This window comes from Gottfriedia acidiceleris (assembly GCF_004138285.1).
In the GTDB taxonomy this organism is placed as follows: Bacteria; Bacillota; Bacilli; order Bacillales; family Bacillaceae_G; genus Gottfriedia; species Gottfriedia acidiceleris_A.
In genome coordinates this window covers 1-57,671 of the sequence record NZ_SCFN01000021.1, presented here as the reverse complement: position 1 = coordinate 57,671, position 57,671 = coordinate 1, and the positions used below count along the sequence as shown (strand labels likewise).

The following is a 57,671-nucleotide window of genomic DNA, read 5'->3' as shown; positions in this document are numbered from 1 at the left end:
ACTTCGAATCAATTGAAGATGGAAAAGTAACAGTTCGTGACCGTGACACAATGGAGCAAACTCGTGTTGCAATAAGTGAATTACAATCATTTTTAGCAAATAAAATTAAATTTTAATTTAGTTTTTTGAAATAAGGTGTCCTTTTGGACATCTTTTTTCATATATTTTATTAAAGCTTGTTTAAAGTTTAAGAAATTTACTAAAAATGGTAAAATAAAGGTATAAAATAAAGGAGGAGTTTAAATGAGGAGTTCAAATCCTATCTTAAATTCTGAACGATTAACGAAATCAAGGCATTCTGCTAAAGCGATGACGATAGGTGGGACAATTGGTAAAACAATAATCGCATTAATCTTACTAATCGCAACAGCGGGATACTCATTTTATCTAACGGCAACTGGAACACTTAATTCTAAAGTATTTATAGGATGTTTAATCGTTGCATTCATTCTTGGGTTAGTAACATCTTTTTCTCCTAGAATCGCGCCGATTACTACACCAATTTATGCAGCAGTTGAAGGGATTCTAATTGGAAATATTTCAGCAGTTTACGAAGCAACATATGGAATGATTGTCCTACAAGCAGTTCTATTAACAATAGCAATTATTGCAGGAACATTAATTTGTTATGCTACTGGACTTGTTAAAGTAACGCACCGTTTTAGATCAATTGTTTTCGGCTTAACAATCGGAGTATTTATATTTTATTTACTAACGATGGTCCTTCAACTATTCCATGTTCCAATTCCATATATTCATCAATCTGGTCCAATAGGAATATTTGTTAGTTTAGCGATACTTGTTATTGCATCATTAAATCTATTTTTGGATTTTGATTTAATTACGACAAGTGTTAGACAAGGTGCACCAAAAGAATTCGAGTGGTATTGTGCTTTTGGTTTATTAGTAACAGTCATTTGGGTTTATATTGAAGCACTTCGATTCCTTTCGAGGCTTCGCGATTAAATAATTTTTTAGTCAGTCAGACCTTACTCTCAAATGAAAGTAAGGTTTTTTACTATTTTGATTTGAATTCAATCATAATTAGATAGAATTACTATAGTAGAAAGTAGGGAAATAAATGAGTAAGAAAAAATTTGAAGTCTTTGAAAATGAAACGATTAATGATTGTTTAGAAAGAATGCAAAGAGAAGGCTATACTCCAGTTAAAAGAATGGAAGTACCAATATTTTCAGAGCAAATGGTAAATGGAAAGGTAGAAATTGAACCGACTGGAAGAAAAATTGTATTTGAAGGAAAATTAAATACGAATTAATTTGAATAAATATAATAATTTAATGGAATAGTAACCTTATATGAATAAAATGAGGTGAAAATATGCATAAATTAGCATGTCCACGCTGTAAAACAAACAAAAGTAGATTTTATTTAATCGAACAAAACCCAAAAGCAGTTAAATTAAATGCTCAAAGCGGAGATGTTGAAATAGAAGAATATGTTTCAAGTGGGCTAGATCCATTTTTTGTTCCATATAAAGGTCCAGAATATTTAGTTCAATGTGGTGCTTGTGGTTTAATTGAACAAAGTGTAATGTTTGAAAAAACAGCGGATTCATTGTAATTTTAATATCAAAACTAAGTGAATATACAATCAAGTACCTATAGAATTAAAATAAGATGACGCTGATTACAGAGGTCATCTTATTATTATTGGATAGCTTTTTTAAAAGTGTCCATTGTAAAGGGGGCACTTTTGAAGTAGTTAGTTTTTTCTTTTACAACTTCTCATTTTTGTCTTACTTAATGACTATTTTTAGAACCAATCTTTTTTCTTGAACCACATCACTAATCCGATCACGATGAATAGCATGATCACCCAACAGTAATAATAACCATACTTTAATTGAAGTTCAGGGATGTGAACAAAATTCATTCCGTATACACCGACGATGAATGTTAGTGGCATGAACACAATCGAGACCGATGTTAACATTTTCATCGTTTTATTCATTTTGTGTGAGTTCGTTGAAATATAACTTTCTCTGATGTCATTTGCCATTTCCCTGTTATCTGCAATGTCATCTAATAATTTTACTAAGTGTTCGTAGACGATTCGCAATTTCTTTGTCGTTTCTTTGTCAATTTCAACGTGAGTTGAATTTAATATACGATAAATTAAATCTTTTGTTGGTTTAACGGTTTTTCTTACTTTTGATAACTTACTTACTTGTGTTTTAATTCCATCAATCATGCTTAGATCGGAATTTGATCCTAATTCATCAATCTCTTCGATGTCATCTTCAATTTTTTGGACGATTGGAAAGAGTTTGTCGACAATTTCATCACAAATGTAATACAGGATTCGTTCTGGTTTCATACCTTTTGCACTCTTTAATCCTTTTAGTTTGTTCCACACAATTTGTATCGCATTTGACTCCTCCCAACAAAATGAAACGATGTACTTGTGGGACAAAAAGAGATCTATTTCAGCTTGTTCCATGTTTTCCTGCAATGATTGTAGAATGATAAAACGATAGCCATCGTAATAGTCCATTTTCGGTCTTTCTTTATAGCTTACACAATGCTTAATTGCTATTTCATCGAAGTGGAATTGAGTTCGCAATAAGTCAATTTCTTCTTTTTTAGGTTTTCCAAAATCGACCCAAATCCAATCAATTTGTTCGGAATTTAATTCTTCAATTGATACATCAAATGCATGGGTTCCGTCTTTGTATATAGCCATCGTTTTGATCATTTCGGCACACCCTTTTTCTCGTTAATTTTCTCCAAAATCAGTTTAACACAATATTCTCCCATTAGTTCCTGAAAAAAATTAGAAGTAAGTTTTAACGATTTACACAAGATTGTATAGTTTAAAATCGTGAAACTAGAAAAGAAATTGAACAAATAGAAATGGATAAAGAAGAGAATCAATCTCCGCTTTTCTTTCCTTTAGTGGCGGATACTAGTGAAAAGAGATAAAAAGATATTTTTCTATAAAAAGGATCATTAACTTTTGTCATTTAGAAGTTTCTGTTACCGTTGGAATGAGGATCCTAACGTTCTTGACACTTAAGCTTTGACACTGTAAAAAATATATAAGAAATGTTGTAACAATGATCAAAATAACCAAATTCGAATTAAGGAAAAAATAAATTTAAGAAAACTTTGACTTTTTAGTAGTCGATGGATATAATAAATAACAATTAAAGCACACAAATGAATTCAATGACGAGAAAAGTAATTTTCGTTACTGTTCTACAGAGAGCCGGGGAAGCTGAAATCCGGTGAATAGTACTTAAATGAAGATCCTCTCCGAGAAGTCAAACTGAAAACATAAGTAGGTTTGAACGGGTGTCTACCGTTAAAAGGAACGCGTATGATTGTACGTGACTAAGTGCTATTGAAGAACGGACTTTTTTCAATAGAATTAGGGTGGTATCGCGGTTAAACCCGTCCCTTATCATAGGGGCGGGTTTTTGTGTGCTTTAAAAAAATGAGAGAGGCGATATCATATGGAAAAAGATAGTACAAAAGCATCAGTTCAACATCGTGAAAAAAAGATTAGTGAACTTTGGTCTAAAAATGATACCTTTATTAAATCAATTGAACAAAGAGAAAATAAACAAACTTTTGTTTTTTATGAAGGTCCCCCAACTGCAAATGGCTTACCACATGTTGGTCATGCATTAGGTCGTACAATAAAAGATGTGGTAGCTAGATATAAAACAATGGCAGGTTTCCAAGTTGTTCGTAAAGCTGGATGGGATACTCATGGATTACCAGTTGAACTTGGTGTTGAAAAGATGTTAGGCATTTCAGGTAAGGCAGAAATAGAACGATATGGTGTAAAAGCTTTTCTTGAGAAATGTAAAGAAAGTGTTTTTACTTACGAGAAGCAATGGAGAGATTTTACTGAACAGTTAGGTTATTGGGTGGATATGGATGATCCATATGTAACATTGGATAATTCTTATATCGAAAGTGTATGGAATATCCTCGGGACAATTCATGAAAAAGGTTTACTAGTAAAAGGTCATCGTGTTTCACCGTATTGCCCTAGCTGTCAAACATCACTAAGCTCACATGAAGTAGCGCAAGGATATAAAGATGTTAAGGATTTATCTGCAACCGTTAAGTTTAAACTGCAAGATGAAGAAAATGTCTATTTCCTTGGATGGACGACAACTCCGTGGACACTTCCAGCTAATGTAGCGTTAGCTGTAAATCCATCAATGGAATATGTTCGTGCTAAAAAAGGTGAGGAAGTATATATTCTTGCGAAGGCTTTATTAGAAAAAGTATTAAAAGCTGATTACGTCGTTTTATCTGAATTTCTTGGGGCCGATCTAATCGGTATTAGCTATTTACCACCATTTAATTTCGTAAATGTTGAAGTTGGATATAAAGTTGTGAAAGCAGATTTTGTAACTGAAGGTAGTGGTACTGGAATTGTTCATATCGCACCTGCATACGGTGAAGATGACTATAAGGTTGTTCAAGAAAATGGGTTATCCTTTGTAAATGTAGTGAATGAAAAAGGCCAATATACAGATGATGTACCTAATTTTCAAGGTCGTTTTGTTAAAGAGTGTGATGTAGATATAGTGAGGTATTTAGCCGAAAAAGAATTATTATTTAGTAAAGAAAAATATGAGCACAGCTATCCTCATTGTTGGCGTTGTGATTCACCTTTACTCTATTATGCGAATGAAAGTTGGTTTATTAAAACGACCGCATTAAAGGATGAGTTTATTAAAAATAATGAAGAAGTAACATGGCACCCAGATCATATAAAACACGGTCGATTCGGTAATTTTTTAGAACAAATGGTAGATTGGAATATTAGCCGAAAAAGATATTGGGGCACCCCATTAAATGTTTGGGAATGTGATTCATGTAATCATCAATTAGCACCAAAAAGTATAAATGAATTATGTAACTATTCAGTTGAAGAAATTGATGACTCAATTGAACTGCATAAACCTTTTGTTGATGAAGTCATTCTTAACTGTCCAAATTGTAAAGGGAATATGAAAAGAACACCTGAAGTAATTGATGTCTGGTTCGATAGTGGTTCGATGCCATTTGCCCAGTATCATTATCCTTTTGAAAATAAAGAAAAATTTGCAAAACAATTCCCAGCAGATGTTGTCATTGAAGGGATTGATCAAACGAGAGGCTGGTTCTATAGTTTACTTGCAGTATCTACTTTATTTACTGGAGAAGTACCTTATAAACGAGTATTATCACTAGGCCATGTATTAGATGAAAATGGACAAAAAATGTCTAAGAGTAAAGGTAATGCACTTGATCCAGTAGAATTAATTCAAAAATATGGTGCTGATTCATTACGATGGGCTTTATTAGTAGACAGTGCGCCTTGGAACCCGAAGCGTTTTTCTGAAAGGGTTGTACAAGAAGCGAAATCGAAACTCATTGATACATTCGACAATGTTTATAGTTTTTACAGTTTATATGCAAATTTAGATGGATTTAATTCAAAAAATCAATATGATTATCAATCAAGTACATTGGATAAATGGATCATTTCCCGTTTGCATAGCACAATCAAAAATGTAACTAAAAATTTGGAGGAATATCAATTTACAAATGCTGCAAGAGACATCGCTAAATTAGTAGATGAAGTAAGCAATTGGTATGTTAGAAGGTCAAGAGAACGATTCTGGTCAAATGGAATGAATAAAGAGAAGGCAGCGGCTTACTATACACTGTTTGAAGTATTAACAAAAGTAAGTCAATTATTAGCTCCTTTTACACCATTCTTAGCAGAAGATGTTTATTTTAATTTAACAAATCAAAGCGTCCATTTATCTGAGTTTCCAGTTTGCGATGAAACACTAATCGACGCTCAGCTTGAAGTGGAAATGGATGCAGTTCTAAAAGTTGTGGAACTTGGAAGAAGCATCCGAAATGCAAATTCTTTAAAGATTAAACAGCCACTAGCTAGTTTAACTTTAGTTAGTAACAATGAGGAGATTGATTGGGGTTTATATAAAGAAATTGTTTTAGATGAGTTAAACGTAAAAAAATTCCAACAAGTAAACAACGAAAATGAGTTTTCAATCTTAAAAATGAAATTGGATTTTAAAAAATCAGGAGCAAAATTTGGAAAGCTTTCAAATTTAGTTAATAAATCACTTCAAACATTAACAAATGAAGAAGCAAAAAGAGTGATTGAAAGTGGGTACGTTAATGTATTAATTGAAACAGGAGAAACTGTTAAAGTCGACTCACAAGATATTTTAGTTGAAAAAAGCGCAAAAGAAGGTTTTGCATCAGCGACGAATGGTGAATATACAGTGACACTCGACACTTTACTAACAGAGGATCTTATCCAAGAAGGTACTGTAAGAGAACTCATTAGGTCTATTCAAGAATACCGAAAAGAATTGAATCTACCAATTAATATGCGCGTAGACATTGGAATAACAGCTAATCCAGAATTTATTGACATCATTGAAAAGTTTAAAGGAATGCTTGAGGAAAACTTATTAATGAGAAAACTGGTTGTTAGGAATCAAGTGAGCGGAAAAGAAATTAAAGTTGGTGATTATCAATCTGAAATTGAATTAGTTGCTTCTAATTAATTGAATAGTTTAAGTGTAATGACAGACTAATAACAAGATTTTAGTCTGTCATTTTTCTTCTTAAATGACATAGGAATATAGTGCAGAATTAGGATTCTGGCACCTTTTTTTAATTCAATAGTTAAAAGGTTTATTAAAATAACTGTTGAATTAATTAATTTGTAGAATGATTTAAGGAGGATTAGATGATTTCTAAAAAGAGCATTTATGTATATTTGGTTTACGCATTTTCATTTGCAGTATCGTATTTTTTAGTTAGAGTATTCTTATTTCATGGCGAAAATAACTCAGCATTTGCAGGTTCTATTGGCGGTGGATTTATTGGATTTTTACTATCTATTATTTTTGCTAAACCTACAGAAAAAAGATAAATTTAAAAACGGTTATTCAACTACTCCATGTTTTTGTTGAACTATTTATAGAGGATAATCATTATTCGATTATCCTCTAATGTACATTAAGTTAATCCAATTAAAAGATAAATGGAAGTTCCCCAAATAAACAAGGCAGAGCATTTGTTGAATATGTTCATTAAACCTCCTGTACTGTCTACTTTCTTCATGACTGAGCCCGCGACCGTTAATCCAAAAAACCAAATCCAAGATACTGTAATACATGCGATTGTAAAGAAGACTTGTTCCTTTCCGACATATTTTAATGCACTTGTTCCAATTACACCTACTGTATCTAAGATTGCATGTGGGTTTAATAAGGAAACTGATAAAGCAAAAATAATTTGCTGTCGGCTAGGTAATGCTCTGTTCGATTCATTTGCTGCAGGTTTAGATCTCCAAATAACATACCCCATGTAAACTAAAAACAAAATACCAGCAATCATCAGGCTAATTCTTAGCCATTCAAATTCTAGAACGATAGTGGAAAGTCCAAAAACAGCTAAAAGAATTAAAAAAGTATCACATAGTGCAGCAGTAAAAGTCGCAGGAAGCGCTCGAATTAGTTTTGGTTGTGTAGCACCTTGTGAAAATACAAATACATTCTGTACCCCTAAAGGTAAAATAAGTCCGAATGCTAAGACTAGACCATGAATAATAGCTTCCATCTAATCAACTCCCTTTCAATTACAATCGTACTATGATAAAACTAAAAGAAAACAACCAATTGGATGGTTTTATATCCACCCAATTTTAGGGGGAGTTAGATGAAATGGAAACCAAATCGTGATTCTCATTTGACTGTTCAAGAGCAAATTGTAGATTGGATAAAATCTCGTATTGAACGAGGTGATTGGTCTGTTGGCACAAAGATTCCAACACAGCGTCAACTAGCAACTCAATTTAATGTGAACCGCAGTACCGTACAACTTGCACTTGATGAATTAAGGGCAGATGGTTTGATCGAATCAAAAATGGGTTCAGGGGTATTTGTGGCTAACAATTCTTGGAACGTACTTTTGAGCAAATATCAACCAAATTGGCAGAGACATATTGAATCAAGTATTCATAAACCAAACTACCATACGATTCAACTCATAAATGAACACGAGCAAATGGATCATATCATACGTCTTGGAACAGGTGAATTATCACCTGAATTACTACCAACTAAAGAAATAGAAGATTCGTTAAGAAAGATTTCACTTGATTCCAAAGCAATTGGCTATTCATCTCCACAAGGAAGTGAAAAGCTCCGAGTAATTTTATGTAATTATTTAAAAAAACGTGGTATTGAATCAGCACCAGAGAACATTTTAATTGTTTCGGGTGCACTTCAAGCACTTCAATTAATTGCAGTTGGATTATTGGAAGAAGGATCCATTTTATTCCAAGAACAATTTTCGTATTTAAATTCAGTACATCCATTTCAATCTAATGGTATGCGAATGATTTCAGTTTCAAGGGAACATCAATTAAAAGAAAATTTACGGGCACATAAAGGGAAGAGGCAATCTTTATTCTACTGTGTTCCAACACTAAACAATCCAACGGGCTATAATTGGTCGTTGAAAGAAAAGCAAAATCTATATAATACATGCAAAGAGCTACAAATTCCGATTATTGAAGATGATGTGTATCACGAATTGCTTTTTGAATCATCTTCACCAGCTATAAAATCGCTTGATACATCAGGACAAGTTCTTTATATAGGGAGTGTATCCAAAACACTTAGTCCGGGATTAAGAATTGGTTGGGTTGTTGCACCTTCACCTGTAATTGAACGATTAGCTGATATTAAAATGCAAACAGATTATGGTTCAAGTGCTTTTTCGCAAGAAATCGTATCACACTGGATCTCAAACGGTCTTTACGAAAAGCATCTTGTTTACCTTCGTGAACAATTGCAAAGAAGAGCTAAATACGTAGAAGAAATTTTAAAAAAGGAATTTAAAAAAATAGCTTCATGGAAAAAGTCTGAAGGTGGTTTCTACATATGGCTCAGGTTTCATAATCCAATTGTAAATAAGACCTTATTTTTAAAATTACTTAAACAAAATATATTGATAAATCCAGGTTATATTTACGAACCAAGAGATTTACACCATATTCGTCTTTCTTATGCCTACGCGTCATTAGAAGATTTAAAAAAGGGATTAAATATTTTACTACAAATAAGCCAACTTTGATTTCATTTAGAACTTTATTTTTTTGGTCCCTTTAATTAAGGATAAAGCCAATGGAAAGTAGTTATGTTCATCTATCTGAAAGTGTTGATAATAAGAAACCGATATTGAACAGTTAAAAAGAGCACCGAGATCTCGATGCTCTTTTTTATGTTATTTATTGTTTTATTTCATAACTACAACTTAGTAAAATAAAATTTTAATTTCTATCTGGAAAGTACACAATTTGCTAGAAACTTCATTGAATACTTGCCTGAATTTTTAAGCTTTCAAACCCACGAAATGCAACATTTTTACGGCGAGTCGGCTCCTCAATTAGAACTGCATTAACTAAATGTCTAATCAGTTTTTCAATTGCAATTTGTCCTTCTAATCTAGCAAGAGGGGCACCTAAGCAGAAATGCGGGCCGGATGAAAAGGATAAATGTTTTATATTTTTTCGAGTGATATCAAATGTTTCAGGATTATTTGTGACTTTTGGATCGTAATTGGCTCCACCTAATGAAACCATAAAGTAATCGCCTTTTTTAATCGAATTTCCAGCGAACTCAAAGTCTTCTCTAGCCCATCTGGATGTAAAAATAACAGGTGACTCGTATCTTAATATTTCTTCAATAGCTGAAGGAATTAACGTTGAATCATTTTTTAATAGCTCAAATTGCTCAGGATGTTTTAATAAAAGATAATATCCATTCGTGATTAAATTAACAGTGGTTTCATGACCAGCAATTAATAATAGAAGACAACTTGCGATCATTTCATCCTCACTTAATTTATCACCAGATTCTTCAGCTACAATTAAATTACTGATTAAATCCTCTTTAGGTTCTATTCTTCTATTAGATATAAGATTTCTGAAATAGTTAGAAGCATCAAGAATATCTTTTGACACTAATTCTAAATCCTCCATAGTTGTATTAAAATCAATAAATTTAATAAATGCATCAGACCAATTGCGAAATAAATCTCGATCTTCTTTAGGAACACCTAATAGGTCAGTTATGACAAATACAGGTAATAAATATGAAAAATCACGTATTAGTTCGTGAGTAAATTTTCCCTTCATATTTGCTATTAAATAATCAGCAATTTCATTTACCGAATTTCGTAAATTTTCAACCATTCTTGGAGAAAATGCTTTGTTCACGAGATTTCTCAGTCTTGTATGATCAGGAGCATCTCGAAATAACATCATTTTTCGATTTATTGCAATTGCAGGCATAACACTTTCAGGTATTTGTTCAGGTGGAGTGACTTTGGTTGCTTCTTTTATAAAACGAGGGTCTTTTAGCATGATTTCTGCTTCTCTATAGCCAGTTACTAACCATCCAGTTCTCTGAAATAGCTCCGTGTAAAGCATAGGACTTATTTTTCTAGCGTTACTAAAATACGAATATGGGTCTTTGTAAAACTGCTGTGGATTCACTTTTAATTGATTGTTCATTTAACTGTTCTCCCTTATGAATGAAATGAGTCTATTTATTTCTATTTCTGTGAAAAAGGATTATTCCCAAATTTTGGATAGCACAAAAAAAGGATACTTTTGTACAGAATGATTTTCATGAGGAATTAGGTATAAATGAATAAGAAATAAATCAAATAAAAATTAAGAAAATTAAATCATGATTTATGGTAAAATAAGGTACTTCAAGTAAAAAACTGAGTTTTATCAGATTATTCGACGATAAAGAAGGGGGTAACATGTTGGATTTTCCAATTTTAGAAACAGAAAGATTATCTTTAGTGCAAATTACACAAAAACATGTAGATGAGATTTTTTCCATCTTTTCAAATGAAGAGGTAATTAAATACTATGGTATGGACCCCTTTACTGAAAAAGATCAAGCGGTTAAAATGATCGATTCCTTTCAAACTAGATTTGATAACCAACAAGGAATTCGCTTTGGAATAGTTGAAAAAGAATCAAAAAAATTAATCGGAACAATCGGTTTAAATAATTTAGTCTTACACGCTAGAAGAACTGAAATTGGATATGATTTATTACCTGAATATTGGAGAAAAGGATTTATGTCAGAAGCAATTAAGGAAATTACATCATATTGCTTTGATAAACTAGGACTATATCGAATTGGAGCTTATATTTTTCCAGAAAATAAAGCCTCATCTACATTAGTTGAGAAAATAGGCTTTCAAAAAGAAGGATTACTTAGAGGCTATTTAGTTCAAGGTGATCAATCTCATGATTTAAACGTATTTTCTTTCATTAAACCTGATTGGAAAAAATAAAACGAACAATATTAAACTGAAATAACCATAATATAGTAAAATTGTTTAATTAAAGAAAAGGAGAAAGGGAATGATTAAAGCTGTAATATTTGATTTTGATGGTTTAATTGTCGATACTGAGTCTGTTTGGTTCGAAGCATATAAGGAAGTATTACATCGGTATGAAGTGGAGTTAACTCTTCAAAAGTTTTCAGAAGCTGTAGGAACAAGTGATGAAATTTTATTCGATTTTATTAATTCAAATTTAAAAGAACCAATTGAAAAAGAACTGATCGAACAAATGGCTAAAGAGCTAGTCGATGAGAAACTACTTGAGCCGGCACTAAGAGAAAGCGTAGAAGACTATTTAATTTCAGCAAAAAATGCGGGGTTACAAATAGCTTTGGCTTCTAGCTCATCTAGAGAATGGGTAGAAAGCTTCTTAAAAAAATTAAATATTTATGAATACTTTTCAGTAATTAAGACGAAAGATGATGTAAAGAAAGTTAAACCAGATCCGGAGCTATATTTAAAAGCGATTGAGGAAATTGGAGTTCAAGCATCAGAGGCTATCGCATTTGAAGATTCGTTGAATGGATTAATCGCTGCAACGAAAGCAGGATTAAACTGTGTAATTGTTCCGAATCAAGTTACCTCACATTTAGAGTTTGAGAATCATAGTTTAAGATTATCATCTATGGCAGAAAAATCTTTAGAAGATGTAATTAAGCATATAACAAACAAGTAATATAGATTAAAAAAAGTAAAACCATTCCAAAAAAATTGGAATGGTTTTTTTGTTAAATAGAATTTACTTCTTTTACTTCACTTGCTTCATCTTTCTTTATTAAAATTTCCTTTTTCAGACCCCAACAAATTAAAAATGTTAAAATGGCAAGTGCGAAAGATACCCAATATAAATCCTGGAATGCATGAGTAAAGACTGTTTTTACTTTTTCAAGTAAGTTAGGATCAAGATTAGATGGAATCATACCATTTTGTACATTTTTTAATTGTAGTAATTGATCCACGGTAAGACTTCCAGTTAGTGATTTCATCCCTGATGTAATTTTAGAAGCTAATAGAGAACCAAATAAACTAAAGCCAATCGTCATACCAATGGATTGAAATAACATAACGGCAGATTGAGCAATCCCTACATTTTCCTTTTCAACTGATTCTTGAACAATTAATGCATTGTTAAATAGTGCACCGAATCCAAGTCCGAGAATAATGAAATAAATAACGAATGTAATAATTGAAGTGTGAGCCGTAATACCTGTAAGTAAATAGAAACCGATCATTGGTATAATAAATGAAACACCGTAAATATTTCGATAAGAGAATTTATTCATTACTCGACCAGCAACTACACTTGCACCCATTGCACCAACCATAATAGGTAAATTTAAATAGCCAGATTCAGTAGGTGTTAAACCGAGTACATTTTGCGAGAAGAATGGGAAAGATGAAAGTGACCCCATTATCGCAAGAACAAATACAAATACAAGAGCCGAAATGACAACAAAGTTTCTATTTTTAAATAAGTGCAATGGGATAATTGGCTCTTTTGCTTTTGACTCTACAAAAATAAATAATCCAAGTAAAATGGTTCCTAAAATTAGTAAACCGATCATTTGAGGATCACTCCATGCATATCCTTCTGTTTGATGAAGTACAGGAGTGAGCAGATAACTGATTAACATGGTAACTAGTAAGATCCCACCAAACCAGTCGATATTGATTTTTTTGTCTACTTTCGTTTCGTTTAATCCTAAAGCTAATAAAATTGCAGCTAAAACTCCTACTGGAATATTTACTAAGAAGATCCAGTGCCATGAAATATGCTGTACAAAATATCCTCCAATGAGCGGTCCAAGTAGTTGAGGTATAAACATGACAGCTCCAAAAATACCTTGTAGCTTCGCACGCTGTTCAACTGGGAAGCTGTCTCCGAAAATGACCATCGCGAGTGGCATTAAACCGCCGGCACCAATCCCTTGGATCCCACGTCCAATTAAAAGGACTTCCATTGATTGAGCTGTACCACTAATAATTGATCCAGCCATGAATAATCCCATACTAAATAAATATATTTTTTTTCGACCATATAAATCCGCAAGTTTGCCGAGTATCGCCATAAAAGAGGTCATCGAAAGCATGTAAACTCCACCAACCCAGCCGTAAAGCGCTAAACCTCCTAAATCTCTAATAATCGTTGGCATAGCAGTTGCAACGACTGTCTCATCAAGCTCTGAGAAGATGACACCAATCATTAGTCCTATTAATATAAGAGTCTTGTTATTTTCTTTCATCCTTTTCCTCCTTATGACCTTTCAATATTATTCAATGGATTCATTGAATACTTAAAAAAGAAGAACATGTAATATTATAAAGCTAATGTGAATGAAGCTTTTTATAGTTAAAATCTAAGCATAGTGATTTTCTAATTGATTATCATTTCATCGTCTTAAATCATTTTTAATTCTTTATACCTAAATTTAAAGATGAAATCTAAATTTCAAGAAAAAAAGTCAATTCTACCATTTTCTTCTACTTTATTTATTCTTTACTTCGCTTAAAAATCCTTTAGGTAGTAACTCTCATCTTTGTAGTTGTTTGAAATATATTTTGCCAAAAAATTAGAAAACTTGTTTTTACACAAGCTAATTCTAAAATTATAAGAAAAATGCAAATTTCCCCCAAATTACAAAAATTGAATGGTTAGATATAATTAAACTTATTATTTTATTTACAAGTTATTTATAACTAAATGGGGATGAATTTGATGAATCAAAAAAATATAGAATTGATGGAGAGTAAAAAAGAAATTTTGGAAGATATAAAAAAACTATATCGAATTAAGCCAGTAACTGCGATCATCGTCACAATTTTTACAACTTTTATTTTGATGATGTTAATGGGTACGGTTATGGGCTTCGGAAAAAATCTAAAATCAGATTATTTTGGGGCATTTAGCAATTTGTTCTTAATATGGAACTTGGGATTTGGCCTATTTCAAGGAATTTGGCGATTTTCTAACTCTCGAAAGATAAACAAATTGCTTTTCCCAAAACTTGAGCAATTTATAAATAAAAGTGATGATAAAAGTTATGATGAAACCGAAAAAGAAGTATATGAAATGGTTAAATCGGCATATGGAGGTTACACAGAAAAATATAATAAACTTAATAAAATTTACTGGTTTAGTATAAAATTGAGTTTTGGTGTGCCTCTAATTGCACTAGTAATTTGGCTTGTAATAAATAAAATCTAGGGTGATTTTATTGTTTAAAAGAACATTGATAATATTACAGATAGGAGAGGGACCTAATATAATGAAATTTAGAGATCGGTTTTTCAAGAATAGAGTAAAGCCAATAGTAATTGCTCTTATGATATTGTCAATCCCATTATTCATATTTTTAATTTTATCTTTTACATTGTACCCTGTAAATTTTTTCTATGAGGGAATCGCACAAAGTATTTTTTCAATTTTTATGTTATTAATGGGGATAGAACAATTTCTTTTGGGTAAGAAAAGAATGTCAATTGTCTTTTTTGTCTTAACGGTTTTATTAATTTCTGTTGCAGTAGAAAGCTTTTATTTATCACAATTACATAACTAATTATTGAACTAAAGCATGTAATCGTTACATTTAAATAGATGATTTGGTGGTGAGTAAAAATGGAATGGAATGAAATTAAAACAACGGAAGATATAAAAAACCTTTTAATACTATTTGGAGGATTCCATGATAGTTGTTTAAAAGAATTATATTTATGGACAGATAGTTACGTGGATGAAGAGTTATCAATGGCAATGTCATCAGGTACTAACGTAAGGATACTATTTCAAAGACAGTTTAATAATATCTCAGCAATAGAATTATTATTTGAAGGTGTAAGAAAATTCCACATTTCACCACCTCTAGAAGATTATGATTCAATAATTTACGGTGCAACATTGTTTTTTGAAGAAGGATTATTTTACTGGGCTGATGATAGTAGTTGGAGTCCAAAGAAGAATATTGGGTATGATGTAAGTTGGATCTCATCAAAAAGACTCAAATGGAGAGACGTTAGTTCATGGATGGGAGAAGATATGAGATATGGTGTAATCAGAGAGAATTAATTGTGTTAACCTGATTCAACTACCACAATCTTTTGTTGGGTTTAATTACAATGCTAATCGTACGGAGGAAATAATTCGAATGCTAAAAATTTTAAGAATGATATTTATATTAATAATTTTAATATTATCTATTTTTGGCTTAATAACTCATAAGTCAGGATTACTCCCTTATATGCACTTTTTCCTAGCAGCATTGTTCTTGTTAGCGTGTATACCTGAATTTAAACAAAAACAAAAAAAATTGGGATATATTTATTTCATAGTTTCCATGCTTGGTTTCATTGTATCAATGCAAGAATTCTTATATAACTAGCATCCATAAGTTGAAAATCATAAACTGCTTAATTGCAGTTTTTTTTATTTAAGTAAAAGGAAGGATCGTTTAATAATTAAAGGATTTTATAATCTTAAATGGAATTATAAAAATTAATTGATTGTGTCGTTATGCTGGAAGAAAAAAATTACTTTTATCAAGAAAAATGTTAATGGTATTGGCATGACAAATTAATTAGTGACCTACCTACAACACGCTGCAAAAGAATTTTGGTAAACGGGATTATCTAGTTTAGGGATTGAATGGAGGAAATAGAAAATGGATGTAAAAACACTTTTGTTACAGCAATGGGCAAGCTGTTTGGATGCAGAAGACTGGTTTCCACCACTTGAAAAAGTGTTAAAGGATGTCACTTTTGAACAGGCAATTTGGAAACCAACTGATGAGGCAACGAATTCCATTTGGGAATTAGTTTGTCATCTACTATTCTATGAAAAGAGACTTCTGTTGCGATTTCTAGGTGAAACAGCGAATGAACCACAGGCAGAAAATAATAAAGATACATTTCGATTACCAACTGAGACGGTTAAAAATTGGCAGAAAACAAAAGAAGAATATTTTTATACTCATCGTGAACTTGAAAAAATACTAGCAAAATCAGAACACGAAGATTTGTATAGACAGATCCCAGGAGAAAGATCATTAGTACTTGAACTGAAGAGTTTAGCTATGCACGACGCATATCATATTGGGCAAATTGTATTAATAATTAAATTGCAAGGAGTTTGGGCAGGGAAACGAAGCTAATAAAAATAGGAGTCGATAATGATGACGACTCCTATTTTACTTCTGGAGATTAGTTCATCAAAGAATTTAAAGTACTTTTGTTGAAGGTGGTTTTAATATAGATTGAGTTTGAAAAGGAGTGTGCCAATGGATAATTTTAGTTTAATCATTACGATACTACAATTGATAATTCTAATTTTAGTAGTATATATAGTGATTATGATGATTAAAAAAGTAAGATTATTTGCAACAAATAATTTGTTTATTTCTAATAAAAAAATTGAAGAATTACAGAAAAGAATAAGTAATTTAGAGAAAAAATAGTGATACTCTCTTATACAATATAGGAAAAAATAGTTATACAATAATGGACTTTTAATTAGCAAATTAATTAGTTATTTCATTTTTTTTGATGGAAATTTGATAATTCATATCTATATTGTTAAAATTGAAATATTACAATGTGTGTAAGCCACACTGGGAGGTAACAAAAATGGAACATGGTAAAGTAAAATGGTTTAATGCAGAAAAAGGATTTGGATTTATTGAGCGTGAAAATGGTGATGATGTATTCGTACATTTCTCAGCAATTCAAACTGATGGATTCAAATCATTAGATGAAGGTCAAGCCGTTACGTTTGAAGTAGAACAAGGTCAACGCGGACCACAAGCAACTAATGTTAAAAAGGCTTAGTTGACTAAAAAGAGTCGTATTCTAAAAAGTAGAATCCGACTCTTTTTATGTCTTTTAAATTAAAAACCCCTATTCAACAAAGAATAAGGTAAAATCTAACGTGGATCTTGGTAAAGAAAATGGTTTAAAGTATTATAGGCCATATAAAATGAATATACAAATAATCATCGAATATAATTAGACATTTGAATTATTATTAGTTGTTTTGGAATTGCCCTTATTTTTAGTACCTTTGCTAACATATGGCTTCGCATTCTTTGCTTTTTTTGCACTAGCTTGCCACCTATTCCAACCCTTCTTATCTGTACCTCTACCTGTACCGCCCTTAGCTTTAGCTTTACTCATATAAACACCTCATATCTATTATACACTAAGTACCATACAGTTTTTCAGTAATTTCCAACTAACTCGTGAGATGAACAAGAATAGAGCAATCAATATATTCAAAAAGAGCACATTTATATTTAACTTTATTGTGAATGAACGAAAGCATACTTAGTTACTTAAGGAATTAATTACCAATAACTATTGTTTTTAATATTTGAGATAATTTATTTATATTTAACTTTGTAAACCCAAGGGGGATATATTATAAAGAAACAAAATTTAATTCTTAATGTATTATTTTTAATAAGCACAATTTTTATTGCAATTATTTTAGTTAAGGACATTGATGATTCATTGTCTAATAAGTTTGTTATAGGCTATGTAGTATTTTTACTATTATATTTTTTATTTTTATTATTTAAAGTGATTTCAAAGTTAAGTAAATTAAAACGAACTGAAATTAAAAAGCGAATTTTAAAGTTTATTATTTGTTTTATTGTAATTATTGCTACGAATTATATTTTCAACTATATATTTCAACTTTCAGAAATTGATGATCTTAATTTTGGTACAGCTTTAGGCTTAAGTTTAGGCATATCATTTTTTGATTTAGCATTCTTAAATAAGAAAGAAAGCAAATAGAAAATTATGCATCTAAAGCAAGCTTTTTTTGTATAGACTCAAATGTAAGATTTAAGGATAAGAGGGAACAAATGATGAAAAGCATTAAAACTATGAAAATATTAGGTGTGTTCTTTATTGTATGTGGGATAATCCTAACATGCATTGTTTCTTATTACTTTAGACATCAATCTTCTAGCATTGGATTGATAACAACTTTTTTAGGTGTATATTTTTTAAAGAGATATAAACTAGCCAAAGAAATAGCTAAAAAAGAAATATTGTTAGTTATTTTAGTGTACATATTAGTAATATTAATCGAAGTATTCTTACTTTATTTTTGAGATGTTTTTTTAGAAAGTTCGAATTTAAACATTCATTCCTTATTCAACTAACGCATTGCGTTTGTTACATATGAACTAAAAAAAACGATTTCCAAATGTGGAAATCGTTTTTTTTATAAATTGATTCGTCTCGATTTTCTTTCTCAATATTGCATGGAATTCAACAATAGTATATTGTTTTCGGTACAATGGTTCATCAACTTAAACAATTAAACCGATTTGTGGAGGAACTAATTGAATGAACAAATTTGACCAACTAAATAAAATCAAAGAGGATTTTATTAATTGCCAAAAAGTGCTATTGGCGATTGGAGATGAAACTCGTCAATCCATCTTGTTAGTTTTAATGGGAACTGATTGTCAAACAGGATTACGGGTAGGTGAAATTACTAAACAAACACATCTTTCTCGTCCTGCTGTGTCACATCATCTTAGGATTTTGCGAGATGCTGGTGTAATTTTAATGCGTAAAGAAGGGACAAAGAATTTTTATTTTATTGATGTACGAACAAAATTAGGTTTATTAAAAGATCTTGTGAAGGACATTGAAGAGCTAATGCAAAAATTTTATTGACACCTAGTAATGAAACGTCTGCTATTTGGAGGGATAGAAAATGAAAGCAATGGTTATTGAACGGTATGGAAAAGTCCCGATGCGTATGGTAGAAATGACGATACCTGACATTGGAGAAAATGAAGTTCTTGCAGAAATACATGCAGCTAGTATTAACCCTGTTGATTTTAAGATACGAGATGGAAAAGTCAAAATATTACTAAAATATAAAATGCCACTTATCCTTGGAAATGACTTTTCTGGAGTGGTAGTAAAGGTTGGTGCAAAAGTAACTCGTTTTAATGTTGGAGATGAAATATATGGGCGTCCACGTAAACAGAAAATGGGAACGTTTGCTGAATATATTGCAGTTCATGAAGAGGATATAGCGTTAAAACCTAAAAATTTGAACTTTGAGGAAGCAGCATCAATCCCTCTCGTTGGATTAACCTCATATCAAGCACTGCATGACATCCTTCAAATACAGAAAGGACATAAGATTTTAATTCATGCTGGATCTGGCGGTGTCGGTACCTTTGCTATTCAGCTCGCAAAACTAATGGGTGCTACCGTTGTAACAACTGCAAGTGAAAAAGGGATGGATTTGGTAAAATCTCTTGGTGCAGATGAAGTTATCAACTACAAAAGTACAAAATTTGAAGAAAAATTAAAAAATTATGATGCGGTATTTGATACACTTGGGGGAGAGACACTAGAAAAATCATTTAATGTTCTAAAAAACGGTGGGAAAATTGTTTCCGTTTCAGGATTACCTAACGCTCGATTTGCTAAAGAATATGGTTCTGGATTTTTTAAAACAATGTTATTTTCAGCAGCAAGCTATAAACTAACTATGCTTGAAAAAAAGTATAATGTTCAATATACATTTTTGTTTATGAAGCCAAGTGGAGATCAATTACGTATTATATCAAACTATATTGAATCAGGAAAAATTAAACCCATAATTGATAAAGTTTTTTCTTTTAAAGATGCTCAAAAGGCGATGGAATATTCAGAATTAGGAAGAGCTAAAGGGAAAATAATTTTAAAAATTAGATAGATAACAAATTTTTTTAGAATGCAAGTTTGATGTAAGTTATTAACTCGGAACATGGTCAAAGGAGTTCCACCCAAATGAAAAAAGTGTTAAATAGATCAGTCCTTATGCATTTACCACTAGCATTAGTTGAACAAAACTAGCAGCCATAAGCTGCTAGTTTATTTAATTAATAGCTACTTCTTTCACTAATTAACCTAACTGTTTGATTATCAAGATAATTAATACTTAAATCGTAATTAAAGGTGCTCAGAAGGCTCAGGCTGAATAAAATTCAAATGCTTCATTCGATTTATAACAGATAATACTTCATTAATTCTAGGTAATTCAAGCCATCTTTCGAAACCAGGAAAAAAGGAAGAGAATACAATATCCACTCCTTCTCTCTCCATTTCTTCGAGAGCTTTTTGGATCTTTTCATAAAGAAAAATGGTGCGATCCTGATTTCTTATAGCTATTTTTCGGATTAAAAAGGCAATCGCTGCAAGCTGTGCGTGTGATGTGATATTGTAAAGCCCTCTAATATCAATTTGTTCATCACCTATCATCATGTATCCCATGGTTGAAACGATCAGCTTCTCTGTACCACTGCCCTGTGGATAGCTCGAAAAGTGATCGGTAGTTATTTTTCTTTCTATCTCCCAATTTGTATGGGGGATACGCTCGCGAGGTTTTTCGTGTTCACATAAATTTTTTGCTTCCTGGGTTGCGTTTTTTGGAACAAAATTGTCCATCAAGATGATTTGATCGGCTACGGATAAAAATTCACTGCTACCTCCAATAACAAGAATGGAAGATACGCCAACAGCCTCATAAAGTTCCCTGACACGTTCCGTAAAAGGTGTAATAGGTTCACGCTTGATTAATGAACGCATTTTGATGTCTTGAATCATAAAATTGGTCGCACTTCTGTCTTCATCAATAAGAAGAAGCTTACACCCGTAGTTGATTCCCTCCATAATATTTGCGGCTTGAGATGTGGAACCGGATGCGTAGTCAGTCGAAAACTGTTCAGCCGAACTGTTGGGTATCCATTTTATAAATGGCGTTATATTGATATTTTTTATAGAACGACCTTCCTCTGCAGATATTTCCATTGCACTTCGATCTGTAATCACAAATTCACGTCCGTCGCCTTTGATGTGATTGTAAATCCACGAATTTAGTGCATCCAGCAATGTGCTTTTACCCGAATAACCACCGCCGGTGATGACTGTCACACCTTGTTTTATTCCCATTCCTCGCAAACCACAAATTTCAACTTCAACATCTTCCGGGGATTTAAAAGGTAAGGCACTCTCTAGTGGCCCGCTATTGTCTTTATTTCTTGGTAAAATGCTGCCATTCCCAATAAATGCACAATAACCACTGGATTTTAGCCATTCACGAATCATATTTTGTTTTTTTACCAATTCATTGGCAGCATTTAATTTGATTAAATCAAACTTGGCAATAAACTTCTCCACTTCTTTTGGAAGCATTTTGCAGAGCATGCGCATAGCTTTATTATTATCCTTGAATGGAAGTTGAACTGTAATCATTATGCATAAATACAATTTATCCGAGATGGCTTCGACAAAGGATGCATTACGTTACAACAATACATTGGTAGGACGGAAACAATAAAAAGCACCATTCTCTTTATCAGTACGTGAACTGTTATAAATCACTTCATTTAATGCCTCAATATGATCAACCCACACTCTTAATGCAAAATCTGAGAGAACAACTTGATTCATATTTTCATATAAGCCGAGACGGTCAAATGGTATTTTTATGGTGATACATGGTTTATCGAGTGTGAGTTTATGTGTCCTTTCTATATAATAGGCAATATCATTATTCCAATACGTTGGGTCTTCATAAATCATACTGTAAGATGATTGTCCTGATTGTAATGAGCGGAAATATTGAGCGAGTCTTTTAATAAAGCATCATCCTTTCATATTTGGAAAGCTGTGTATAACGGAAAACGAATCCGAAGTTGAAACGATATCCCAAGAAGGGGAGCCCTTATCCTTTGGAACAAGGTAACGACTAATCGGATTTCCGTGGAAAATGAATTCCATCCTGAGTAATTCAAGTTCAATAAATATCCCCCCTAATAGAGTTCAGATCAATTCGAAAGAAAAAGACCTAATCAACTTCAAAATAAAACCAATTTTGTGACCTTTACCAACCTTTTGTCCAAAAAAAATGACAGCCTCTCCATAAGTGGCTGTCATAGGTCGGCAAGAAAGCTTGTTCTTTCTGCCTAAATATAAAAGCTCTGAGAGTGAGTCCTACCCTCAGAGCTTAATTTATTAGTAAAAGAATAACTAAAAAGCAATATGATGAGGATAAAATGTATATTTTTTTGTATTCATTTTCCTCACCTCGTTATGATTTATTTTAAAGCAAAGCAATCGTAACATTAATTTAACTATCTGACAAGAGGTCATCATATCTTGTTTTTTTGCAAAAATTTCCCTAATTATTGAAGTAAATCAGGGATTTAAGGTACCAGCACCCAATATTTGTGGTATTAATTTATAGAATAAATCTGCAATAATATACTATATAGCATTCAAATTGAAGATGTAAAATGAAATGAGAATAACTTGAAAGGAGTTACCTCATGAATTTTACATCTTTTGTATTATATTGTTTTATTGTTACTTTTACACCAGGTCCTACTAATATCGTAATATTATCGACAGTGCATAATAATGGGACAAAGAAGGCGTTGGAATATTCGTATGGTGCAACGCTTGCTTTTGGTATATTACTTTTAATTTCTGGTATGTTAAACACTATGCTGATAGGGATTATACCAAAAATTTTAAATCTTATGCAGGTTATAGGAAGCGTTTATATGATTTATCTTGCTTATCAAATTTACAAAATGGATTCATCAAATTCATCCGAAAAGCAATCAGGTACCTTTATGTCAGGCTTTCTTATGCAGTTTTTAAATCCAAAGGTAGTCCTATTTACAATGACAGTCATTCCTAGCTATATATTGCCCTATTATGTCAAAATGCCTGCAGTTACAATTAGTGTTATGGTGATCACAATCATCGGATTCTTAGCATTTATTACATGGGTTCTTTTCGGTTCCATCTTCAAAGTGTTTTTACAGAAACACAAAAAGACTGTTAATATCGTGATGGCATTATTCTTAGTTTATGCTGCAGTCATGATATGGATGTAAGTAAGCTGTTAAAGAGGTGAATTTAATGGAGAAATTTATCTATAAAAAATCATCAGGTATTACGGCGCTATCAGCAAGTATTACTGATTTTAAGTATAAAAAACACTCTCACAAGGAGTATGCAATAGGTGTTACATTACGTGGTATTCAACAGTATAATCTGGATGGAAGTTTACAGTTATCACATCAAAATGGTGTCATGCTTTTTAATCCTGAACAAGCACATGACGGAATGGCACATGATGAGTCTGGCATTGATTATGTCATGCTCTATATCGATCCACAATTGCTGTTAGAAGTAAATGAGAACAAGGATTTAGTACGTTTTTCAAACCCTATTGTGTATGATCATATTCTTGAACAAAAAATAGTAAGACTTTCTAATGCTATATTAAGTGAAAAAGATGAGGCATTTTGTAGTGAATTACTAGTATCTCTCACAGATAGTCTGATTAGAACTAATCTTTCATCAGATTATAAGAAAGATAACGCGCTAATGAAAAAAGCGAAGAATTTGATTCATACCAATTTGGAAAATGTTCTTAAGCTTGATGAGATATGTAATGAACTTAATTTATCGAAATTCAAGTTTATCAGATACTTTAAGACTCATACCGGAATATCACCGTATCAATACTTTCTTAACTGTAAGATTGAACGCGCAAAGCAGTTGATCGAAAAAAATAGAGATATTTATTCAGCAGTATCGGAGTGCGGCTTTGTAGATTTAACCCATTTAAATAAACATTTTAAGAGCGTATATGGAACAACAGCATATGAGTATATGTCTTATTTAGATTAAGGAGAATTTTGTAATTGGGGAGTTATTTCAAGGGGGAGAGGGTGAAAGTCTATATATCTTTAAGAAAACAAGAATAATATAAAAAGCCTGTATCTAAGATTACCAAGTAATCGTTGAAACAGGCTTTTTTTATATTTGTTAATTCAACTAACGGATATTCTTTGGAAGAACAATCTTCCCATCATAATAAACAAAACAGTTTTACTACCAATCTATTTTTAGTTAGATCACTTTAACCTATAACTGATAACACTTTATGCTGGAGATTTCATTGCTTTCTTTACAATCCGTTTGTTTTTAGAATTTCCATTTGTTTTAAAGTAAGTAAACAAGAAACTACCTAGTATAACGATCATGCTCCCAAGTCCTTGAACCCATGTCATTTTTTCATTTAATAAGAAAAACGCTAAAATGGCTGTGAAAATCGGATTGAAATTTAGGAAAATACCTGCTGAAGTTGCTCCAATTTTTTGGACACCAATATTCCAAAAGAGCATACATAAGACTGTTGAAATAATCCCAGTATATAAAATTGAGAAAATAAATGAGCCATTCATTTTTATAAGCGTAAAATCTGTGAGATTAAAAGGGATGATTACAACGAGTCCAAATATCCCTGAGTATAGTGTAGACAACATAGGTGATATAAGTCTTGTTGCCCATCTACTACAAACCGAATAGATTCCCCATATGCATACGGCAATGACCATCCATAAATCACCTAAGTTAAACTTCATTGAGAATAGTAGATTCATATCTCCTTTTGAAAGCACAAGAATAACTCCTAAGAAGGAAATAATCATCGAAAATATTTGTAAAAAGTTCATTCTTTCTTTTAAAAATAAAGATGAAAATAAAGCAATTGAAATTGTATTTAGGGTTGAAATTAATCCAACATTAGTTGCAGATGTCTTTTCTAATGCCATAAATTGAAAAAGATTAAAAAGAACAACACCTGTAACTCCCATCATGATTAATGGAAGAATAGCTTTACCTGGAGGTAAAATCTTCTTTTCTTTCCACCATACTATTGGTAATAATACGATAATTGCAATTCCCCATCTTAGAGTCGTCAAGGTCATTGGAGAAGCATGACCAACAAGGGATTTTCCAACGACAAAATTTCCTCCCCATAACAAACTTGTTAATAATAACAACAGTATATATATGATTGGCATATTTAAACCCCCTATTTCACTGTTCCTAAGGTTTAAAAAAGACTTTACACAGTGATTTCTTGCTTTTTTTAAATAGTTTAACATAATTGTTTATTTTACCGTAGATTATTTTGTATAATTGTATAAATACAAAATAATATTAATCAAAAGTATTATTTTGAGAAATATAATTCATTTTATATGTTGAATTCAAACCGTTTTCCGAATAATTGAAAGGGAGTAGATAATAGTGGAATATCAAGGAAATAAAGTGTTAGATGAAGTAGATCTTAAAATTTTAGATAAGCTACAAAAGGAAAGTCAAATAAGCAATACGGAACTAGCGCGACATGTGAACTTGTCACCACCAGCTACACATGCGAGAGTTAAACGATTAGAAAATGAAGGATATATCGATCGGCAAGTTGCGATCTTAAATCAAGAAAAGCTAGGATTTGACTTACTTTGTTTTATTTTTATCAATACAAATATCCATCAAGCCGATAAATTAGAAGTGTTAGAGAAAGAATTAAAATCCATGCCTCAAGTTTTAGAGTGCCACTTATTAACAGGAGAGTATGACTATCTTTTAAAAGTTGCGAACAGAGAACGAAAGGAATTGGAGAACTTTATTCGGAAGTTAAATCAACTTGGAATTACAAGAATTCAAACAAGTTTAGCTTTAAGAGAAATCAAAAATTCTACTGTTTTGCCGTTATGTGAAAAGGAAGAATAATATTTTTTATAAATAAAATTGTAAACATAACTGAGTGAACTTTCTCATATAAAAATTGGATCTGAGTTTTACTATCCTAAATCAGCAATCGATAAATGGTTAATAAATATAGATATAATTACGATCTCTTAATATAGTAAAAATAACATTTGAATTACCGTATTTTTAAAGAGGTAGAAGTTATTGTTGATTTTTTTGGCGAAGAAATTTTCAATAAATAATCTTTTTCTTAATTAATTACCATACAATAGTAGAAGAGTATAAGCTGCATAAATGCGGCTTTTTCTATTGCATGATGATAAAAAATATATAAAGACAAAATTTGTTTATTTGTGGCATGATTTCAGCTAAAGAATCGATTTATTTTATAGTGAAAATATGAGTAAGGGTGATATGTCATTTTTTTGCTTTTGTGTATGTACTCCCGATTTGGAGATGCTCGTAAGCAAAACAAATGAAAGGATGTTTGGAATGAAAAAAAAGGCATTAGTGACCATTCCATTTTGCATCGTGTTGGCGATCTTAATCGCTACATCGTTTGTGCTCACTTCAACTAAACCATCTGCCCCTAACGTACTCAAACCTCAGCAATTAGCTGAAACGACAAAGCCCGCGGTTGTTCGAATTGTTGATTATGCGATTGTGAAATGGACGATTACTTTAGATGATGAACGTGTGACAAGTGTGTTGAAGAAATGGGATTATAAAACCGAACTGGACGGTTTTGGATCAGGGGCTATTATTAATTCGGACGGCTATATTGTGACAAACGCTCATGTTCTCGTTTATTCTCACCAATTATCCGATCAAGATATTGTTTCTGAGGCATTTTCGATTCTCGTGGATGATGTTGCAACGGAAAATAATTGGACACACAAATACACAGATGCGTACTTGAAACAGTATACTAGTTACGAAATCTTCCAAAAAGGCGTCGATGTATACTTACCTACTGTCGATGATCCTATTAGCGCAGTCGTCAAAAGGTATCAACAACCTACCGATCATGGAAAAGATGTGGCCATCTTAGAAATCGACGGCTCCAACTATCCTACGATTCCACTTGGGAACAGTGACTCCATTCAAGATCAAGACAATATTTGGGTGATTGGCTACCCAGCTGCGGCGGATTCTGAATTGCTATCCATGCATAGTTATGTTATCCCCACGATGAATAAAGGGCAAATTTCAGCAATCTCAAAAACTACATTAGCTGGTAGCCCGGTCCTTCAAATCAATGCTGCATCTACCCATGGGAATAGTGGCGGACCCATCATCAACAACAAAGGACAATTGATTGGCTTACTCACCTTCCGAGGAGATACAGTGAATGATCAAGAAGTGCAAGGATTTCATTTTGCGGTACCTGTGAATACGTTGAAAAAAGTTGTCAATAAAGCGGACGTACATGACACTAAAAGCCAAACTGATAAATTGTTCAAAGAAGGATTAACTTTCTACTGGGCCGGCTATTACAAAGATGCACTGTTAAAATTCAAAGCAGTCCAACAAATCTATCCGAACCACCCAGAAGTAAAACGCTACATTCATGAATCGAAACAAAAAATGGGCTCAAGCAAAACACTTTGGGCTGATCACAAAACCAGTTTTTACATTCAAGATACTGTCGCAAGTATACTAATCCTCATTCTTCTTCTTTACACTTTCATGTTTAATAGTAAACATAAATCAAATACCACATCGAATCCACCATCAACCGATAATGTATCCGACTAAACTAGAGTCCAGCCCTCAATCAGTTTTGTAAACATCATAAATAAAGAAAAATGTATTTGAATAGATATAGTGCTTCATAATCAAAAACGGCTCCTTTTTGCTTATCGTAGGTTGCAATTGGATAAGAGGGATAATAAATCCTACCTAAACCAATTGTAGAGCTACAAACAAAAGGAGCCGTATAAATGAAGGATGGTCAATAATCTATAGGTTTATACGTTTCAAAAGATATTTTTACTTTTGGAATTAACTGTGAATGAAAGAACAACAAATAATGAAAATATCTAAAATACACCTATTAAAAAGGGGGATTTTGAAAAAGAAATGATAAAAAAATGTCATTTGAAACGATATCCTAACTAAAATAGTAAGCAAATAATCTAGTAAATATGAATATGGATAAAAAGTAACATAAAAAAATTAAATAACATTTAATATTGAATATTCAGAATTTATCTTGTATTATCTAATTAACAAACATACCGACTGGTTAGTATCTAAAAGTTTGTTTAAAAATGAAGCTAAAGTTTTGTGAAAATAGGGACTTTATGAAATAAATACTAATTTTAGGAGGATTTGAAATGCACGTAAAAGAGTTATTTGATTTAACTGGGAAAGTAGCAATTGTAACTGGTGGTGGACGAGGTCTTGGTGAACAAATAGCGAAAGGATTCGCTGAAGCAGGTGCAAATGTTGTACTTTGTTCAAGAAATGTAGAAGCATGCCAGGATATTAGTGAAGAATTGAAAAGTTTAGGTGTAGATTCTTTCGCATTGAAGTGTGATGTAACAAACAAAGAGGATGTGCAAAAAGTAGTTAACGAAACGAAAGATAAATTTGGCCGAATTGATATTTTAGTAAACAATAGCGGTGCTTCTTGGGGAGCACCTGCGGAAGAAATGCCATTAGAGGTATGGAATAAAGTAATGAATGTTAATGTTACCGGTACGTTTTTAATGTCTCAAGCAGTAGGGAAAATCATGTTAGAACAAAAATCTGGAAAAATTATAAACATTGCTTCTATTGCTGGCTTAGTGGGAACGAATCCAAAAGTAATGAATGCTGTTGGCTATAGTGCAAGTAAAGGTGCAGTGATCAGTTTTACAAAAGATTTAGCTGCGAAATGGGGTCCTAGTGGCATTTATGTAAATGCATTAGCTCCTGGATTTTTCCCAACGAAAATGTCTAAAGATGTTATTTCTCATGGTACGGATGAAATATTAGAATCTATACCACTTAAGAAATTTGGAAATGAAGACGAGTTAAAAGGTGCGGCTTTATTTTTAGCAGCGCCAGCTTCGAATTATGTGACTGGGTCTGTTCTAGTTGTTGATGGAGGAGCATCAGCCGTGTAATGTTTGAAACATCATAATCAAAAAGGAGTTTTGTAAATGGGCAAACTTCATCTTTTGATGAAAAAAGAAGAAATTGATGATCAAAAACTAAACGATGAAAAGATAGTAGTCGTTTTTGATGTATTACTTGCTACTTCAACCATTACAGCGGCATTAGCCTTTGGTGCTAAAGAGGTCATACCTGTTAAGAATGGACAAGAGGCAGTTCTTTTTACAAATAAAAATTTGGACAAAGAATATCTATTAATAGGGGAATATGAAGGGAATACAATTGAAGGTTTTCTATCTCCTAATCCATTAACATTAAAGAAAATTGTTACTGATCAGTCAATCGTTTTATCAACAACGAATGGAACCGTGGCGTTAAAAAATTCTCAAAATGCAAAGAAAGTATACGCTGCATCGATTTTGAATGCAAATGCAGTTGCAAATCACTTAAGACATTCCTACAAAGAGGAGTCTGTTATTATAGTATGTTCGGGGTCGTCAGGACATTTTAATATGGAGGACTTTTATGGAGCAGGTTATTTTATTGATTGCTTAGTAAATGAATCATGTCATTTCGATTTATCCGATGCAGCTAAGTCTGCCCATTATTTTTACTTAGGGTTGAAAGAAAAATGTAATGAGATTTTAGCGGAATCGACTGTTGGTAAAATGTTAATTCGTTATGGGTTTGAAGAGGAATTAAAATTTGTTTGTAGTAAAAGTATATTTAATGTTGTACCGATATTTACAGATGGTAAAAGCGTAATTAATGTCAATTTTTCAAAGGAAACTATTTAAATATTGTTCTATTAAACACGATAACTTGTTAGGCAAAAACTAGTTGTGAAAGGGATGATTAAATGGATTTTTTATATTCGCAAAAAAGTAAAGAGCTTCAATTAAAATTAACCAAATTTATGGAAACTTATGTTTATCCTAATGAGCGAATATATGAGCAGCAGTTAAATGCACAAGAAACTCGGTGGAGTGATGTACCTCCGATTATGGAAGAATTAAAACAAAAAGCAAAACAAGCAGGATTATGGAATTTATTTTTACCTGAAAGTGATCTAGGAGCAGGATTAACGAATTTAGAATACGCTCCATTATGCGAAATTATGGGGAGATCTATGATTGGACCAGAAGTGTTTAATTGTAGTGCACCAGATACAGGGAATATGGAAGTTTTAGAAAGATATGGTACGAAAGAGCAAAAGGAAAATTGGTTGGTACCACTTTTAAATGGTGAAATTCGCTCATGCTTTTCAATGACCGAGCCTGAGGTCGCTTCTTCTGATGCAACTAATATTGAAGCGAGTATCAAAAAAGAAGGTGATTATTATATCATCAATGGTAGAAAATGGTGGTCATCAGGAGCGGGGGATCCTAGATGCAAAATTGCAATATTTATGGGCAAAACGGACCCGGATGCACCAAAGTATGAACAGCAATCTATGATTCTAGTCCCGTTAAATACACCTGGAGTAAAAATCGAAAGGGTATTACCAGTATTCGGTTATGATCATGCACCGCATGGACATGCAGATATTACGTTTACAAATGTAAAAGTTCCTGCAAGTAATATTTTATGGGGAGAAGGGAAAGGATTTGCGATTGCACAAGGTAGACTTGGTCCAGGTCGCATCCACCATTGTATGAGATTGATTGGTGCTGCCGAACGGGCACTTGAAGAAATGTGTAAGCGTGTACAAAATCGAGCAGCATTTGGTAAGCCAATTGCAAATCAAGGAGTTATTCAAGAGTGGATTGCTAATTCAAGAATAGAAATAGAGCAAGCTAGATTACTAACCTTAAAGGCTGCATATATGATGGACACTGTTGGTAATAAAGAGGCAAAAGCAGAAATTGCAATGATTAAAGTCGTCGCGCCTTCAATGGCTTTACGAGTAATTGACCGCGCTATTCAAGCCTTTGGAGCTGCAGGTGTATCTGATGATTATACTTTAGCTGCTCAATGGGCAAATGCCAGAACGTTAAGATTAGCTGATGGTCCAGATGAAGTACATCGAGCGCAGTTAGCAAGATTAGAATTAAAAAAACATGTTACAGAAAAAAACTTCTCTACAATAAAAAGTTAATTCAAATAAAATGACAGATTGAGAGAGGATCGATATGAGACTAAAAGATAAAGTCGCAGTTATTACAGGCGGAGGTAGTGGGATTGGACGTGCTACTGCTTTCCGCTTCGCAAAAGAGGGAGCAAAAATTGTTATAGCAGACATTAATGAAGTTACTGGCGAAGAAACGCTAGGTGTAATAAAAGAACAAAATCAAGATGCTATTTTCGTTAAAACGAATGTTGCCGAAAGCAAAAGCATTCAAAATTTGATGAAGCGAGCTGTTGAACATTTTGGTAGAATTGATATTTTGTTTAACAATGCTGGAATTGGGAACTCTGAAGTAAGAAGTGTAGACTTAGCAGAAGAAGAATGGAATCAGGTAATCGATATTAATCTAAAAAGTGTATTTTTAGGCATAAAATATGCAATTCCTGAGCTGGAAAAATGTGGCAATGGTGTGATTATCAATACAGCTAGTTTACTAGGCTTAAAAGGAAGGAAATATGTAAGTGCTTACAATGCATCTAAAGGTGGAGTAGTATTATTAACGCAAAATGCAGCATTAGAGTACGGAAAATATAATATTCGAGTAAATGCAATTGCTCCAGGAATAATTGATACAAATATTATTAAGGAATGGAAAAATGATGAAAGAAAGTGGCCAATTTTATCCCGTGCAAATGCACTTGGCAGAATAGGGACTCCAGATGAAATCGCATCAGCTGCACTATTTTTAGCATCTGATGAAGCATCATTCGTGACTGGAGCAACGTTATCAGTTGATGGTGGAGGATTAATATTCTAATCTATTAGATTTGAAAAGTTGTTTAAAACAATATTCATGATCAGAAATGGAGAGTTATGTATGTCAACAAATAAAGTTTGGTTAGCTCACTATCCTGAATATATTGCAAAAGAACTATCTATTCCGACAAAATCAATTCCAGAAATGTTTAACGAAACTACTGAAAACTATCCTAATCATTCTTGTCTTTCATTTTATGGTAAAAAAAATACTTATAAAGAAGTACAGTCGGCAGTAAAGAAATTTGCTTCTGCTTTACAAAAAAATGGCATTCAAAAAGGTGACCGTGTAGCAATCATGCTTCCAAATTGTCCACAATATGTTATTTCATATTATGGAATTCTAACTGTAGGTGGAATTGTAACCCAAATAAATCCAATGTCTGTTGAAAGAGAACTAAAGGAATTATTAAATGACTCAGGCACAGAAACGATTGTTGTATTAAACAGTTTGTACCCTACTGTCAAACCGTTAATTAAAGAAACGAATTTAAAGAAAATTATAGTAGTTAATTTAACTAGTTCAGAAGAAAATTATGACGAAGCAATATCATTTGGAAGCTTTTTGAAAAGCGGAAATCAAGAACTGAAACCAGTTAAAATTGATTCTCATGAAGATGTTGCAATTCTTCAATATACAAGTGGAACAACTGGGCGTTCAAAAGGAGTAATGCTAACCCACCGAAATCTTTATGCAAATATAATGCAGCAAAGTGAATTTTTTAAAGGCGCATTCGATCCTGGTCGCGAGCGGGTCTTATCGATCATTCCGTTTTTCCATGTATATGGAATGACAGTATGTATTAATTTAAGTGTTTATATGGCAAATGAAATGATCATCCTTCCACGTTTTGAAATTGAAGAAGTTTTAAATACGATAAAAAATGAACAACCTACGCTTTTTCCAGGCGTTCCAACAATGTATGTTGCATTAATTAATCATCCTGAGTCTGAAAAATATGGGATAGATGCAATTAAGCTTTGCAATAGTGGAAGCGCACCGATGCCTGTAGAACTAATGAAGCAATTTGAGAAAAAGACAGGTGCAACTATTTTAGAAGGTTATGGATTATCCGAAGCGTCCCCAACGACTCATAGTAATCCTGCATTTGCAGCAAGAAAGCCTGGCACTGTGGGTATCCCATATCCATCTACTGATTCCAAAATCGTTGACATTGCTAGCGGATTACACGAAGTTCCAGTAGGTGAAATTGGAGAATTAATTATTAAAGGTCCTCAAGTGATGAAAGGCTATTGGAATTTGCCAGAAGAAACTGCAAATACAATTAGAGATGGATGGTTATATACAGGGGATATTGCGAGCGTCGATGAAGATGGATACGTCTCAATTTTAGATCGAAAAAAGGATATGATTATAGCAAGCGGCTTTAATGTGTATCCCCGTGAAGTCGAAGAAGTAATTTATGAGCATCCTTACGTAAAAGAGGCTGTCGTAATAGGTGTACCCGACTCTTACAGAGGTGAAACAGTTAAAGCAGTGATTGTCCTTAAAGAAGATAAACATCTTACCTTAGAAGAAATGAAGGAATACTGCAAAAATCATTTAGCGACATATAAAGTTCCAAGAATGATCGAATTCCGAAATGAACTACCTAAAACGAATGTTGGCAAAATATTAAGAAGAGCTATTAGAGAAGAAGAAAGCTCTATCTATCAAGGGTAATGGATAGATAGGGTATAGGTTATTTTTTTAATACTGCCCTAATTAAAACTAGGATATAATAGTAGAAATATCTTACACATAGTATATTGCTAGAATATATTCGATATTTAATTCTTTTTGATTGTCAGAGTATCGGAATTATAGAGTTTGAAAGTATATAAATTTTTTTAGGTTTCGTTGATAAAGTAGTAATTTTACTATATATATTATGTTTTTTATATATTAAAAACTTTTTTTCAGTAGGTTAAAAAGTTAATATATTTACATTATATTTAATGATTTCAACAATTTTTGAGGGTCAATTAATTCAAAATTAATCATTCTATGTGTTTTTTTAGTTTTTATTTTAATTTGAATAGTTGATTGGAACGAAAGAATGCTAGACTCCTGTGGGATATGCGGGAAACCTGAGACCCCACAGGAACGGACGTGACGAGGAGGCTCAGGTCACGCCCCGCGGAAAGCGAGCATTCTGTAGTGGAAATCAACCACGCATACTTATTTATCAAAATATAAACAGATACGTAACTATTTTCCACAAGGAATATCAATCAATTTAGTAAGATGTGATGTCCTTTTAATTAATTAGATTATTATAAAACCTTTCTTGAACTATGATATAATTCTATTGAATTTTTAAGATTGCGAGGACATCTAATGAAACAAAAAATAAAGGAACACTCTATACAGCTATTTGATAAAAAAGGATTTACGAGTACATCCATTCAAGATATCGTCGAATCGATCGGAGTTACAAAAGGAACTTTTTACTATTATTATACTAGCAAAGAACAGCTTCTTATGGAAATTCACCTTCAATTTATTGATGAAGTATTAAATGAGCAGGAAGAAGTTATTAATGATTCAAAGAAAAGCTTTTCAGATAAGCTTTTTGAAGTCATTTATTTAAGCTTAATGGACATTAAAAAGCAAGGTCCAAGTGCAAAAGTGTTTTATCGTGAAATGAGACATTTAAATCCTGAAAGTTTAACGGAAATTAAAGCAAAAAGGGATTTATACAGATTTAATATTGAGAAACTTCTTAATGAAGGAATTAAAAATGGTGATTTAAGATCAGATTTAGACGTACCAATCGTTTCATTCGGTATATTAGGTGTTATGAACTGGAGTTATGAATGGTATAACGCTGAAGGGGCAAAAAATGCATTTGAAATTGCGAAATCATTCCAAGAAATGATCTTAAAAGGGATTAAAGTAGAGGAGTAGTCTTTTGCCTCTTTCTCCTTTACATACCGACTAGTTAGTATTGTTAAATAAATAATTTTGATAAAGGTAGGTAGTTTTATGGAAAAATTCACCGTTACCCCTAGATTTTGTGAAACCGATGCATTAGGTCATATTAACAATACTAGTTACTTTATTTATTTAGAAGAAGCGCGAATTAAATTCTTCCAATCGCTTGGTTATTCAATGAATCTAGATGATTGGAAGTTTATTCTAGCATCTACAAAGTGTGATTTTGTTAATCAAGGTCACTTTAATCAAAAAATGTCAGTATCTACCTATATTTCAAAAATAGGAAACAAAAGCTTTCATCTCGAACATGAAATTTGTTGTGAAGAGACAAATCAAATGATTGCTACAGGTAACGCGGTCATCGTATTTTTTAATTTTAAAGAACAGCGTAGTGAAGTACTTCCTGAGTTATTTAGAGAACAGTTAGAAAGGCATTTAGTTGTAAAATAAACTGAATTTTCTTAATAAAGGAGGAGTAATATGGCTGAAAAAGTAGAATTAGAAACGATTCAAGTTCGCAAAGGTGAAGAGTTAAATGCTCATGTTTTACATAAATATTTAGAAAAAAACATTGATGATCTTCCAGATGGAGAATTAGTGATTCGTCAGTTCTCAGCGGGTCATTCAAACTTGACCTATTTACTAAAAATTGGGGAATGGGAAGTTGTGTTAAGACGGCCGCCACTTGGCCCTGTTGCTCCAAAAGCACACGATATGAAAAGAGAATATCGTATTCTATCAGAAATACATCCTCACTTTTCGGCTGCACCTAAACCGATTTTATATTCAGAAAATGAAGTAATTGTAGGTAGTCCATTTTTTATTATGGAAAGAAAAAATGGTGAAGTATTTGACTCATCATTTCCTCCACATTTAAACGTAACAATTGAAGATCGTAAAAGAATATCTACTGTAATGGTAAATAAGTTGGTTGAGTTACACTCCATTGATTATACAAAAACAAAACTCCTAGAAATAACGAAACCTGAGAATTTTATGGAAAGACAGGTTAACGGCTGGATTGGACGTTATAACAGGGCAAAGACTAGTGAAATTGCCGAAGTTGATCGACTAATGAGTTGGTTAACTAATAATGTACCAAAAAATCATCACTCATCAATCATTCATTATGATTTTAAATTGAATAATTCGATGTTTAGTCACGATTTAAAAGAAATGATTGGACTATTTGATTGGGAAATGACAACAATTGGTGATCCATTAGCTGATTTAGGTGTAGCTTTATGCTATTGGATTCAAAATGATGATCCAGATTTATTAAAATTTGGATTAGGTAAACCACCTGTTACGATTCAAGAAGGATTTATTACAAGAAATCAATTTATTGAGGCATATGCAAAGAAAAGTGGCAGAGATTTATCAAACATTAATTACTACATGGCTTTCGCCTATTTTAAATTAGCGGTAATTGTTCAACAAATCTTCTATCGATTTAAAGCTGGACAAACAAATGATCAGCGTTTTGCAAATTTTGACCAATTCGCAGAAAATCTGATTAGAATTGCCAATGATATAGCAATTAAATAGATTCATATAAAAGGAGTGTAATAAATGAGTAAACAACATTTATTAGTAGAAGTTAAAGAGCGGATTTTAATTTTAACGCTAAATAGGCCCGAAAGTCTAAATTCTTTTAGTTATGAAATGTTGAATAGTATGACTGAAGCGCTTAATCAAGCAAAACTGAATCCGGAAATTAAAGCAATTGTACTAACTGGTGCAGGTCGTTCATTTTCAGCAGGTGGAGATGTTAAAACGATGGGAAACGTCACTCCAAATGCAGTATATGAGCATATAGGAATCCTAAATACAGTTATTAAAACGATTCGTGAGATCGATAAGCCTGTAATTGCTTCAGTTCATGGTTTTGCAGCTGGTGCTGGTTTTAATTTGGCTTTAGCATGTGATTTAATCATCGCAGCTGACGATAGTAAATTTGCTTTAAGCTTTTCTCAAGTGGGATTAATCTCAGATGGAGGAGGTTCTTATTTCCTACCAAGGTTAATCGGTCCATATTTAGCAAAACAGTTTTTCTTTACTGCAGAGCCAGTTCCTGCTGAAAGAATGTATCAGCTAGGTATGATTAACACACTTGTACCACTTGAAAATTTAGCTGAAGAGACAGTAAAATTTGCAAATATTATAGCCGCAGGACCTGGAAAAGCAAATGGTATGATGAAAAAATTAATTAATCAATCTTTTACATCAACATTAGATGAAATGCTAGAACTTGAAAGAATTACTCAGCCATTAATGGTAGCAACTGAAGACCATCAAGAAGGTGTTGCTGCATTTAAAGAAAAAAGAAAAGCGATTTTTACTGGTAAATAAAAAGCTGAAAGGAAGTTTGCGATGCAATCAATTCAATTTAAACAATTTGGTGGCCCTGAGGTATTAGAAAAGGTCGAACTTGAAAGACCAGTACCAAAGGGGAAAGAAGTATTAATTGAAGTGCATGCAGCAGGTGTCAATTATGCTGATACAGCGCGAAGAGAAAATCAATATGTAGTCAAGACTATTTTGCCGTATGTACCTGGTGCTGAAGTTGCTGGAGTCGTAGTGGAAATTGGAGATGAGGTTACTTCAGTTAAAATTGGTGATCGAGTTGTTTCAATGTTGGAATGTGGTGGATACTCAGATTTTGCTTTGACAGATGAGCGCTCAGTTATTCCTTTACCGAACGAAATGGATTTTAAAATTGCCGCTGCATTACCCGTCCAAGGATTAAGTGCTTATCATATCTTAAAAACAATGGGCATGTTAGAACCAGGAGAAACCGTTTTAGTTCATGCGGCAGCTGGTGGTCTAGGTACTTTAGCAGTGCAATTAGCGAAGCTTTTTGGAGCCGGCAAAGTAATCGCAACAGCAAGTACAGACGAAAAATTACAGTTAGCAAAAGAGATGGGCGCAGATGTCTTAATCAATTATACAGAAGAAGGCTGGGATCAAAAAGTACTTGAAGCTACAAATGGAAAAGGTGTAGATGTTGCCTTAGAGATGGCTGGTGGCGATGTTTTTTATAAAACGCTAGATTGCTTAGCTTATTTCGGAAGATTAGTTATTTATGGTGTAGCAAGTGGCCAGCAAAGTAAGTTTTACCCATCCTCTTTAATGGCAAAAAATCAATCAGTAATTGGGTTTTTCTTACCACCTCTTTTGAGAAAAAAGGCCTTAATTAAACAAAGCTTAGAAGAGTTATTTACTTATTTAGCTGAAGGGAAATTAAAAATCACGATTGGAGAGGTATTTCCATTAAGTGAAGCAGCCAATGTCCATACGATATTGCAATCAAGAAAAACAGTTGGAAAAGTGATTTTAGAGCCGAGAAAATAATGAATTTTTGATATGAAAAACTTTGATCAGATCGAAACGGGGGAAATTTAAATGCATTTACGCCTGACTGACGAACAAAAAATGATTCAAAAAACAATTCGAAAATTTGTTGAAAAAGAATTAATCCCTTTAGAAAATGAAGTACTTAGAAATGAGCGTGAAGGTAGACCAAGCTTAGATCCCACAGTTGAAAAGGAACTTCAATTAAAAGCGAAAAAAGCTGGTTTCTGGGGAATCAATACACCTACTGAATATGGTGGTGCTGATTTAGGTCAAATGATGTTAGCAATTATTTATATGGAAATTTCAAAAACATTCGTTCCTTTTAAATTTGGTGGTTATGCGGATAATATTTTATTTTATTGTAACGAAGAACAAAAAAAGAAATACCTTATTCCTACAATAAATGGTGAAAAAAAATCATGCTTTGCGATGACGGAACCTAATGCGGGCTCTGATACTCAAAACATTAAAATGACCGCTGTAAAGGATGGGAATGATTGGGTATTAAATGGTGAGAAAACATTTATTACAGGTGGAAACGAAGCAGATTTTGTAATGGTCATTGCAATTACGGATAAAGAAAGACATCAAAAAACTGGTGGAAGAGATGGTGTAACTTGTTTTATAGTCGACCGGGACATGGGTTGGAAATCTGAATTTATCCATACAATGGGCGAATGGGGACCAGCTGGTTTAGTATTTGATAATGTCCGTGTGCCTGAAGAAAATATTTTAGGTGAATTAAATGGTGGATATAATTTAGGACTTGAATGGATCGGTTTTGCAAGATGGATTGTAGGGGCCACAGCAGTTGGAGCAGCTGAACGTTTATTACAAATGGCAATTGACTATTCAAAAGAAAGGGAAACGTTCGGAAAACCAATTGCTGAACGACAAGCTATACAATGGCAAATAGCGGATTCTGCTGTTGAAATAGAAGCTGCCAAATGGCTTGTATTAAATGCAGCATATACACTCGATCAAGGTGAAGACAATAGACATTTAGCATCAATGGCAAAACTATATGGTTCGAATATGGGAAATCGAGTTGTTGATCGGGTACTTCAAATTCATGGTGGAATCGGATATACAAAAGAACTTCCAATTGAAAGATGGTACCGTGAAGCAAGATTATGGAGAATATACGACGGTACTGATGAAATTCAACGCTTAATCATTTCACGTAATTTACTAAAAGGACATGTTAAATTAGGACAATACGTTTAAAGGATGGGAGAGATGAAAATGACAGGAAGATTTGAAGGTAGAGTTGCCTTTATAACAGGTGGGAGTCGAGGAATTGGAAAGGGCATCGTAGAATTATTTGCAAAAGAAGGAGCAAGTGTAGCCATTATAGATGTGAACGAAGAAGCACTAGCACAAACTACCTCAGAATTTAAGCAGTATGAAATATATACTAAAGTTGCAAACGTTACAAACTCAAATGAAGTTGAAACTGCTATGAAAGAGGTACATGATACATTTGGTTCAATAGATATTGTAGTCAATAACGCAGGTGTTATTCGTGATAATTTATTATTTAAAATGACAGACTCAGATTGGGATACAGTTATGGATGTTCACTTGAAAGGTTCATTTAATGTTGTACGAGCTGCACAAGCCTATATGGTTAATCAAAAATACGGAAGAATCATTAATATTTCTTCAACATCTGCACTTGGTAACCGTGGACAATCAAACTATGCAACGGCAAAGGCAGGTTTACAAGGTCTAACGAAAACACTTGCAATTGAACTAGGTAAATATGGAATCACATCTAATGCTGTGGCACCAGGATTTATCGAAACTGAAATGACGAAAGAAACAGCAAATCGAATCGGTATTACTTTTGAACAACTTGTTGAGGCAAGTTTAAGCCAAATACCAGCGGGAAGAACAGGTAAACCAGAGGATATTGCAAATGCAGTTGCATTCTTTGCTGATGAAAAATCTTCTTATGTAAATGGGCAAGTTTTATATGTTGCAGGTGGACCTAAAGCTTAAAAAAATTGAGGTGAATTTAATGTTTAAATCGTATATAGGTAAACGCTCGAAATCAGTAAAAAATACTGTAGAACGTGGTGCTGTAAAAAAATTTGCTGAAGCAATTGGCGATTTACATCCAATTTATGTTGATGAAGAATACGGAAAACAATCTAGATATGGACAAAATATTGCTCCGACAACATTTCCTAGAGTATTTGACTATGGGAAAATAGAGAATTTTAACCTACCTAATGTTGGTTTAATTCATGGTGAGCAAACATTTGAATATAAAAGGCCACTTTTAGTTGGTGAAACCATTAATTGTTTCACAGAAATTAAAGACTATTATGAAAAACGTGGTGGACATGGCTTTATGGGTTTCCTAGTACTGTCAGATAACGGAGAAGATCAAGCAGGTAATATTGTATTTACTGCTAAATCAGTTGTTATTATAACTGAAGAGGTTAGGAAGGTGCTAACGGTATGACGGTATTATTAGATTTACAAATTGGCGACTCGTTGAAACCAGTCGTACTTGAACCAGTATCTCGAATTGATTTAATAAAATACGCAGGAGCTTCAGGTGATTTTAATCCTATTCACACAATTGATGAGGAAGCACAGAAAGCTGGATTACCTGGAATTATTGCACATGGCATGTGGACAATGGGTAATTTAACGAAGCTTTTTTCAGACTATTTAGAACTCGGCTTTATTGAAAATTACTCCATAAGATTTAAAAATATGGTATTTCTAAATGATGTAGTCACATTAAATTCAACACTTGATAAAGTTGATGCAAACATATTACATTTTAAAGTAAACGCAAAGAATCAGAACGATGTATCAGTTATTACTGGTAAAATTTTATTTAAATTATATGAATGATACTTAATCTAATTGGGACTTCTAAAAGGAGTCCCTTTTGTATTTTACAATTTCAACATCGATTAATGTTAATTTTACATTAAATAGGATTTGGATACAGTCGATTTACACATAATATTAAAAAACGAAATAGGTGAGAAAAATGGATCTTTCATTTGATAAATTATTAGAGCAATTTGATTTGAAAAAAAATGAACACCAAAAAAATTTGCATAAGGTTAACAAAAGAATAGATGAAATAGAATCTCATATGGAAGAAATTAAAAAGCAATTACATAATTTTGACCATCAAATTGTTAATATAGAAAAAGAATTAAAAACTACTCTATCAATGATTAACACTGAAGTTGAATCAAGCTCACACCACAATTTAGATCAAAATAAAGGACATTACCAGCAAAACGAGCATCAAGAACATCATGATGAATATAAAGAACATAAAGAGCACGACGGACATCACAAGCATCACAAAGGTCATGAACATCATCCAGATCATCCTAACTGGGCTGAAAATCTAATAAATAATGTGGAGGAATTTTCAGCAAGTATATTTGAACCTAGCCATGAAGGTCAAAAAGAACATCATGAACAGCATCAACATCAACAACAAGAGCATTCAGAACATGAACAATTCGAGGAAAAGCAACATAACTCAAGAGTAGCTAATAGGAAAAAGTATAGTAATCAAAATATAGAAAATATAAACCAGTATTCTGCAAGTACTATGGACGAAAGTCAATCGAACAGTATAACTGGATTAACAAGTATTAATCAAAAAAATTATTCTGAATTATCATCTACTTTTACAAATCATAATGAAGAACATCACCAAATTAACAATCATGGTCATAATCAAGGTAACGTCTCTAGTCAAAAGAAGACATCTGAACAATTATTAGAAACGGATTTTTCTGATTTATCAATTGATGATTGGGAGGACACCACTACTAACTTATCGATGTCAGAATGGTTTGAAGTTGATCCTAATGATAAAAGATAGAATCTCGTCATTCTTAAAAGTCATTTCAGTAGTGGAAATTTAGGGGAAGGCACATTCGTCAGAATCACTAGCCATAAATATAGATCAACTTGCTACATATGGAAACAGCAAGGTAGCATTTGTAATTGGTAGGTCATTAGTTCTAAGTGATGGACATGGTGTAGTTGAGAAACTTATTTTGCAACAGAGTAAAAGCATTACTTCTAAAAAGTGAAGTAATGCTTTTTTACATTGTTAGAGGAAATACACTTTAATTTGGTGAATTTATCAAGATAATATACCTAATTATGAATTTTTTAGCTATGAACGTTCATAAAGATATAAAATTGAGATTAAATAGAAAGTTAATATAGTGGGGGCGATAATAATTTCAGTAGGATATATGATCGTAGTATTGGCTTTATGCAAAATTTGTGATTAAGTTGAATAGTATGAAAAAGAACATGGATAGGAGTTAATATGTCTAAGAAAACAATTGTATTTACCGGTGGTGGCTCTGCAGGGCATGTAACACCAAATATCGCCATTATAAATGAGTTAAATAATAATGATTGGGATATCCATTATGTTGGATCTAAAAAAGGAATTGAAAAGGAACTAATAAATAAAATTGGATTGCCTTATTACGGAATCTCAAGCGGAAAATTAAGACGATATATAGATTTTGAAAATATTATTGATATGTTTCGGGTAATAAAAGGCTGTCTTGACGCAAGAAAAGTATTAAAAAAAATTAAGCCGAATTTAGTTTTTTCAAAGGGTGGCTTTGTTTCTGTCCCTGTAATCATTACTGCTAGCACATTGAAAATTCCAATTTTTATACATGAAAGTGATATGACACCAGGACTTGCAAATAAAATTTCCCAGCGATTTGCTACAAAAATTTTTACGTCATTTGAAGAAGCAAAAAATTATTTTCCAAAAAATAAAACAACTGTGATAGGTTCACCTATTAGAAAGGAACTATTAAATGGCTCAAGACAAAAGGGCATAGAATACCTTGATTTTAAAAGTTATATACCAATCTTAACAATTATGGGTGGAAGTTTAGGTGCAAAGAAAATAAATGAAACTGTTAGAGAATCATTACAAGTTCTAACGAAAAAGTATCAGATTGTCCACTTATGTGGTAAAGGAAATGTTGATGAAGGTTTAAAAAATATTGAAGGATATAAGCAATTTGAATATGTTCATGACGAGCTAGCAGATGTATTGGCCGCTTCTCAAATGATTATTACAAGAGGTGGGTCAAATGCAATATTTGAATTTTTAGCGCTACATAAACCGATGTTAATCATCCCACTTACGAAAAATCAAAGTAGGGGAGACCAAATATTAAATGCAAATTCTTTTAAAGAAAAAGGCTTTGCATTAATGATGGAAGAAGAAGATTTAACGAACAAAACACTTCAAGATTCAATTGAAGAACTTCAAACTAAAAAAGACTTTTTCATTAACAATATGAAATCATCGAATCAAAGTAATGCACTTGATGTACTTCTTGAGGAAATAAATAGAAATTGACTCGATTAAAGCATTCTTCTAAATAAAGGAAGAAATGCTTTTTCGTTGAATAACTCTAAAGGGACTAAAAGAAATATTGTAAGAAGAAGGTGTAAAATTTGATTACAGAAAAACAATTAAACGAAATTAACATATTACAAGAAATTTGCGAAAAATTTGATGAAATAACTTTAAAGTTAAACTGGGAAATGTTAAGAAATAGAAGAAAAGATGTAAAAGAAGATTTCTTTTACTATGAAGAAAATCAATTAGTAGGATTTTTAGCGACTTACTATTTTGGAGAAAAAGTTGAAATCTGCGGCATGGTTCATCCGAATTTTCGCCGAAAAGGTATTTTTTCTAGTTTGTTAAATGAAGCACTAAATTCAATAGCTTCAGTCACTACCATTTTATTAAATGCTCCTGAAGCTTCAGCATCAGCGAAAGAATTTATTCGAAATCAAAAAAGTTGTTCCTATTCTTTTTCTGAATATCAAATGGCGTGGAAAAACCAAGAAGTAAAAGAATTTACACCAATCGTTAAATTCACGAAAGCAGAGCAATTAGATTTCTCATTTATTTCAAATTTAGATGTTGTATGTTTTGGATTTGAAAATAGTGATGCAGAGAAGTACAATCAACGCATCTTAAATGAACCAGATCGTGATTTATATATAATAGAAGTAAATGATGAAAAAATTGGTAAAATGAGTTTGCTTCGTGAAAAGAATGAGAGTTGGATTTATGGATTTGCAATACATCCAGAATACCAAGGCAGGGGATATGGAAAAAATGCATTACTCCAAACCATTCAAAAAGAAAATGAGATTGGAAACGAAATTCATTTAGAAGTTGCTCTAGAAAATAGTAACGCGAAGAAATTATATATAGATTGTGGATTTAGACAATATAACACTCAAGATTATTATAAAATTAGCCAATAAAGATAGTAAGAGGCCGTCTGTTTGTTAAGACAGCCTCTTTTTTACTTACTATAATAATCTTATCTTTATGAAAATATCTATGTTACACTAGAAATGGATTAAATGGTAAAGGGTGAAAGTTTTGGAAAAAATAAGAGGATTTGAAGTAGCTAAAGGATTTGAAAATTGTGGAGTGAATCTACCGAAAAGAGCAACTACTCATGCAGCTGGTTATGATATCGAATGTATTGAAGAGACAATTATTAATCCAAACGAGATTAAACTTGTTGGTACAGGATTAAAAGCGTATATGCAAAAAGACGAATTTTTAGCATTATTTGTACGCTCGTCTACTCCTTTAAAGAAAGGTTTAATGAAAGGAAATGGGGTAGGGGTTATTGATTCAGACTACTACAGTAATCCTTCAAACGATGGCCATATCATGATGCAATTAATTAATGTATCAAAGGAGCCTGTGATCATTCAAAAAGGTGAGCGAATTGGACAAGCTGTTTTCCAAAAGTTCTTATTAGCTGATGAAGATTTCGCAGGGGAAGAACGAGTAAGTGGATTTGGAAGTACAGGAAAATAAAAATGCAGAAATAGAAAAAGAACTCGACAATGTCGAGTTCTTTTAATTTTGTAATTAGTCTAACATTTTTGCAAGTTTTGGTGATAAAGCAAGTAAGATTAAGCCTGCAACGATTGCTGCTCCACCTACTACTAAGAATACTTGTAACATTCCAAGAGTTGTTGTAAATGCAGCTAATTGACCACCAACTAAGTTTGCAATGAAACTTGATGATAACCATACACCCATTAATAATGAAGCAAGTTTAGCTGGTGCATAACGAGATACTGCTGATAAACCAACTGGTGAAAGTACTAATTCAGCAATTGTATGGAAGAAATATGTCATAACCATAAATATCATGTTTGCTTTTACAGTAATATGATTTGGATCAGAACCTGTTTTCATAACTGCCATAATTGTGAATGCGAAACCAACACCTAATAGGATAAGACCCATTGCCATTTTCGCAGGAACACTAATGTTTTTACCATTTTTTGCCATTTTAATCCAGATCATAGAAAGAACTGGAGCGAAAAGCATAATGAATAATGGGTTAACAGATTGGAACCATGCAGATGGTACATTGAAGCTTCCAACTTTAAGATCTAAGAAACGCTCAGTATAAAGTGTTAATGATGAACCAGCTTGTTCAAATCCAGCCCAGAAAAATACTACGAATGCAGCTAAGATAAAGATAACAGTAGTACGTTGTTTTTCTTTTTTAGTAAGAGGAATATCCTTAACTGAAGCGCTGTTACCCTCTTTTACAACTTTAGCGTTAGGTTTAGTACCTAAATCACCTAGATATTTTGAAGCTAATAAGTTGAAAATAATTTGACCAATAATCATACCGATCGCAGCTGCTAAGAAACCATAACGGTAACCGAATAAATCATCACCAGCAGCATTTTTAGACATAAATAAAGTTTGTGCTAAATAACCAGTAACAAGTGGAGCAAAGAATGCACCTAAGTTGATACCCATGTAGAAGATTGTGAATGCACCATCACGACGTGGGTCATCTCCTTCATAAAGTTCACCAACAATTGTTGAAATGTTTGGCTTGAAGAATCCATTACCGATAATCATTAAAATTAAACCAAGGTATAAACCAGTTGAAGAATGAATACCGAATAATGCGATATTACCAGCTGCCATTATAATACCACCAAGTGTTATAGCAGCACGCTTTGCAAGGAAATTATCTGTAATCCAACCACCAATGATTGGAGTGAAATATACTAGTCCAGTAAATAATCCATAAAGTTGTAGTGCCCAAGCATCTTTAAATCCAAGTCCACCTTGAACTACTGACGTTGTTAAGTAAAGAACTAAAAGTGCACGCATTCCATAATAACTAAAGCGCTCCCAAGCCTCAGTTGCAAAAAGTAAGTAAAGGCCAGGTGGGTGTTTCGTTTTTTGATTTTGCTCGTTTGATGAAACGTTTTGTTTTGTTGCTACGCTCATTCAAAATTCCTCCCTCATAAGTGCTATTCTGTGTAATTTTCTGTGTGAATATTTATTGTCGTCAATTCATATACTATTCTGTCAATTTACTGTAAAAAATAATTTCCGAATTCAACAAATTTCGACAATTTGAGTTAAAAAAAATTTCTAACTTTTTTCAACAGAACAATGCTACTAAATTTTTATCTAGATCCGCCAAAAATAACTTGGGACCAATTTACTATTTTAGTATAACACACAATAGCGTATTTCTGTAAAGTTTTTTATATTGTCAGACAAATCTTGCAATACTGATTTTTCTTATTAAACTAGTATTTTTAGACTTTGTCGATTGACCTGTGTTAGTACAGCCTAAACAAAAAGACCTATATTTAAATAATAATAAGTTTTTGAAATATTTCAAGGGTTTTTATTATTTTTTACATTAATATTATAAAAGTTTAATTAAACAAAAGAATGGGAATTGTCAAAATATGTCGAAATGAAAATAGAATGTTTTGTCCTTTTTTAATATTCAATTAATTCGTATGGACGATTTTCTAAAATTTGGATATACTAAAAGTACTATATATGAAACGGAGTGATGAATATGGGAAAGTTAATTAATTTAGTTCAGAAGAAGGTAAATATTAGAGGACAAAAAATGGAGTAAATCTTCATTATTGTCCTTATATAATGGAGGACAAAATGAATTTAAAACAATTAGGTTGGAACGAAGCGTTCGGAGAAAAGGATCAAAATACTGTAGTTGCAAGAGTTATATCTGAACAAAGACAAATTTATAAATTGCATGATGGAGAAAATGAACTAACTGGTGAAGTTTCTGGGAAATTTCAATTCCAAGCAAAAGTAAAAAGTGATTATCCATCAGTTGGAGATTGGGTTGTAATTGAACCGTTAAAAGGTGAAAACAAAGCAATTATTCAAAAGGTATTGCCGAGAATAAGTCAATTCTCAAGGCAATCTGCAGGAGAAAAAACTGAAGAACAAATAGTAGCTGCTAATATAGATTACGTGTTTTTAGTAATGGCATTAAATAACGATTTTAATATAAGAAGATTAGAACGTTATTTACTTGTTGCATATGATAGTGGAGCAAGTCCAATTATTATTTTAACAAAGAAGGATTTATGCACTGACCTACCATCCAAAATTGCAGCAGTTGAAGAGATTGCATTTGGTGTACCGGTTTATTCTGTTAATAGTACAAATGGAGAAGGTATTGAAGAACTGAAACAGCTCATTTCAGAAGGGAAGACTGTTTCCTTACTTGGTTCTTCAGGTGTCGGTAAATCTACATTATTAAACGCGTTAATCGGTGAAGTAATACAAATAACTAGGGACGTACGTGAAGGTGACGATCGTGGTAAACACACAACAACACATCGCGAATTATTTTTCCTACCATCTGGCGGAATGGTCATTGATACACCAGGTATGCGAGAATTACAGCTTTGGGGTGGAGAAGAGCATATTAGCTCGACATTTACAGATGTCGAAGAATTAGCTAAATCATGTAAATTCTCAGACTGTACACATGAAAACGAACCAGGATGTGCAGTCAATCGAGCAATCGAAAAAGGTGAACTTGATCAACAAAGACTCACAAGCTATCGTAAATTAATGAGAGAACTAGCGTATGCAGAACGGAAACAAGACGCATCATTAGCTAGACAAGAAAGAGATAAGTGGAAAAAAATTAGTAAAATGATGAATACTAAGTCTTATAAATAAAAGAGAAGAGTATTTATACTCTTCTTTTTCTTTGACTTCTATTTCTATTTAAAAGTTATTTAGATAGAATATTTTATTTCAGATAAAATTAGTTAGATATTAATTTTATGAGGATAAATCATTACTTTCGACACAACATTTTTCTGACATAGAGTAATACCTCAGGAACGAAGAGGCTCAGGTCTCGTCCTACGGAAAGCGAGTTTCCTGTAACGGAAAGCAACTTTACACATACTTAAATAAAAAATGTATACATTGCACTTATTTTTAAGATTTTATATATGTTAAAAAAATCTCAGTCTTAAGACTGAGATAAGACAATACTTAAGTTTGTATCAAAACGAACAAAAAATAGATAAACTACATAGTAGAATAGTTAATAACAAAAGCTTTCAATTGCTATTAACAAGCTAGTTTAGTGAATAGAGGAGAGCTATATGAAGCGATTTAGACGATTGTCTAGCAATGAATTAACCGGATTATTATTCATAATTGCAGGCATAGGATTATTATTTGATCTTTTTTTAAATCCTTTTGCAATAATCGCAGCTGGAGTAGGTATTTATTTATTTCAGTATGGGGCAAAAAAACGTAAAGTTTACCCTTCTACATCTGCGAATATCGCGTTTTTTGGAGGAATCATTTTATTCATCAGTAACGTATTTCAATTGAAATCGATCTTAGGGGTACTATCCTTTATTGTGATTTATGTTGGATATTTAATATTTGTTAATTCAAAATTTAATGCAAAAGTTATTGTTCCAAACATAGTTGAAACAACGAATACAGGTGTCTTTGAAACAAATTCTCTCATTTCAAATCGATTTTTCACAAATATCCATCTAAAGAATGATTCATTTGAATTAGAAGATGTAGATTATTATTTTGGAATTGGAGATGTCATAATCGATCTTTCAGAGTCATTTATTCCTGAAGGAGAGACAGTGTTGGTATTAAATGGAATCATCGGCAATATTACTTTGTATGTGCCGTATGATTTAGAAGTCTCGATTCAGCATTCTACTTTATTTGGCAAAATTAATATCCTTAAAAATAAATTGAACGGGTTTAACAAGAATTGTAAGTTCACTTCTAATGATTATAAAGAAGCTTCAAGAAAGTTAAAAATTGTCACTTCTTTAGCAATCGGAAATATTGAGGTGACAAACAAATGAAAATCGACAAAGGTATCTTTTTATCAATATGTCTTGCTGCATTTACATCAAGTATTCTAATCTGTGGAATTGTTTATTATTTCATAGATCATACTTTCCTTGATAAATTGTTTCTGTATAAAATTGGAAATTTTTCTTTACTATTAATATTATTTGTAGCAATCATAATCATATCAATTGTTTATAGTACAGCTGTTTTGAGCACGATTCGTCATAATGAGAAAGCTTTATTGGAAGGTATCGTAAAGGCAGAAAATGGAATTTATCATAAAGAATCAGAACATTCAATTCGGTCAATTGATAACGAAATCGAATTACAACTTCAAAAAATATCTAAGCAAATTGAAGATTCAAGGAAGACTGTTCAAAAATTAGTAGATGAAAAGAAATTAATTGAATCTCAGACAATTGAAGATGTCGTAACGAAAGAGCGACATAGACTAGCAAGGGAATTACATGACTCAGTTAGCCAACAGTTATTTGCGATTTCGATGATGATTTCTGCGATCAATGAACTTGGCGAAACTACGTTTAAAGAACAATTACAATATATTGAAAAAATGGCGATAAATGCTCAATCAGAAATGCGTGCACTTTTATTACATTTAAGACCAGTTCAGTTAGAAGGTAAAAGCTTAAAAGAAGGCGTAGAAAAGCTTCTAACTGAATTAACAAATCGCCAAGCTCTTCAATTAAAATGGAAAATCGATGATATTTCACTCTCAAAAGGTGTAGAGGATCATTTATTTAGGATTATTCAAGAGGCATTATCGAATACTTTAAGGCATGCAAATGCAAAAACTTTTGAAATACGAATTAGAAAAATTGAAGATTTTGTATTAGTTCGAATGATTGATGATGGAATTGGTTTTGATGTCGAGAACCGAAAAACTGGTTCGTATGGATTGCAATCAATAAGTGAGCGTTCTTCTGAAATTGGTGGGACGGCAAAAATAGTAAGTATACCAAAAAGAGGAACCCAGATTGAAGTAAAAGTTCCAGTAATTGAATAGAGGTGGGAAATTTGATCAAAGTCGTGTTAGTTGATGATCATGAGATGGTAAGAATGGGTGTTTCTACATATTTAAGTACTCAATCTGATATTGAAGTGGTTGGTCAAGCAAGTAATGGAAAAGAGGGAGTAGAACTTGTATTAGAAAAGCGTCCTGATATTGTATTAATGGACTTAATTATGGAACTTATGGATGGAATTGAAGCGACGAAACAAATTATTTCTAAATGGCCAGAAGCAAAAATCATAATTGTTACAAGCTTTATTGATGATGAAAATGTTTATCCTGCAATTGATGCTGGTGCAATTAGTTATATGTTAAAAACATCTAGAGCTAGTGATATCGCCAATGCAATACGTACGACACATAAAGGTGGCTCAGTTTTAGAACCAGTTGTTACTGGGAAGATGATGAATAGAATGAGAAAATCTACTCAACGCGAATTACATGATGATTTAACGGCTAGAGAACAAGAAGTGCTTCATTTAATGACTGAAGGTAAGTCAAATCAAGAAATCGCCGATACTTTGTTTGTTTCTTTAAAAACGGTAAAAACGCATGTAAGTAATATCTTAACGAAACTAGAAGTCGTCGATCGAACTCAAGCAGTAATTTATGCTTTTAGACATGGGATTGTGGAACAAAAATAAATTTATTTTCAAAAGGAAGTCAAAAATGGCTTCTTTTTTTCTATTTTGAAGCAATTTTTTAGATAAATAAATAATTAATGGTAAGATAGTTATATTCGTTTTATTTATTTTGGGAGGAGCAGTTAATTGAATATAAAATTAAATCATAAAATCATAAAAGAACGCTGCGGTACAGTCTCCTTCAAAAGGGGTGACTCTTTTTATCGCGCAAATAAAGTGAAAATTGAAAAATATACTTCCAATGCTTGTACAGCTACAGTTATAGGAAATGAAGATTTTACCGTTAATGTCATAAAAGAAGAAAATGATAATTTTTATTGTAAGTGCACTTGTCCTAAACTAGCTTCAATTCAAACGGATTGTCAACATATAGCTGCCGTTTTAATTTCGATTTTTGAACGTCAGAAAAAAGAGGGAAACCCTACAGAAATAGACGTTTTAAAAGAAAACTTCGATTTACATAGGTCGAATGGTATTTTAGAACTTTTTCATGATAAAACGTTTCGTAAAAGCGGACAATTAAAACATTTTGACAATAGGCAAATAATTAATTTCGAGTTTATTTGCGAAGTCGTTGAAATGAGTGAAGGATATAAAATCCTTGGAATTGCTATAGAATTTGGAAAAAAGAAAGTAGAAAATCTACGAAAGTTTTTAAAGGATGTTAAAGAGGGAAAACCAAGTAGAATTTCGGCTGATATTATTTTTGACCCTAATTTACATTGTGTACAAAGTGAAGTTAATCGTATTTGGGAACTTTTAATTAAGTTGTTAGATGATGAAAAAATGTTTAATGATCCTTTAACTAAGAAAAATGAATACATTTTCATTTCTCCGACAATTTGGAGCCAATTCATTAATTTATTAACGGTTACAGAAAACGTCAAAATAATTGAAAATGGAATACCGTTTAATGGAATTTCATTTACCGAAGATAAATTACCATTGGAATTTGAAATTGAGGATTTAAATGGTCAATACTTTTTAACTACAAAAGGAATTGGGCAATTAACGATAATGGAAGCCTATTCAACAGTCTTATATAGTGGAAGAATATATAACCTTAAAGTAGAGGAATTTAATCGACTTGTTGAATTAAAACTAATAGTTAAAAACACAGCAAATGAAAAAATAAATATTCCAACAGACCAAATCCATCTTTACGTTGAGAAAGTAATTCCAGGTCTTATAAAGCTAGGTAAGGTGCAAATACCTACATCATTATCAAACCAATATTCAGATACCCCGTTAAGAGCAAAGCTGTATTTAGATCGTATTAAAAATAAATTACTTGCAGGGCTTGAATTCCATTATGATCGCATAGTGATTAATCCGTTAGATAAAAGAGAAATTCAACTTAGTAAAACGTTAATTAGAGATGAAGAAAAAGAATTAGAAATATTACAATTAATGGAAGATAGTTCTTTTTCAAAAACAGAAGGTGGCTATTTCTTACAAAATGAAGAACTTGAATACGAGTTTTTAAGAAATAGATTACCGAAACTTGAAAAACTAACTGAAATTTATGCAACGACCGCAGTTCGAAATAGAATTTTTAAAGAAAATAAGAAACCTCAAATACGCGTCAATTTAAAAAGAGAACGAACGAATTGGTTGGAATTTAAATTTGAATTAGACATTCCTGAGAAACAAATCAAAGAAGTATTATTAGCACTAAAAGAGAAACGGAAATATTATCGGTTACATGATGGTACTTTGTACTCGCTTGAAACGAGAGAATTACAAGAGATAAGGCGATTTTTAAATGCAGTACCTGAGCAGGAATTTGATTATGAAAGTGTATTAAATTTACCGATAAAAAACGGATTATATTTGTTAGATTCTGCGGAAGAAACTAGTTTGTTTAAAATTGAAAATCGTTTGAGTCATTTTTATGAGAGTTTAATAAACCCAAACGAAATAGTAGAAGAAGTACCTAAAACATTGAAAAATCTGTTAAGAGACTACCAAATTTTTGGATATAAATGGATGAAGAATTTAGCTAAATTCGGATTTGGAGGAATTTTAGCGGATGATATGGGATTAGGTAAAACAATTCAAAGCCTTACTTATATACAATCTGTTTTAAACGAAATCCGTTCATTTAATGCACCAATCCTAATTGTTTGTCCTACTGCATTAACGTATAACTGGTTAAGCGAGGTATTCAAATTTGTACCGGAAATTCAAGCGCTTGTCATTGATGGAAATAAGAATGAGAGGTTGAAAATACAAAAAGAACTAGTCAATATCGATGTATTAATCACCTCATATTCGTTGTTAAGAAATGATATAAAGTGGTACGAAAAGCAAAAGTTTCATACAGTATTTTTTGATGAAGCACAGAATTTTAAAAATCCTTTTACTCAAACAGCTAAAGTTGTAAAAAAGCTAAATGCAGATCAACGGTTTGCATTAACGGGTACTCCAATTGAAAATTCACTCGAAGAACTTTGGGCAATTTATCATGTTGTTTTTCCTGAATTATTTGGAGGCTTAAAGGAATTTAGCAATTTGACTAGGAAAACTATCTCTAAAAGAGTTCGTCCTTTCTTATTAAGAAGATTAAAAGAGGATGTACTTAAGGAACTTCCAGAGAAAATCGAATCGAAGGAATCTGTCGAATTGTTACCAGAACAAAAAAAGCTATATGCAGCATATTTAGCAAAACTACGTCACGATACACTAAAGCATTTAGCAGTAGATAAATTTTCATTAGGCAAAAATCATATAAAAATTTTAGCCGGTTTAACGCGTTTAAGACAAATTTGTTGCCACCCAGCTTTGTTTATAGATGGTTACGAAGGTAGTTCAGCTAAGTTTGAACAACTATTTCAAATAATTGAGGCATCAAAAATAGCCGGTAGGAGAGTATTGATATTCTCTCAATTTACGAAAATGTTAGATTTAATCGGTAGAGAACTATCAATAATGGGAGAGCAATTTTTTTATCTCGATGGACAAACTCCGTCAGAAGAACGTTTAACTATATGCAATCGATTTAATGCTGGTGAACATAACTTCTTCTTAATTTCATTAAAAGCAGGAGGAGTGGGACTCAATTTAACTGGAGCTGATACAGTTATTCTTTATGATAATTGGTGGAATCCTGCGGTTGAAAACCAGGCAACAGATCGAGCATACCGTTTCGGTCAAATGAATGATGTTCAAGTGATCAAGCTAGTCGCTAAAGGAACGATTGAAGATAAAATGAATGAACTACAAGAGAAGAAAAAACAATTAATAGGAGAAATTATTGAAACGAATGGAAAAACTTCATTTAATTTAACAGAAGAAGACATTCGTGAATTATTAATGTTTTAAAATAAATTGCCGCTCGCCTGAGTGGCTTTTCCCTTTCCCTCGAAAAAGCCCTTGGCTTAGTTTTATTTCATTCTTAAATGTTTGAAAGCGAGTATATTAGTAATGAAGCTAATAATTTAATAAATTTATAGACTGAAAATGAAATTATTTTTATGAGAGGGAGAGTTAGCATGAGCAATAATCGAAAATTTGTTAATGTCTCAGTAGGAGTTCCAGGGCCAAAGGGGAGAGAACTCATTGAATTACGTAATGAGTTTGTTCCAAATGGTGTGGGAAATAATACACCTGTTTTTGTAGAAAAAGCTAACGGTACGATCGTTGAGGATGTTGATGGAAATAAATTTTTAGATTTTGCTGGAGCGATTGGTACTTTAAATGTAGGACATACGCCAAAGAATGTTGTACAAGCGATTAAAAATCAATCAGAGCGATTAATCCACTCTTGCTTTCATGTAGGAATGTATAAGTCATATATTGATTTAGCTAAAAAATTAACTGAAATAACGCCTGGGGATTTTTCTAAAAAAACAATTCTATTAAATAGCGGTGCTGAAGCAGTTGAAAATGCTGTTAAAATTGCGAGGAAGTACACTGGTCGTTCAGGAATTATTTCGTTTACTCGAGGATTTCATGGGAGGACTTTATTAGGAATGTCTTTAACAAGTAAAGTAAAACCATATAAATATAAAATGGGACCATTTGCTCCAGCTACATATAAAGCTAAATTCCCTTATTTATCAAATAGACCAAAAGAGTTATCTGAAGAAGAATATATTAATTTTTGTATTTCTCAATTTAAGGATTTTCTTTTAACAGATGTGTCACCAGAAGAAGTGGCCGCGGTTATTATGGAGCCCGTACAGGGAGAAGGGGGATTTATTGTTCCTCCAAAGAAATTTGTAAAAGAAGTTTATAATATTTGTAAGTCACATGGAATTTTGTTTATAGCAGATGAAATTCAAACAGGATTTGGGCGAACGGGTGAATTATTTGCATCAACGATTTTTGAAATTGAACCAGATTTAATCACAATGTCAAAATCAATCGCAGCGGGCGTACCAATTAGTGCAGTGACAGGTCGTACTGAAATAATGGATGCGGCATCACCCGGTGAACTAGGTGGAACTTATGGAGGAAGTCCTATAGGTTGTGTAGCAGCGCTCGAGGTCATTGAAAAAATTGAAAGTGAAAAATTATGGATTCGAGCTAGATCGATTGGAGAAAAAATTAAATCATTTTTTGATCAATTGAAGAATGATTTTCCAATTATTTATGATATTAGAGGACTAGGAGCTATGGTAGGTATCGAATTTGTAGATCCTACTTCTGGTCAACCAGCAAAAGAGTTTGTTGCAGCATTAACAAAAAAATGTTGTGAAAATGGAGTTATTATTCTTAGCGCAGGTGTTCATAGTAATGTTCTTCGATTCTTAACGCCTTTAATTATTTCTGATGACGAATTAGATGAAGGACTGGATATTATAAAACAATCAATACATCAAGTTGCTAGTCAGCTTGTAACTGAGGTGAAATAGAATGAAAAAACAATTTTATATAGATGGAAGTTGGGTTGAAGGGGTTAAACATGAAAATCTTGTTGCCCCTCATTCTGGTGAAGTTTTAGCCGAAATACCGATCGCAACGATACAGAATTTGGAAGAAGCGATTAGAGCGGCTAATAACGCGAAAACTCAAATGGAAAAGCTCAGTTCATATGAGAGAAGTGTCATTTTAGAGCAATTAGTTGAACAGTTTAAAGAAAATCGTTCAAAACTTGCTGAGATTTTAGCATTAGAGGCATCCAAACCACTAAAGGCTGCTTTAGGTGAAATTGATCGAACGATTGCAACTTATAAAATAGCCGCTGAAGAAGCAAAAAGAATATACGGGGAAACAATCCCTCTTGATGCAGTAGCAGGTGGTGAAGGTCGAGTCACTTATACAGTCAGAGAGCCAGTTGGGGTAATTGGAGCTATTACACCGTTTAATTTCCCGTTTAATTTAGTAGCACATAAAGTTGGTCCAGCAATTGCTGCAGGAAATACAATTGTTTTAAAACCTGCTAGTCAAACTCCTCTCTCTGCGATTGCATTAGCTGAAATGATTGATAAAACCGATTTACCTAAAGGTGCGTTTAACCTAATTACTGGAAAGGGCTCCGAAATCGGCGATGCTTTAGTAAAACATCCGGAAGTGAAGGCAATTACATTTACCGGCAGTCCTGAAGTAGGCATCTCATTAAAAAACAAAGCAGGTTTAAAAAAAGTAACGTTAGAACTAGGTTCAAACTCAGCGTTAATCATCGATGAAGAAGTAAAGCTAACTGATGAGTTAATCAATCGTTGTGTATGGGGAGCCTTTATTTATAACGGCCAAGTATGTATTTCATTACAAAGAATTTTTGTACACCATTCACTTTATAATGAATTCCTATTGAAGATGAAAAATGCTACCGAATTATTAAATATAGGTTCGCCATTAGACCTTCAAACAGATATTAGTGCATTAATTTCTAAAAAAGATGTTGCTAGAATAGATGAATGGGTTAAACTATCAATTAAAGATGGAGCCAATCTAGTAACTGGTGGCGATATAATAGATGAACGTCTTTATAAACCAACTATTTTAACAAATGTAAAGAACAGCAGTGATGTATCCTGTAAGGAAATTTTTGGTCCAGTTGTAGTCATCAATTCATATAAACACTTTGATGAAGCAATAAATGAAGTAAACAATAGTCGATTTGGATTACAAGCTGGTGTATATACAAACAACTTACAAAGAGCATTAAATGCTACTAAAAAATTACATGTAGGTGGCGTGCTAATAAACGATGTTCCGACATTTAGAGTTGATTTAATGCCTTACGGTGGCGTAAAAGAAAGCGGTTATGGAAGAGAAGGCATAAAGTATGCAATACAAGAGATGACTGAAATGAAATTAGTCTCTATTAAACTTTAATCTTATTTTTGAGAGGACTTATCATGTTTAAAGATGATAAGTCTTTTTTTATGGATAAGAAGGTGAGAATTTTTTTTGAAAAAGTGTACCTTGTTCGACTAAATGGCAGTTTAGTTGTATAAGAATATAGAAGAATTCACTAAGGGCGTATGGAAT

56 protein-coding genes, 1 pseudogene and 1 other annotated feature (1 of these 58 running past the window's edge) are annotated in these 57,671 nt (G+C 32.5%); of the genes and pseudogenes, 48 read left to right on the top strand and 9 right to left on the bottom strand.

The genetic code is table 11. From position 1 onward, the window contains the following. The 4 genes from EP747_RS20375 to EP747_RS20360 all read left to right on the top strand — a co-directional run. A protein-coding gene (locus EP747_RS20375; protein ID WP_129691898.1) for a glycine--tRNA ligase crosses the window boundary here: on the top strand, positions 1-116 show its end. 1,270 nt of this gene lie to the left of the window's left edge; the window shows 116 of its 1,386 coding nt (coding positions 1,271-1,386); its start codon lies beyond the left edge, outside the window; its stop codon occupies positions 114-116. A gap of 127 nt (positions 117-243) precedes the next feature. Continuing rightward, positions 244-966 (top strand): Bax inhibitor-1/YccA family membrane protein, encoded by a 723-nt coding sequence (locus EP747_RS20370; protein ID WP_129691897.1) that lies wholly within the window; start codon positions 244-246, stop codon positions 964-966. Between the two features lie 115 nt (positions 967-1,081). Next, positions 1,082-1,276, top strand: coding sequence for an NETI motif-containing protein (locus tag EP747_RS20365; RefSeq protein ID WP_129691896.1), 195 nt, complete (start codon positions 1,082-1,084; stop codon positions 1,274-1,276). Between the two features lie 62 nt (positions 1,277-1,338). Continuing rightward, positions 1,339-1,581 carry a DNA alkylation repair protein gene (locus EP747_RS20360; RefSeq protein ID WP_129691895.1) on the top strand — a complete coding sequence of 81 codons (243 nt, stop codon included), beginning with the start codon at positions 1,339-1,341 and terminating at the stop codon, positions 1,579-1,581. Positions 1,582-1,773: 192 nt separating this feature from the next. Here EP747_RS20360 and corA read toward each other — a convergent pair whose 3' ends face one another. Next, positions 1,774-2,715: a magnesium/cobalt transporter CorA gene (corA, locus tag EP747_RS20355; protein ID WP_129691894.1), complete on the bottom strand. Its 942-nt coding sequence runs from the start codon at positions 2,713-2,715 to the stop codon at positions 1,774-1,776. Between the two features lie 464 nt (positions 2,716-3,179). Further along, positions 3,180-3,424 (top strand) — a binding site (T-box leader). A gap of 51 nt (positions 3,425-3,475) precedes the next feature. Between corA and ileS the strand changes: the two genes are divergently transcribed. Beyond that, positions 3,476-6,571, top strand: coding sequence for an isoleucine--tRNA ligase (gene ileS / locus EP747_RS20350; RefSeq protein WP_129691893.1), 3,096 nt, complete (start codon positions 3,476-3,478; stop codon positions 6,569-6,571). 185 nt (positions 6,572-6,756) lie between these two features. After that, positions 6,757-6,942, top strand: a complete 186-nt coding sequence (locus EP747_RS20345; protein WP_129691892.1) for a hypothetical protein — start codon at positions 6,757-6,759, stop codon at positions 6,940-6,942. Positions 6,943-7,028: 86 nt separating this feature from the next. On the opposite strand, the gene EP747_RS20340 is transcribed toward EP747_RS20345, so the two are convergent. After that, a complete protein-coding gene (locus tag EP747_RS20340) occupies positions 7,029-7,631 on the bottom strand; it encodes a LysE/ArgO family amino acid transporter (RefSeq protein ID WP_129691891.1) in 603 nt (200 codons plus the stop codon). Positions 7,632-7,730: 99 nt separating this feature from the next. Between EP747_RS20340 and EP747_RS20335 the strand changes: the two genes are divergently transcribed. Beyond that, on the top strand, positions 7,731-9,152 hold the full coding sequence (locus EP747_RS20335) for a PLP-dependent aminotransferase family protein (RefSeq protein WP_129691890.1): 1,422 nt from the start codon (positions 7,731-7,733) through the stop codon (positions 9,150-9,152). 235 nt (positions 9,153-9,387) lie between these two features. On the opposite strand, the gene EP747_RS20330 is transcribed toward EP747_RS20335, so the two are convergent. Next, positions 9,388-10,593, bottom strand: coding sequence for a cytochrome P450 (locus EP747_RS20330; RefSeq protein WP_129691889.1), 1,206 nt, complete (start codon positions 10,591-10,593; stop codon positions 9,388-9,390). 260 nt (positions 10,594-10,853) lie between these two features. Here EP747_RS20330 and EP747_RS20325 point away from each other — a divergent pair, with 260 nt between their 5' ends. Both EP747_RS20325 and EP747_RS20320 read left to right on the top strand, forming a co-directional pair. After that, positions 10,854-11,396 (top strand): GNAT family N-acetyltransferase, encoded by a 543-nt coding sequence (locus EP747_RS20325; protein WP_129691888.1) that lies wholly within the window; start codon positions 10,854-10,856, stop codon positions 11,394-11,396. 70 nt (positions 11,397-11,466) lie between these two features. Then, the gene (locus EP747_RS20320) at positions 11,467-12,123 is read left to right on the top strand and encodes an HAD family hydrolase (protein ID WP_129691887.1); all 657 of its coding nucleotides are present in this window, start codon (positions 11,467-11,469) and stop codon (positions 12,121-12,123) included. Between the two features lie 52 nt (positions 12,124-12,175). On the opposite strand, the gene EP747_RS20315 is transcribed toward EP747_RS20320, so the two are convergent. Next, a complete protein-coding gene (locus EP747_RS20315; RefSeq protein WP_129691886.1) occupies positions 12,176-13,690 on the bottom strand; it encodes an MDR family MFS transporter in 1,515 nt (504 codons plus the stop codon). A gap of 473 nt (positions 13,691-14,163) precedes the next feature. On the opposite strand from EP747_RS20315, the gene EP747_RS20310 reads away from it, so the two are divergent. The 6 genes from EP747_RS20310 (at position 14,164) to EP747_RS20290 (ending at position 17,264) form a co-directional block, all read left to right on the top strand. Continuing rightward, the gene (locus EP747_RS20310) at positions 14,164-14,652 is read left to right on the top strand and encodes a hypothetical protein (protein ID WP_129691885.1); all 489 of its coding nucleotides are present in this window, start codon (positions 14,164-14,166) and stop codon (positions 14,650-14,652) included. Positions 14,653-15,063: 411 nt separating this feature from the next. Next, positions 15,064-15,510, top strand: a complete 447-nt coding sequence (locus EP747_RS20305) for a hypothetical protein (RefSeq protein WP_129691884.1) — start codon at positions 15,064-15,066, stop codon at positions 15,508-15,510. Positions 15,511-15,589: 79 nt separating this feature from the next. Then, a complete protein-coding gene (locus EP747_RS25450; protein WP_129691883.1) occupies positions 15,590-15,823 on the top strand; it encodes a DUF3953 domain-containing protein in 234 nt (77 codons plus the stop codon). A 279-nt stretch (positions 15,824-16,102) separates the two neighbouring features. After that, the gene (locus EP747_RS20295; RefSeq protein WP_129691882.1) at positions 16,103-16,591 is read left to right on the top strand and encodes a DinB family protein; all 489 of its coding nucleotides are present in this window, start codon (positions 16,103-16,105) and stop codon (positions 16,589-16,591) included. A gap of 126 nt (positions 16,592-16,717) precedes the next feature. Continuing rightward, entirely contained in the window at positions 16,718-16,894 is a 177-nt protein-coding gene (locus EP747_RS24380) for a hypothetical protein (protein WP_165347179.1), read from the top strand. A 169-nt stretch (positions 16,895-17,063) separates the two neighbouring features. Next, positions 17,064-17,264 (top strand): cold-shock protein, encoded by a 201-nt coding sequence (locus EP747_RS20290; protein ID WP_069032402.1) that lies wholly within the window; start codon positions 17,064-17,066, stop codon positions 17,262-17,264. Between the two features lie 177 nt (positions 17,265-17,441). Here EP747_RS20290 and EP747_RS20285 read toward each other — a convergent pair whose 3' ends face one another. After that, positions 17,442-17,609, bottom strand: a complete 168-nt coding sequence (locus tag EP747_RS20285) for a DUF3934 domain-containing protein (RefSeq protein WP_129691881.1) — start codon at positions 17,607-17,609, stop codon at positions 17,442-17,444. A gap of 336 nt (positions 17,610-17,945) precedes the next feature. Here EP747_RS20285 and EP747_RS20280 point away from each other — a divergent pair, with 336 nt between their 5' ends. The 3 genes from EP747_RS20280 (at position 17,946) to EP747_RS20270 (ending at position 20,169) form a co-directional block, all read left to right on the top strand. Continuing rightward, positions 17,946-18,233, top strand: coding sequence for a hypothetical protein (locus EP747_RS20280; RefSeq protein ID WP_129691880.1), 288 nt, complete (start codon positions 17,946-17,948; stop codon positions 18,231-18,233). Positions 18,234-18,794: 561 nt separating this feature from the next. Next, positions 18,795-19,130 carry an ArsR/SmtB family transcription factor gene (locus tag EP747_RS20275; RefSeq protein WP_129691879.1) on the top strand — a complete coding sequence of 112 codons (336 nt, stop codon included), beginning with the start codon at positions 18,795-18,797 and terminating at the stop codon, positions 19,128-19,130. 40 nt (positions 19,131-19,170) lie between these two features. Continuing rightward, positions 19,171-20,169 carry an NADP-dependent oxidoreductase gene (locus EP747_RS20270; protein ID WP_129691878.1) on the top strand — a complete coding sequence of 333 codons (999 nt, stop codon included), beginning with the start codon at positions 19,171-19,173 and terminating at the stop codon, positions 20,167-20,169. 236 nt (positions 20,170-20,405) lie between these two features. Here EP747_RS20270 and EP747_RS20265 read toward each other — a convergent pair whose 3' ends face one another. Both EP747_RS20265 and EP747_RS20260 read right to left on the bottom strand, forming a co-directional pair. Next, entirely contained in the window at positions 20,406-21,707 is a 1,302-nt protein-coding gene (locus EP747_RS20265; RefSeq protein WP_129691877.1) for a P-loop domain-containing protein, read from the bottom strand. 51 nt (positions 21,708-21,758) lie between these two features. Further along, complete coding sequence (locus EP747_RS20260; RefSeq protein WP_129691876.1) at positions 21,759-22,037, bottom strand: hypothetical protein; 279 nt, start codon at positions 22,035-22,037, stop codon at positions 21,759-21,761. Positions 22,038-22,783: 746 nt separating this feature from the next. On the opposite strand from EP747_RS20260, the gene EP747_RS20255 reads away from it, so the two are divergent. Together EP747_RS20255 and EP747_RS20250 are read left to right on the top strand one after the other, a co-directional pair. Further along, the gene (locus EP747_RS20255) at positions 22,784-23,359 is read left to right on the top strand and encodes a LysE family translocator (RefSeq protein ID WP_129691875.1); all 576 of its coding nucleotides are present in this window, start codon (positions 22,784-22,786) and stop codon (positions 23,357-23,359) included. Positions 23,360-23,384: 25 nt separating this feature from the next. Next, positions 23,385-24,161: a helix-turn-helix domain-containing protein gene (locus EP747_RS20250; protein WP_129691874.1), complete on the top strand. Its 777-nt coding sequence runs from the start codon at positions 23,385-23,387 to the stop codon at positions 24,159-24,161. 254 nt (positions 24,162-24,415) lie between these two features. Here EP747_RS20250 and EP747_RS20245 read toward each other — a convergent pair whose 3' ends face one another. Continuing rightward, complete coding sequence (locus tag EP747_RS20245; protein WP_129691873.1) at positions 24,416-25,339, bottom strand: DMT family transporter; 924 nt, start codon at positions 25,337-25,339, stop codon at positions 24,416-24,418. Between the two features lie 229 nt (positions 25,340-25,568). Here EP747_RS20245 and EP747_RS20240 point away from each other — a divergent pair, with 229 nt between their 5' ends. The 21 genes and pseudogenes from EP747_RS20240 to EP747_RS20140 all read left to right on the top strand — a co-directional run bounded on the left by EP747_RS20240 (position 25,569) and on the right by EP747_RS20140 (position 45,209). After that, positions 25,569-26,054 (top strand): Lrp/AsnC family transcriptional regulator, encoded by a 486-nt coding sequence (locus EP747_RS20240; RefSeq protein ID WP_098863106.1) that lies wholly within the window; start codon positions 25,569-25,571, stop codon positions 26,052-26,054. A gap of 471 nt (positions 26,055-26,525) precedes the next feature. Beyond that, positions 26,526-27,791, top strand: coding sequence for a S1C family serine protease (locus tag EP747_RS20235; protein ID WP_165347177.1), 1,266 nt, complete (start codon positions 26,526-26,528; stop codon positions 27,789-27,791). A 581-nt stretch (positions 27,792-28,372) separates the two neighbouring features. Then, the gene (locus EP747_RS20230; protein WP_129691871.1) at positions 28,373-29,146 is read left to right on the top strand and encodes an SDR family oxidoreductase; all 774 of its coding nucleotides are present in this window, start codon (positions 28,373-28,375) and stop codon (positions 29,144-29,146) included. Positions 29,147-29,182: 36 nt separating this feature from the next. Beyond that, positions 29,183-29,932, top strand: a complete 750-nt coding sequence (locus EP747_RS20225) for a 2-phosphosulfolactate phosphatase (protein ID WP_129691870.1) — start codon at positions 29,183-29,185, stop codon at positions 29,930-29,932. Positions 29,933-29,994: 62 nt separating this feature from the next. Continuing rightward, a complete protein-coding gene (locus EP747_RS20220) occupies positions 29,995-31,233 on the top strand; it encodes an acyl-CoA dehydrogenase family protein (protein WP_129691869.1) in 1,239 nt (412 codons plus the stop codon). A 34-nt stretch (positions 31,234-31,267) separates the two neighbouring features. Further along, positions 31,268-32,020 carry an SDR family NAD(P)-dependent oxidoreductase gene (locus EP747_RS20215; RefSeq protein ID WP_129691868.1) on the top strand — a complete coding sequence of 251 codons (753 nt, stop codon included), beginning with the start codon at positions 31,268-31,270 and terminating at the stop codon, positions 32,018-32,020. Positions 32,021-32,080: 60 nt separating this feature from the next. Next, complete coding sequence (locus EP747_RS20210; RefSeq protein ID WP_129691867.1) at positions 32,081-33,703, top strand: long-chain-fatty-acid--CoA ligase; 1,623 nt, start codon at positions 32,081-32,083, stop codon at positions 33,701-33,703. 657 nt (positions 33,704-34,360) lie between these two features. Continuing rightward, positions 34,361-34,930: a TetR/AcrR family transcriptional regulator gene (locus EP747_RS20205; RefSeq protein WP_129691866.1), complete on the top strand. Its 570-nt coding sequence runs from the start codon at positions 34,361-34,363 to the stop codon at positions 34,928-34,930. 78 nt (positions 34,931-35,008) lie between these two features. Then, positions 35,009-35,410, top strand: coding sequence for an acyl-CoA thioesterase (locus EP747_RS20200; protein WP_129691865.1), 402 nt, complete (start codon positions 35,009-35,011; stop codon positions 35,408-35,410). 30 nt (positions 35,411-35,440) lie between these two features. Next, entirely contained in the window at positions 35,441-36,508 is a 1,068-nt protein-coding gene (locus tag EP747_RS20195) for a phosphotransferase family protein (protein WP_129691864.1), read from the top strand. Positions 36,509-36,532: 24 nt separating this feature from the next. Continuing rightward, a complete protein-coding gene (locus tag EP747_RS20190; RefSeq protein ID WP_129691863.1) occupies positions 36,533-37,312 on the top strand; it encodes an enoyl-CoA hydratase/isomerase family protein in 780 nt (259 codons plus the stop codon). Between the two features lie 21 nt (positions 37,313-37,333). Continuing rightward, positions 37,334-38,314: a quinone oxidoreductase family protein gene (locus EP747_RS20185; protein ID WP_129691862.1), complete on the top strand. Its 981-nt coding sequence runs from the start codon at positions 37,334-37,336 to the stop codon at positions 38,312-38,314. A gap of 51 nt (positions 38,315-38,365) precedes the next feature. Then, positions 38,366-39,544, top strand: a complete 1,179-nt coding sequence (locus tag EP747_RS20180) for an acyl-CoA dehydrogenase family protein (protein WP_129691861.1) — start codon at positions 38,366-38,368, stop codon at positions 39,542-39,544. An 18-nt stretch (positions 39,545-39,562) separates the two neighbouring features. Continuing rightward, positions 39,563-40,321: a 3-oxoacyl-ACP reductase FabG gene (gene fabG, locus EP747_RS20175; protein ID WP_129691860.1), complete on the top strand. Its 759-nt coding sequence runs from the start codon at positions 39,563-39,565 to the stop codon at positions 40,319-40,321. 19 nt (positions 40,322-40,340) lie between these two features. Beyond that, positions 40,341-40,790 carry a MaoC family dehydratase N-terminal domain-containing protein gene (locus EP747_RS20170; protein WP_129691859.1) on the top strand — a complete coding sequence of 150 codons (450 nt, stop codon included), beginning with the start codon at positions 40,341-40,343 and terminating at the stop codon, positions 40,788-40,790. Then, a complete protein-coding gene (locus EP747_RS20165; RefSeq protein WP_129691858.1) occupies positions 40,787-41,191 on the top strand; it encodes a MaoC/PaaZ C-terminal domain-containing protein in 405 nt (134 codons plus the stop codon). Before EP747_RS20170 ends, EP747_RS20165 begins: the two co-directional genes overlap by 4 nt. Before the next feature lie 142 nt (positions 41,192-41,333). After that, positions 41,334-42,191 carry a hypothetical protein gene (locus EP747_RS20160; RefSeq protein ID WP_129691857.1) on the top strand — a complete coding sequence of 286 codons (858 nt, stop codon included), beginning with the start codon at positions 41,334-41,336 and terminating at the stop codon, positions 42,189-42,191. Positions 42,192-42,234: 43 nt separating this feature from the next. Further along, positions 42,235-42,342 (top strand): annotated as a pseudogene (locus tag EP747_RS24970) (23S rRNA (pseudouridine(1915)-N(3))-methyltransferase RlmH); the annotation flags it as partial. Positions 42,343-42,650: 308 nt separating this feature from the next. After that, positions 42,651-43,715, top strand: a complete 1,065-nt coding sequence (locus EP747_RS20150; RefSeq protein ID WP_129691856.1) for an undecaprenyldiphospho-muramoylpentapeptide beta-N-acetylglucosaminyltransferase — start codon at positions 42,651-42,653, stop codon at positions 43,713-43,715. A 98-nt stretch (positions 43,716-43,813) separates the two neighbouring features. After that, positions 43,814-44,638, top strand: a complete 825-nt coding sequence (locus EP747_RS20145) for a GNAT family N-acetyltransferase (protein ID WP_129691855.1) — start codon at positions 43,814-43,816, stop codon at positions 44,636-44,638. A gap of 121 nt (positions 44,639-44,759) precedes the next feature. Continuing rightward, positions 44,760-45,209, top strand: a complete 450-nt coding sequence (locus EP747_RS20140) for a dCTP deaminase domain-containing protein (RefSeq protein ID WP_205753857.1) — start codon at positions 44,760-44,762, stop codon at positions 45,207-45,209. A gap of 54 nt (positions 45,210-45,263) precedes the next feature. Here the strand turns inward: EP747_RS20140 and EP747_RS20135 are convergent, their stop codons facing one another. Beyond that, the gene (locus EP747_RS20135; RefSeq protein ID WP_129691854.1) at positions 45,264-46,658 is read right to left on the bottom strand and encodes a peptide MFS transporter; all 1,395 of its coding nucleotides are present in this window, start codon (positions 46,656-46,658) and stop codon (positions 45,264-45,266) included. Between the two features lie 687 nt (positions 46,659-47,345). Between EP747_RS20135 and rsgA the strand changes: the two genes are divergently transcribed. From rsgA to EP747_RS20100, 7 genes are all read left to right on the top strand, one after another. Next, positions 47,346-48,392, top strand: coding sequence for a ribosome small subunit-dependent GTPase A (gene rsgA, locus EP747_RS20130; protein ID WP_129691853.1), 1,047 nt, complete (start codon positions 47,346-47,348; stop codon positions 48,390-48,392). Between the two features lie 437 nt (positions 48,393-48,829). Continuing rightward, positions 48,830-49,567 carry a cell wall-active antibiotics response protein LiaF gene (gene liaF / locus EP747_RS20125; protein ID WP_129691852.1) on the top strand — a complete coding sequence of 246 codons (738 nt, stop codon included), beginning with the start codon at positions 48,830-48,832 and terminating at the stop codon, positions 49,565-49,567. Beyond that, entirely contained in the window at positions 49,564-50,580 is a 1,017-nt protein-coding gene (locus tag EP747_RS20120) for a sensor histidine kinase (protein WP_129691851.1), read from the top strand. The genes liaF and EP747_RS20120 overlap by 4 nt, the downstream gene beginning before the upstream one ends. Positions 50,581-50,591: 11 nt before the next feature. Next, the gene (locus tag EP747_RS20115; protein ID WP_129691850.1) at positions 50,592-51,230 is read left to right on the top strand and encodes a response regulator transcription factor; all 639 of its coding nucleotides are present in this window, start codon (positions 50,592-50,594) and stop codon (positions 51,228-51,230) included. Between the two features lie 126 nt (positions 51,231-51,356). Next, positions 51,357-54,554 (top strand): DEAD/DEAH box helicase, encoded by a 3,198-nt coding sequence (locus EP747_RS20110; RefSeq protein ID WP_129691849.1) that lies wholly within the window; start codon positions 51,357-51,359, stop codon positions 54,552-54,554. Between the two features lie 170 nt (positions 54,555-54,724). Next, positions 54,725-56,089, top strand: a complete 1,365-nt coding sequence (gene gabT / locus EP747_RS20105; RefSeq protein WP_129691848.1) for a 4-aminobutyrate--2-oxoglutarate transaminase — start codon at positions 54,725-54,727, stop codon at positions 56,087-56,089. A gap of 1 nt (position 56,090) precedes the next feature. Beyond that, a complete protein-coding gene (locus EP747_RS20100) occupies positions 56,091-57,515 on the top strand; it encodes an aldehyde dehydrogenase family protein (RefSeq protein ID WP_129691847.1) in 1,425 nt (474 codons plus the stop codon). Positions 57,516-57,671: the final 156 nt, after the last annotated feature.

What these genes read in the sequence shown, in the direction of transcription:
- EP747_RS24380 (WP_165347179.1), top strand. Translation starts at nt 16,718, where the DNA reads ATGGATAATTTTAGTTTAATCATTACGATACTACAATTGATAATTCTA.
- EP747_RS20340 (WP_129691891.1), bottom strand. Translation starts at nt 7,631, where the DNA reads ATGGAAGCTATTATTCATGGTCTAGTCTTAGCATTCGGACTTATTTTA.
- corA (WP_129691894.1), bottom strand. Translation starts at nt 2,715, where the DNA reads ATGATCAAAACGATGGCTATATACAAAGACGGAACCCATGCATTTGAT.
- EP747_RS20170 (WP_129691859.1), top strand. Translation starts at nt 40,341, where the DNA reads ATGTTTAAATCGTATATAGGTAAACGCTCGAAATCAGTAAAAAATACT.
- EP747_RS20330 (WP_129691889.1), bottom strand. Translation starts at nt 10,593, where the DNA reads ATGAACAATCAATTAAAAGTGAATCCACAGCAGTTTTACAAAGACCCA.
- EP747_RS20195 (WP_129691864.1), top strand. Translation starts at nt 35,441, where the DNA reads ATGGCTGAAAAAGTAGAATTAGAAACGATTCAAGTTCGCAAAGGTGAA.
- EP747_RS20360 (WP_129691895.1), top strand. Translation starts at nt 1,339, where the DNA reads ATGCATAAATTAGCATGTCCACGCTGTAAAACAAACAAAAGTAGATTT.
- EP747_RS20345 (WP_129691892.1), top strand. Translation starts at nt 6,757, where the DNA reads ATGATTTCTAAAAAGAGCATTTATGTATATTTGGTTTACGCATTTTCA.
- EP747_RS20120 (WP_129691851.1), top strand. Translation starts at nt 49,564, where the DNA reads ATGAAAATCGACAAAGGTATCTTTTTATCAATATGTCTTGCTGCATTT.
- EP747_RS20260 (WP_129691876.1), bottom strand. Translation starts at nt 22,037, where the DNA reads ATGATTTATGAAGACCCAACGTATTGGAATAATGATATTGCCTATTAT.
- EP747_RS20185 (WP_129691862.1), top strand. Translation starts at nt 37,334, where the DNA reads ATGCAATCAATTCAATTTAAACAATTTGGTGGCCCTGAGGTATTAGAA.
- EP747_RS20135 (WP_129691854.1), bottom strand. Translation starts at nt 46,658, where the DNA reads ATGAGCGTAGCAACAAAACAAAACGTTTCATCAAACGAGCAAAATCAA.
- EP747_RS20285 (WP_129691881.1), bottom strand. Translation starts at nt 17,609, where the DNA reads ATGAGTAAAGCTAAAGCTAAGGGCGGTACAGGTAGAGGTACAGATAAG.
- EP747_RS20295 (WP_129691882.1), top strand. Translation starts at nt 16,103, where the DNA reads ATGGATGTAAAAACACTTTTGTTACAGCAATGGGCAAGCTGTTTGGAT.
- rsgA (WP_129691853.1), top strand. Translation starts at nt 47,346, where the DNA reads ATGAATTTAAAACAATTAGGTTGGAACGAAGCGTTCGGAGAAAAGGAT.
- ileS (WP_129691893.1), top strand. Translation starts at nt 3,476, where the DNA reads ATGGAAAAAGATAGTACAAAAGCATCAGTTCAACATCGTGAAAAAAAG.
- EP747_RS20255 (WP_129691875.1), top strand. Translation starts at nt 22,784, where the DNA reads ATGAATTTTACATCTTTTGTATTATATTGTTTTATTGTTACTTTTACA.
- EP747_RS20320 (WP_129691887.1), top strand. Translation starts at nt 11,467, where the DNA reads ATGATTAAAGCTGTAATATTTGATTTTGATGGTTTAATTGTCGATACT.
- EP747_RS20215 (WP_129691868.1), top strand. Translation starts at nt 31,268, where the DNA reads ATGAGACTAAAAGATAAAGTCGCAGTTATTACAGGCGGAGGTAGTGGG.
- EP747_RS20270 (WP_129691878.1), top strand. Translation starts at nt 19,171, where the DNA reads ATGAAAGCAATGGTTATTGAACGGTATGGAAAAGTCCCGATGCGTATG.
- EP747_RS20245 (WP_129691873.1), bottom strand. Translation starts at nt 25,339, where the DNA reads ATGCCAATCATATATATACTGTTGTTATTATTAACAAGTTTGTTATGG.
- EP747_RS20190 (WP_129691863.1), top strand. Translation starts at nt 36,533, where the DNA reads ATGAGTAAACAACATTTATTAGTAGAAGTTAAAGAGCGGATTTTAATT.
- EP747_RS20230 (WP_129691871.1), top strand. Translation starts at nt 28,373, where the DNA reads ATGCACGTAAAAGAGTTATTTGATTTAACTGGGAAAGTAGCAATTGTA.
- EP747_RS20315 (WP_129691886.1), bottom strand. Translation starts at nt 13,690, where the DNA reads ATGAAAGAAAATAACAAGACTCTTATATTAATAGGACTAATGATTGGT.
- EP747_RS20335 (WP_129691890.1), top strand. Translation starts at nt 7,731, where the DNA reads ATGAAATGGAAACCAAATCGTGATTCTCATTTGACTGTTCAAGAGCAA.
- EP747_RS20290 (WP_069032402.1), top strand. Translation starts at nt 17,064, where the DNA reads ATGGAACATGGTAAAGTAAAATGGTTTAATGCAGAAAAAGGATTTGGA.
- EP747_RS20205 (WP_129691866.1), top strand. Translation starts at nt 34,361, where the DNA reads ATGAAACAAAAAATAAAGGAACACTCTATACAGCTATTTGATAAAAAA.
- EP747_RS20250 (WP_129691874.1), top strand. Translation starts at nt 23,385, where the DNA reads ATGGAGAAATTTATCTATAAAAAATCATCAGGTATTACGGCGCTATCA.
- EP747_RS20225 (WP_129691870.1), top strand. Translation starts at nt 29,183, where the DNA reads ATGGGCAAACTTCATCTTTTGATGAAAAAAGAAGAAATTGATGATCAA.
- liaF (WP_129691852.1), top strand. Translation starts at nt 48,830, where the DNA reads ATGAAGCGATTTAGACGATTGTCTAGCAATGAATTAACCGGATTATTA.
- EP747_RS20235 (WP_165347177.1), top strand. Translation starts at nt 26,526, where the DNA reads ATGAAAAAAAAGGCATTAGTGACCATTCCATTTTGCATCGTGTTGGCG.
- EP747_RS20200 (WP_129691865.1), top strand. Translation starts at nt 35,009, where the DNA reads ATGGAAAAATTCACCGTTACCCCTAGATTTTGTGAAACCGATGCATTA.
- EP747_RS20180 (WP_129691861.1), top strand. Translation starts at nt 38,366, where the DNA reads ATGCATTTACGCCTGACTGACGAACAAAAAATGATTCAAAAAACAATT.
- EP747_RS20370 (WP_129691897.1), top strand. Translation starts at nt 244, where the DNA reads ATGAGGAGTTCAAATCCTATCTTAAATTCTGAACGATTAACGAAATCA.
- fabG (WP_129691860.1), top strand. Translation starts at nt 39,563, where the DNA reads ATGACAGGAAGATTTGAAGGTAGAGTTGCCTTTATAACAGGTGGGAGT.
- EP747_RS20310 (WP_129691885.1), top strand. Translation starts at nt 14,164, where the DNA reads ATGAATCAAAAAAATATAGAATTGATGGAGAGTAAAAAAGAAATTTTG.
- EP747_RS20165 (WP_129691858.1), top strand. Translation starts at nt 40,787, where the DNA reads ATGACGGTATTATTAGATTTACAAATTGGCGACTCGTTGAAACCAGTC.
- EP747_RS20365 (WP_129691896.1), top strand. Translation starts at nt 1,082, where the DNA reads ATGAGTAAGAAAAAATTTGAAGTCTTTGAAAATGAAACGATTAATGAT.
- EP747_RS20150 (WP_129691856.1), top strand. Translation starts at nt 42,651, where the DNA reads ATGTCTAAGAAAACAATTGTATTTACCGGTGGTGGCTCTGCAGGGCAT.
- EP747_RS20100 (WP_129691847.1), top strand. Translation starts at nt 56,091, where the DNA reads ATGAAAAAACAATTTTATATAGATGGAAGTTGGGTTGAAGGGGTTAAA.
- EP747_RS20275 (WP_129691879.1), top strand. Translation starts at nt 18,795, where the DNA reads ATGAACAAATTTGACCAACTAAATAAAATCAAAGAGGATTTTATTAAT.
- EP747_RS20305 (WP_129691884.1), top strand. Translation starts at nt 15,064, where the DNA reads ATGGAATGGAATGAAATTAAAACAACGGAAGATATAAAAAACCTTTTA.
- EP747_RS20210 (WP_129691867.1), top strand. Translation starts at nt 32,081, where the DNA reads ATGTCAACAAATAAAGTTTGGTTAGCTCACTATCCTGAATATATTGCA.
- EP747_RS25450 (WP_129691883.1), top strand. Translation starts at nt 15,590, where the DNA reads ATGCTAAAAATTTTAAGAATGATATTTATATTAATAATTTTAATATTA.
- EP747_RS20265 (WP_129691877.1), bottom strand. Translation starts at nt 21,707, where the DNA reads ATGATTACAGTTCAACTTCCATTCAAGGATAATAATAAAGCTATGCGC.
- EP747_RS20220 (WP_129691869.1), top strand. Translation starts at nt 29,995, where the DNA reads ATGGATTTTTTATATTCGCAAAAAAGTAAAGAGCTTCAATTAAAATTA.
- gabT (WP_129691848.1), top strand. Translation starts at nt 54,725, where the DNA reads ATGAGCAATAATCGAAAATTTGTTAATGTCTCAGTAGGAGTTCCAGGG.
- EP747_RS20160 (WP_129691857.1), top strand. Translation starts at nt 41,334, where the DNA reads ATGGATCTTTCATTTGATAAATTATTAGAGCAATTTGATTTGAAAAAA.